Source organism: Vibrio mimicus CAIM 602, assembly GCF_000338875.1.
Taxonomy (GTDB): Bacteria; Pseudomonadota; Gammaproteobacteria; order Enterobacterales; family Vibrionaceae; genus Vibrio; species Vibrio mimicus.
The window spans coordinates 1-45,120 of the sequence record NZ_AOMO01000018.1 but is presented as its reverse complement, the minus strand read 5'-3'; the positions used below and the strand labels follow the sequence as shown (position 1 = coordinate 45,120).

Genomic DNA, 45,120 nt, shown 5'->3' with positions numbered 1-45,120 from the left:
GCTGTTTCAGCAGTTCGGTTTYTGTTTTTCCCAGCTTTCCAGAGGGTTATTCGCACCATAAAACTGTGGATGCTGCGCACGCTTGAAAGCTTGTATCGTCAGATTTTGGCCTTGCTGAGCAATCCCACGCGCCGCGATGGCACTTTGCTTTAAGCCTTCTAACTGAATTTGGTCGGAATAAGCAAAACCGGTTTTTTCACCACTGACCGCACGAACACCGACCCCACAATCAATATTGAATGAGCCATCTTTAATGATGCTGTCTTCCAGCACCAGAGATTCATGCCAACTGGACTGGAAATAAATATCCGCATAATCAATCTGGCGAGTCGCAATACTGGACAGGGTATCGGCAATATCTTGTTCGCTCAGTCCGGCAGGCGCTAGCAGTGCCGCTTCAATGTGGTTCATCGTCATCAGTGTGTGTTCTCTATTAATTGATGGGTAAAACGCGTGTGCTGTTCAATCGGCATCGCGCGTCTCACAGAATCGAGTGTGGTGAGATCAAACTCTACCACTTTACTTTGTACTGTTGGGCCTAAATTAGCGATCACTTCGCCCCACGGGCTAATCACCATCGAATGTCCCCAAGTTTCGCGTCCGCAAGGATGGCGCCCGGTCTGGCCGACTGCAATCACCCAACATTGAGTTTCAATAGCTCGGGCGCGCAGTAGCACTTCCCAATGCGCTTGGCCAGTCACCGCGGTAAAGGCCGCTGGAACCAACAAAATCTGTGCGCCTTGGCGACGTAATTCTGCGTATAAGTGCGGGAAGCGCACATCGTAGCAAATCGACAAGCCGAGTTGACCAAACGGCGTTTCTGCCACTACCACTTGTTGACCCGGCGTAAAGGTTTCCGACTCGCGATAACGCTGGTGACCATCGGCGACATCCACATCGAACATGTGCAGTTTATCGTAAACCGCCACCCGCTCACCTTGTGCATTCCACAACAGGCTGCTGGTGCTTACGCCATTCGCATGGCGGATCGGCATACTGCCAATGAGCAGCCACACACCATGTTGTTTGGCGAGGTTCGACAATGCGTGCTGAACCTGCCCGTTATCCAATGGTTCCGCTTGCTGATGGTATTGTTCACGATTGCCCAGCAGCAGTGCATTTTCCGGTGTCACAATCCATTGTGCTCCTTGCTGAGCGAGCAGTGCAACCTGCTCTTGCAAGTAAGCCAGATTGGCACTTACCTCTGACCCTGAGGTCATTTGGATCAGTCCAACTCGTTGCATTTTCTTCCCTATTCTGCCAGTTTTCGCAGCTTTTCCGGCAACTTAAACTCGCCTTTGCTACGCGAAAGCTCTTTCACCGTTGGCGAATCGAGCGGTCCTTTAACTTCATAGTTGACCTGAGTGAAAACTTCCACCACAGGAGAAATCACGGTCGTAATCGCCAACACATACAGCGCCGTTTGAGGCGTTACGGCAAAGGCGGTCAAGACTGGGATTCCCGACGTAATATCAGGGACGAAATTCACTTCTGCATCCACAGTACGGGTGTTGAGATCGGCTAAACCTTTAATCGTCATATCACCGGCCACCGCATCCATTTTGATGTTGTTCGTGACGAAAACCCCTTGCGAAATTTCACCACTGCCCGTGATTGAATCAAACGCCATCCCTTTATCAAACACATCGCTGAAATCGAGCTGCATTTTTCGAATGATCGAATCTAGGCTAAATAAGCCTAGCAGCCTTGCCGCGCCACTAACATCGGAAATCACACCTTTACCCAGTTTGGTTTCAACCTTACCTTGCAAAGTGTTGACTCGCATCGACCACGGAGCACCATCCCACTGTGTTCGTGCGGTGATCTCAAACGGTGCACGTTGAATACCGGAGTTAATCCCAAAGCGCGCCATCAGGTCGCTGTTGTTATCACCCTTCATATCCAAGTTCATTTGCGTGTGGCTCAACTTGTCAGTCAGTGTCCAAGTGCCATTAACATGCAACTGACTGGTACCACTGGCGAAATCGATGCTCTTCCACAGCAGCGTATCGCCTTGACGCTGAAAATCGACATTCGCTTGGCCAATTTTATACCCCTGCAACCAGAAGTCCTTGATGGTCAACGTCAGGTTAGGCATCCATTGATGGAACTGACGGTCGAAATCGGAAATCAGTGGCAGCTTCTGGCGCTCAAGATCAACCAACAAAGACTCTTCCCCTACCTCCTCCAATTGAGGCAAGAAAAGATGTAAGCGATCCAGCGCGATACTCAAATCATAAGGCTCAAGGTAGTTAGCTTGGCCTTTGATTTCTTGGCTATCAACACTCAGCAGCCAGCCCAAATCTTTACGCCGTGCGTTCAAATCCACGTCGTGCCACTCTAAATCACCGAATGTGAGTTCTTTAACCACGGCTTCAATGCGCTCCGGCATCGGAATCACAGGGGTATTCAGACTGGCTAACTTAGATTTCCCTGCTTTCGGCACAGGTTTTTCACTGGAGATGCTCAACCACTCATCAAGGTTAAAGGCTTGGCTGCGAACTTGTACATGGTGCCCAACCACCGGACTAATTTTAAAACTGCCTTGCCCCAATACTAAATTAGTGGCGGCTAACACTGGCACTTTAGGCGTCAGATCGATTTCTGCTTGGTATTTGGCCTGCGGCAATTGCAGACGAGCCGAGACCATCTCTTGATTACCAGATGCTTGCAACAGCGCTTGTCCTTTCACCTTGAGCGCTTTTTTCAGCGGGAACGGGTAACGGCTTTCTAATGCTCTCAGATCCGCTTTACCATCCAATTGGTAAGTAAAGCCGACATCATTGAGCTGAATATCGACACTCGCCTGCCAAGGCGCATGGCCTTTTACTCGACTTAACCAACGTTCACCCACAAAGGGGATCAAAGGTTTGACTTCCCAATCCCCGATAACGTCAATGCTGACCGCATAGCCTCGTTTGACGTCTTCACCTTTAAAATCAATCGAAACAGGCTGTTTGAGCAAGCGGGCATCTAAGCCAGCAGCACTGACCCGATCATTATCAAATTCGATTTTTCCGGAGACAGATTTCAGGCTCATCGGCGGGGTATCAATATCCACCGAGTTATTATTGAGCTCAGCAAAACCCCAAGCGCGTGGTTCTTGCCCGCTGTGAAACGGAATATTGAGCTGAAACTCTGAGCGTACAGGCCCTTTAACTTGAATGGTGGTGAGCGCCGCACCTACAGAATCCACCAGCGGCGTCGCCATCATGTAGTTGCGGATCGAGTTGCCTTGTTTAGCACTCGCCACGGCTTCAATTTCAATATGCCCAAGCTCGGCCAATTCGGGGATGCGTCCTGTAATCCGCTCAGCAGTGACATTCATCAAGGTTGCAGAACGCGAGTCCAAATACATGGCATCGTTTTCAAACAGCAAATCCAATTGAAGATCAGTGATCGGCGGCCACGCCGTATCAAAAGCAAACTTGGCCTGTTTTAAACCTACCCAAGCCTGAAATACTCCGTTATGCATCCGATAAGGGAACTGATCTAACGCGCCATACCAAACCAATTTGGCCGTGTTGACTTGCCCAGCTTGAATGGCTGTTGAGAGGTAATCTGTCAGCTCTTGTCCCAAAGCCAGCCTAGGCAAATAACGCCACGTTTCACCAGCATTGACCAGATCGGCTTCGGCGTAAAAAGAGAGAAATGGGCTCGCGTTATCAGGGAAATCGAGGCGAAATGCACCGAGCGCTTGTAAATCAGGTGTCGCTACTGTGACTTTATCCGCCCACAGAGACCAACCTTGCGGGCCTTGCTGCCAAACGATGTCCACTTCACCCTGACGAATATTGAGTGGAGCTTGGAACACATCACCATAGGGCAACACATCATCAACCAGTGTCGCGTTGACTCGAGCTTCGCTCAGGGAGCCTTGAATTTGCGCTTGCAGTGCATTGACCTGTGGCAGCAGATACCACTGTGCAATCCCACCATCCACTAATGAAGCGGAATAGCGTAACGATTCCAGCGTCTGGCCTTTGGAAATACGCACATCTTCCAACGTGCCTTTAGGCTGCAAAGTGGCTAGCCAGTGATTCAGTGTTTGCGATTCAGGGATTAACTTCGTCAGTGGCAACAAACTATCGATATTGAGCTGAGAGAGATTCAATCGCCATTCATTAGGCTGCCAATCCATTGCCACATCCAACAGCGGCCAGAGTACATCATCACTACGCAAACGCAGTGAGTGGGCATTCACTTGCCAACCTTGCTTGGTCGGTTTTAACTCGACAATCCCCGATTCAAGCAGCAATTCATGGTTTTGTTCCCCGTTTTGCCACACCAACTCTGAAGGTTTGAGTTCGACGTAACCATCGATCGGTTGATTGTGCTCAAGCGTAGCCCAAGCATTAAAGCTTAACTGGCCTTTTTGAATGCCAGTCTGGTCTTTCAGATAGCGAGTCAGCCAAGGTAAAACCCGAACTTTATCAGCGCTGACATAGAAATCGCCGGACACATCACGGAGCGAACCGTGGTCCATAAAGTTAGCGCTCACTAACAGGGAGTTGATGTTAGTTCCCGCGATGCTCACTACACCTTCAGTGAAATGGCGCTGGCCGCTGTTTTGCCAACGCAATTTTTCGATATCAAGCTGGCGCATATCGCCAACAAAAGTTCGATAGAGAATTGCTGAATTTTTTAGCGTGAAATCATCCAGTTGGCGTAGCAACAAATCATCAAGCTGCTGAACCACTCGACCTTGTCGAGACTGTCTCGGGTTAGGGTTTTGCTCCAGCGCCAACCAATCAATCGCTCTGAGATCCAACACCATGCCATTGATGGTGAGATCGGCAATCACAGGTTGCCGCTCCCAAAGGGATTGCAGCAGATCGAATTCAATTTCTATGCTGGCAGCATTAAGCTGGATGTCATTACTGTCCGGCCAATGCGCTTGTAAGGCCTGTAAAGAAAGAGAAGGATGGGTGTTACGCCAGTAACCTTTTACATCGGCAATGGCTACTTGTACGGACGAATTTTGATTTAGCCAATGCTGAATCTCCGCCTGAAAACGGTTCATCTGTGGCAGCAAAATGCGCAGACCAGTGACTGCCAAAGCCAGCACAATCAGCAGGCTGACCAGCAGCCACATAAGGATCCGCCCGAGGCGGGTTACTGTCGAAATCACCCGATGTCCTATCTACATCATGACTACATCAAACTGTTCTTGGTTATAAAGGGGTTCCGCTTGAATACGCACCTCTTTACCAATAAACACTTCCAACTCCGCCAATGCGTGTGACTCTTCTCCTTGCAAAGTATCTGCCACAGCTGGAGAAGCGTAGACAACAAATTTGTCCGCATCATATGCGCGATTGACGCGAGTGATTTCACGTAGAATCTCAAAGCATACCGATTCAACGGTTTTCACACTGCCGCGTCCTTCACACGTTGGACAGGTCGAACAGAGCACATGTTCAATACTTTCTCGGGTTCTTTTGCGGGTCATCTCCACCAAACCGAGCTGAGTAAAGCCATTGATGTTGGTTTTAACCCGATCTTTCACCAACGCCGCTTCTAAAGAAGTCAGTACTCGCTTACGGTGTTCATCTGAGGCCATATCAATAAAATCGATAATGATAATCCCACCGAGGTTACGCAAACGCAGTTGGCGTGCAATGGCTTGAGTAGCCTCGATATTGGTGTTGAAAATCGTCTCTTCGAGGTTGCGGCGACCAACAAACGCACCTGTGTTGATGTCGATAGTGGTCATGGCTTCGGTTTGATCGATGATCAGATATCCGCCCGATTTCAGCTCAACTTTACGTTCTAGAGAGCGCTGAATCTCGTTTTCCGTATCGTACATATCGAAAATCGGTTTATCGCCGTGGTACAGCTCTAACTTCGCGGTCAGCTCAGGAACGTACTCAGAAGTAAACTCTTTGAGGTTCTCAAACTCTTGGCGGGAATCGATCAAAATCTTAGTGAGTTCCGTGCCGACAAAATCACGCAAAATACGCTGTGCCAACCCCAATTCGCCATACAGCATAGAGCGATTTTTGTATTTGCCGCGGCGTTCAATCACTTTTGACCATAAACGCTTGAGAAATGCCGCATCTTGGGCAAGTTCTTTCTCATTCGCGCCTTCAGCAGCAGTACGGATAATAAAACCGCCATGCTCATCGCAGTAATGATTCACCACCGCTTTTAAACGCTCACGTTCTTCTTCACTTTCGATGCGTTGTGATACGCCAACGTGGCTCGCTCCCGGCATGAACACTAGATAGCGCGAAGGAAGGGTGATATCGGTCGTTAAGCGTGCGCCTTTCGTACCCAGAGGATCTTTGACCACTTGCACGACAATATCCTGTCCTTGGCGAACCAATTCAGAAATATCACGGACTTGGAATTGTTGCTTTTCACTTTCCGCAACGCATTCTGTGTGCGGAACAATATCGGAGGCATGTAAAAAGGCGGCCTTGTCGAGTCCAATATCCACAAACGCAGCCTGCATGCCCGGTAAAACCCGGCTCACTTTGCCTTTGTAAATATTGCCAACAATGCCGCGTTTGGCTTCACGTTCAATATGGATTTCCTGAAGGATTCCCCCTTCAATCATCGCCACCCGAGTTTCACTCGGCGTGACGTTTAACAGCAACTCTGCACTCATGAGCGCACCTCAATGATTAAAATGATTAGAATTTGTGCAGAAGCTGGTCAGTCTCGTAGAGTGGCAACCCCACTACCGCGTGGTAGCTGCCTTCAATCCTCGTAACAAATCGTCCACCCAATCCCTGAATGCCATAACTGCCAGCTTTATCGCAGGGCTCACCACTTTGCCAATACTCTTCTATTTCTTGATCTGACAAAGTTTTAAACCACACCTCTGTAGTCACCACCACAGAGTGAGTAATGCCACCTTGAGTTACACTCACGGCAGTCATCACTTGATGTTGGTTGCCGGAGAGCTTGAGCAACATCCGTTTTGCATCAGCAAAATCGCACGGCTTTTCCAACACCTCTTGATCTTTCACGACTATGGTATCCGAACCGATCACTACGGCATCGGCATCAACCATCGCAGCACCTGCCAACGCTTTATCGCGCGAGAGTCGCACAACGTATTGCGCGGGCGACTCTGCCGCTCCGCGCATTTCTTCTACATTCGGTACTACTACTTCAAACTGGTAGCCCATTTGCGCTAACAGTTCACGGCGTCTTGGCGAACCAGAGGCCAGAACTAATTTCGAGATCGTCATTTCACATGCCAATGGCGTCGAACACGGCGCAGTAATAAAAACATCCATGGCCAAAGTATACAGGCAATTACGCCACTCCAGAGTGATAAAGGATTAAATGTCACATTCTGGATCAGGTATTCACCACAGAAAATCAGCACTTCAAGACCCATGGACAACAAACCAATCACGATCGCTTGTTGCCACAAGGCCATATTGCGTAGCACCAAGAAGTTCATCGCCACCAGATAGATCATGATCGACATCATCATGCCGCGGATCCCCAAGGTAGAGCCAAGCAGCAGATCCCACAGCAATCCCATCACTAAGGCGCTGCCGACGTTAACTCTGTGTGGTAAAGCCAATACCCAGTAGCAGCAAACCAGCAATATCCATGGCGGACGGAACAGATCTAATGTTCCCGGCCATGGAATGGTTTGCAAAATCAACGCCAACAGAAATGAGGCAAAAATGACCATGCGGCCTTTAATATCACTGCTGATCATTGGTTTCTTCCTCTAGTAGCAACTGCGGATCCGCCTGCATCACTTTCTGTAAACGATCTTCGTTTGGCCAGATAAGTAGCAAATAACGCAAGCGATCAAACTCCACTACGGGATCAGCTTTGATCGAGGCAAATTCACGGCGTGTATCTTTATCCACTTGCGACACAATCGCCACTGGGTAGCCTTCTGGGTAAACCCCACCTAAGCCTGAAGTCACCAGCATATCGCCCACTTCAATATCGGTACTGGTAGGAATATGTTCCAGTTGGATTTGATCCGTCTGTCCATTCCCCGAAGCAATCACTCGAATATCGTTGCGAAGATTCTGAACTGGAATGGCCGTGTTGGGGTCAATCAGCAGCAACACTCGACTATTGTGCGCAGCAACAAAAGTTACCTGTCCCACAATGCCTTTTTCATTGATGATTGGCTGGCCTTCGTACACACCATCAATTCGACCTTTATCAATCACCACTTGATGACGATAAGGGGAGGTATCCACGGCCATCACTTCGGTCACCACCTTTTTCTCATCACGCAAAAAGGAAGAACCGAGCAACTTACGTAGGCGTTGGTTTTCTTCTTTGTACTGTTCAAGCAGCAGCAAATTACTTTTGAGCGTCAAAACTTCCCGTTTCAGCAGTTGATTGTTTTCTCGTAACTGCTGATGAGAGCTGATGCTGTCATAAAAATCGTCAAACAGTACGCGCGGTAAATCCGCTGCGTACTGAATAGGCGCAACCAGACTATTGAGCAGAAAGCGTACATGTGAGAATGCACCTAAACGACTATCAGCCAGCATAAGGCTGGCTGATAGCATTACCGCAAAAAATAGCCGCAGCTGCAGAGAAGGTCCTCGACCAAAGATAGGTTTCATCCAATAACCATCCTAGCGCTGAGCAAAGTGCCATGCATGAGGCACGACACTACGGATTATTCTTCGCTAAACAGATCGCCACCGTGCATGTCGATCATTTCTAAGGCTTTACCACCACCACGAGCCACACAAGTCAGTGGATCATCAGCGATTACAACTGGAATACCGGTTTCTTCCATCAGGAGACGATCCAGATCTTTCAACAGTGCACCACCGCCAGTCAGAACCATACCGTTTTCAGAGATGTCTGATGCCAGTTCAGGTGGACACTGTTCTAGTGCAACCATCACTGCAGAAACGATGCCTGTCAGCGGCTCTTGCAACGCTTCAAGGATTTCATTGGAGTTCAGTGTGAAGCTACGTGGCACACCTTCCGCAAGGTTACGACCGCGTACTTCGATTTCTTGTACGTCATCACCCGGATAAGCTGAACCGATCTCGTGTTTGATCTTTTCTGCCGTTGCTTCACCAATCAAGCTACCGTAGTTACGACGAACATAATTAATGATCGCTTCATCAAAGCGGTCACCACCGATACGCACAGAAGAAGAGTAAACCACACCATTTAGCGAGATCACTGCAACTTCCGTAGTACCACCACCGATATCAATCACCATTGAACCGGTTGGTTCAGAAACACGCAGACCTGCGCCGATTGCTGCCGCCATTGGCTCATCAATCAAGTAAACTTCACGCGCACCCGCACCCAGTGCTGATTCACGGATCGCACGGCGTTCAACTTGGGTTGAACCACAAGGCACACACACCAGTACGCGTGGGCTAGGTTTTAGAACGCTGTTGTCATGCACTTGGCGAATAAAATGCTGCAGCATTTTTTCCGTCACGTAAAAGTCAGCAATTACGCCATCTTTCATTGGGCGAATCGCAGAAATGTTGCCAGGAGTTCTACCGAGCATCTGCTTTGCGGCATGACCAACTGCTGCAACGGTTTTACCGCCACGGCCTTTGTCCTGACGAATAGCAACAACAGAAGGTTCATCAAGAACAATACCCTGTCCTTTGACATAAATAAGTGTGTTGGCGGTACCTAAATCGATCGATAGGTCGTTAGAAAACATGCCACGAAGTTTTTTGAACATACTCTTCGTTCGTCCTGCAAGAATTGAGAAGATGAAAATTGCACTAAATGTACCAATGCCTTGCCATCACAGCAAGGCGTTGATCCATAAACATGGACTGAAACACGCAATTTCTAACAGTTCTCTAACGGAATGAGAGAAATCTTGATCCATCACGTGCTCAGCACTTAATTGGATTCGCGCCACCAGATCACTCGATCACTGCCGCGATACAAACCAAATTGCGCTCGACCTTGAGTGGTTTGATCAAAGCTGCCGTCACCATCTTTGTCTTCGGCAAGCCACATCAGATCATGAGTATTCAGATTAAGAATGCTATCAATGTACCCTGTTACTCCAGCTCCCGGAGCACTAAAACGGATTGCGCTCTTACCTTGACTGAGATTGCTTGACGTCAAACCCGCCAACACTTGGGGTGGAACTGGAACACCCGTGGTCGTCACATCGTAATCCGTCGATTGCAACGCAAAGTTGTTGATAGAAGACAATGAGGTACAGCTGTCATCTGTGGTGCGTACAAAGCCATTACTGGTGTAATGCTCAACATAAATCGGCTGTTCAAGGGGTTGAGTCTCCGGCCCATACACATCTTGGATCACCAGTTTTCCCCAATACAGTGGCATAGTTCGATCAATTTGCGTAAAGGTAAATCCCTGACAATCAGATGTCGCGTTTTGCCGATAGCAAACATTATCTTGATCCATCAGGTTGGATGCATTCAGCGTAAGATCAAACTCTGAATTAAACACCGCTTTAGGTTGCAGCGGTTTTTCATACCACACACTTTCCCCGCTCAGTACGATCCCGCTATTTGAAGTGGCCTGTCTACTTACGGGGAAAGCCAATGTATTCGTATAATCAAGGCTCACTCCATTAACCGTATCGCTGTAAGTACGGCCATCCCATTGATTGGTGTAGCGCCACCACGGTTCAATCAGATAGTTTTTCGTATCCGCATCATTGGCTGATTTAGGGCGCAAATACAAACCGGGGCTATTGGTGTAGCTAAATGGTTGTCCAAGATAGGTAAACGCGTTATTGGTTTTACATGCCGCATCTAAGGTCACTGTCATCGGCGATACCGCAAAGTAAGCAGGAATAAAGCGACCAACGGAACCTGTAGATACAACGGCAATAGGCAAATTAGCGGCGGCCAAATTAAGCCCGAGATAACTGCTTGGGGCGACAAGCGAGAAATCAAACACACCAACTTCGCTAACTTTTTGCCTAACGGTTGTTGTAGCTCCTAACTCGTGGTGATAACTCTCAGCATCGAGCTCGCCCGCAACACCAGTCGCCGGTTGAACTAATGAATGTTGCAGAGTGATATTTTGTTGCTGATAGTTGTAGGCCGTTAAGTTGTTGGTGAAGTCATTATCTTCATTCGGTTCAGCAGCCACTGCACGTATATTCAGCTCAAAAGCTTCATCCGCTCTGGCAAATACCGCACAACTCAGATCAGCCGCAGGACATTTACCATTACTGCTGTAAAAGTTTTTAGCACTCAACACTAGGGCTCTCGGCACACGAATAAAAGTGCCTTGCCCTTCTAACCGCAAATCCTGCTCATTGCCGCTACCTGTAAATCTTGCATTCAAGGCAAGGTTGCCTGCATCGCGATACGCTACCGTGAAATTCGCCTCACCATTTTGGTTAAAGCTTAGATTGAGAGGCGTTGCAACGTTGGCAGCTTGGCCAATACCCGTTCCATTCACAGAAACCGTATAAGCAGAAAACCCTGCATCACTGCTGTTTGGTGTTAAATAATCACTCCAGAAAGAGACTGACTTCTGCACATTCTGAAAACTTGGTAAACACTGCTGTGAGGCGTTATCTTTGCGTACTGCTTTAATCGACCCCGTCACGGTTTGATTAGCATAGGCATGAGGCACATCCACGATGAAGCCACTATCAGCGAAATTCACGGTGCAGTTAGCGGTAGAATAATTGCCGGGTGAACTCGTATAACTACAAAGGTTAACTTGGTATGGTTTGCTCGACGGCGTTGAGCCAATCACATTCACAGTGACATTGCCTGCCGTGTTCCGGCGTAACTGAGTTGTGGCTATACCATTGGTAAAGGTAACATGTGAGCCGCCAACCCATCCGCCTGTGGCACTAGGGGTAGAGTCCGGTGAGAGGGTTGCAGTCACAGGATTGGTATAAAGCTGGCTACAACTCTCATTTGCACAAGCTTGAATCGTTACATCCGAAGCGCTGCAGGTCAGTCCTTGCTGGGGAAGAGTAAAACGGAAATGATCGACCTGAGGTTCAACAGGGCGCGATTTCAGAGCACACACTCTGAAGTTGTCGATTTCATGGTTATTGACTGATGACCCCGTAGAACCGGCTAAAGACAGCAGCAGATCTTCGGGTGCAGCACTCTGCCCTGAAGCATTCAGTACGTTATACCAGTCAATTAGCGTTTGTTGGGTGCCATTGTAAGTACGATCAACCCGTACCCAAACTGCGCCAGAGGAACGAGAATCTATCGTTAATTTGTAGCGATGACCGGGCCCCGCAGTGCTGGTATTACGAACATCCAACTTCGGAGAAAGATTGGCACCAGTACCTGTTAAATAACGATAACTGGCCGACTCAGAACCTCGTAATGCTACCGCTTGGGCACGAAAACCAGGACCACCAGTACGCCCTTCCGTTGGGTTTGAAAAGTTTCCATACTCATCTAAACCAATGCCTAGCCAACCACCAGCAAAGCCCGGTTTTATTGGAGTAGAATCTGTACGCGGTGCATAACCCAAAGAGCCACCAAAGCCCCCCGTTTTAGGGGTAATTGTCGCATCCGAGAAGATTACGGCAACACCGTCAGCACCAACCCCACTCAAATTCGCCCATGCGTAGTAATCAAATTCTACCGTCACCACGTTACCTGCAGCAGGGAATATTCTCTGATACGTTGCTGCCGTCGCTTCATTGTTCAGCGCCTCAGTTAAGCGCATTCGGCTACTCACAATGCTTGGAATAAAACTTCCTGTACTGGTAAACGGTACCCAGTTTTGTCCAAGAGAAGTGCGATTAAAATCGTCCTCAAAACAGGTTAAACCTTGTTGCTGGTTTTGATTGATTTGAGTGTTACCTTCCATCTGCAATCTACGGCTTGTAGTACGCCCATTGATCACCGATGTGTTATTGAGCGTCAAAGAACCACCTGCATAAACGTAAGCATTAGCTTGGGTGAGTTGGTTTAGCGTAATGTTGTTGTAACCAATAATTGTTATATTTCCAGAGCCGGAAACATTTATCTTTGCACTATTCCAATCTGAATTGTTTTGAATAAATAGGCGAACATCACCATTAACAACCACTTCACTATCGGCATTAAATTGCAGCGACTCAATCCAGTAATCACCGGAGGAAAGCACTAACTTTGCGCTTTTCCCCATATCAAGAGATTTAATTTTATATTCGGCCTGTCCAGAAAAGCTTAGTGTGCATGAGTCATAAAGTTGTATTGTTCCTATATTTGTTTTTGATATGAGAATATTTTGCCCACTATTACACCAACCTATTTCATTCCCACTAACACTAGAAGTTTTAAATGCATTACTTCCTGAAAGACTTAGTGACTGGATAGTATTTCCAGAGGTTTGACAAATATTATTATCACAACGTGCATTAGGCCTTTCATTCGTTGCATTAGCTGAACAAAAATCGACAACCGAATTATTTGTGCCTGTGATTTTTGCATAATTATATTGGATAAACTGCGGATTCGGTGCACCACTACAGCTGCCGTGCCCTTGAGCAACAGCCGGAAAATAAATTGAGTTATCAATATCCTGAAATGCCAAAGCATTAGCAGACAGTACTGCAAAAAAACCAATAACTGCTCTGCTTAACCACTTATTCACCTTTTACTCCTACTTCAATGATGCGTTGTAAGGTCCAATCCCCTACCTGACATCGACCTATCGCACTGAGCTGATACACCTCTTGTCCATTATCCAATGCACCGAGAGACAGACATGATACAGTTGCCTCACATTGTGCTAATCCCTCCCCTGCAAAATCCATAGATTGAGGAGATGTCGTGTAGCAACTGCCTGCACTCTTATTGCTTTGATAAAAACGACTCAGCTCAATATTAAGCGCTGAGCGTGCTGCCATTTCAGCTCGAGTACCTAGCACCATAGACACCAGTTGCTGACTGTTACGTTCTTGGTTGCGATTGGCTATCAGCGCGACAAAGCCCACCACCACTATGATGAACACAACAAGAATCAAGGCATTGCCCTGCTGCTTACGGTGTGTTGTAGACCAAGGCATCATGATCAAACCTTACTTGCTCACCTTTATCAGAAAATGTCAGCTCAATTTTCACTAAACCATTACGCTGCAATTCGGGGGCGACAACACTAAAATTCGCCTCGCTGAGCTGTTGAGCCATCAAGACTCCATTCCCTAAATAAGCGGGCGATAGAACCGCTCTGTGCAAACTATAGTCCGCGTAACGGTAAATGCTGTTACCCACATAGCAATATGCTACTGGTGTTCGATAAAAATAGGCACGATTAGCAGGAGACTGCAAAGTGAACTGCGTGCCTTGTACCAATGGAGTGTTGACCATGGTTTCGTTCAGTGGTGGAGTAAAATCAACATTACTGACCACCTCAGCCACTTGCCCTGCCGCTGGTAATAGCGCAGCTCGTAAAGCAAGTGGATCATTGGGATAAACGACCAAGCGTTCACCCGCTTGAATAGATTTACTCACCGGGAGTAGGCGCAACGTATTCGCAGTGTTAGTCGGTAGAGATTGGTAAATGCCGCTGTTTATAATCGGTAAAAATTCAATACATCCATTAGCTACGAGCATACTATTAGGTACCGCCTCGCGTAGCTCCCGGCTCATACGTTCGGTAACAAAACGACCTTGTTGGATCAATGCTTCACGAGCCGAAGTGTCCGCATAGATCCCCATCGCCTGCCCAATCACATTGCCCAGAAACAAGCCAACAATGCTGAGCAGAATAATGCTGATCACCATTTCAATCAGGGTAAAACCACGACTCATCAGTAGTTCCCCTTAATCGCTGCAAACGGGTAAGGATTGCCTTGCGGATCATAAATTACAATCGCAATCCGTTTGTAGTGGGTTGGCACCGATGAGGGAGAGGCTGAAAACTGCCCGTTGTTATCAGCCTCATAAAACACTTGAATCGCCACTGAAAAACGCTGGTAGTCGCTGGAGATATCATTCCCCAGCACATCTATTACTGAAACTGGATTTGCAGTGATGTAGTCATCTACATCGTTATATTCGGTGTTGCTGCTTTCTCCATCTCGCCCCAAAGCCGAGGGAGCAGTACACAATACCCGACCTGAAGTTGACGTTATTACGCACTCCGGCAAACCACCGTTAGGGCCAGATTGCTGATCAAAGTTGCGTCCTAATATTTCATCTAACACTGCACGCCCTAGCTCTGCGGCCTTCACGGATAAGACTTGTTCCGCGGTTTGCTGTGAGCGTGGATAAAGCGCCGTTGATACGCCAACCAAGGCAATTCCCAGCACCACAATCACAATCACCATTTCAACTAAAGTAAAACCGCGTGGTACACGGCCTGATTTAGCAGGCATAAATGTAGCCCTCAGTATTGACGCAGACTTGGCGAATTTCACTACTCGAGGTGCTGTTAATCCTCACCACACAACCTGAGCTGCGGCACTGAGTCGCGCGCCCCCAATTATCGAAATCGAGAAAGGAACTCGCCCCCGTTAAAGAAAGGCTTACTCCATTGGCTGCGGCATCGACCATGGAAGAATCGGTGGTATTGCTTGGAAAAGCAGTCGAGCAGTTACCCTGCATCGCTTGCGGAGAAACCTGAATGGCGGCGTTGCTGGTCAAAAGCCAGCGATTACAATACCCCGTGCGCTGCATTGCACGACTTTGAGTTAAGCGCAGAGAGGCTAACACTTCACTTTGTGTCGCCAACACGGCAAAAGAGGAAGGTCCAAGAAAACGGCTTGCGGCATACGCAGAAAGAATCCCTAGTAGGATAATCACCACTACCAGTTCAATGAGGGTAAAACCTTGTGCTTTACCCTGACGTGATCCAATACTGCTTTGCCGCATGGCTAGTGACTATAACTCAAACGGTTAAACAAAAAAGGCCAGACAAGCTGGCCTTTTTTAAATTAACAACCAGTAACAACAATAGTAGTTGTAGGTGCCGCACCAGAGTTAGCAGCTTGTTGATAATTAACATAGCAACCTGTTGCTGCAGTCCACCCTGTGGTAGTTTGTCCTTGGAATGTATATTGAATGCTATTAGTACCAATCGCTGGCGAAACTTGCGACCAGTCTGTACTTAAGCCCACAACAGCCTCACCAATACCATCTGCGGTTGCAGCTGGGTACCCAAACACAACGTCAATATTATCTACGTTACCCGTGGCGGCTGTTTCTATACCGCTAATTGCAGCTCTTCCATACACAATCCCCGCCGCACCATCAATTGCACCTTTAAGACCTTGCAAAGAAGCTTCACGCGCATCATTTTGCAAATTCAAGAAACGTGGCGCTGCTGTTACGGCCAAAATACCCAAAATTACAATCACCACTACCAGTTCAATCAGGGTGAAACCGCCTTGTCTTTTCATTATTACTATCTCTCTCTAATGTGAATACGCAGAATTACTGCAAGGAAACGGTCACGCGACCAGTTTTGACTTCGTAAACGAACTCATGTTGGCTGCCTTTTTCATTTTGCACATAGGTGCAAGTGGCAGCTCCAGTATTGGCACTGGCCGAATATTTATAATCTGAACTTGCCGCTGCTTGTGCCACGGTGCCGACTTGCGGTGGGTTTTGCAGCAAATTCTCCATCAAATCAATACAAGCTTGGTCCGAAATATTCGCTGGATACGTCGTGTCATCCGTATTCAGTCCAAGTGGATAACCATCTCGATAACCGCTGTTATCTGATGTCGTTAACCAAAAATCGACGCCATCATAATTAACTGATGGGTACTTATTGGCAGTCAGGGTCGGTCTCGCTTGAGCTTCCCATTGTGCTCTAGCAGAAAGCACTCCCGTGGCAAAACCACCCGCCACCCCTTCAATACTGGCTTTTTTCGCCTCATCGGTCACATCGAGAAAACGGGGCAAAGCCGCAACAGCCAGTAACCCGACCACCACGATAACGATCACCAGTTCCACTAATGAAAAGCCTTGCTGCATTTTCTTCATATTTTTAACTCACTTACCTAACGTACGCCATACATTATACGCGCTTTTCAGCACAATAAGGTTCAATGATGTCAGAAAAACCTTACAACAAAAAGTTGATACTGACCGCAAAATGACGACCTTTTAACTCAACCCATATCGCGGCCTTTTGTCCATATTGATATCGGCATTGGTAGCCATTTGTTGAATTTTCACCATCTATAGTTGGTAACAAATCCAACACCTTTAAATCAGGATAGAGCAAAGTTAACAACTTTTCGCAGTCAACGCCTTGATCACGCTTGGGAAATACCCAACCCGATGGTGATAGAGCTATCGTTTTACCTTCAATATGAACACTTGGTGGCTGACCTTGTAAAAACCATTGTTGTTTATAAAGATTAGCACGTTCAGTCATGCTCAGAGTGGCCACTTCGAACGCGGTTTTCAACGTATTTCGCGACATGCCATTCCACATAGAAAATAGAGCGGAGAGTAGAGTGAGGACTAACAGCGCCCACAGCATCAAACGTGACCGTCCTAACCAGTTAGCCATTATCGTCCTTTGATCGCATCCATCATGCCCCACATCGGTAGGAAAATACCCAACGCCAGCACCAACACCATTGCTGCCACAAACACCAGCAAGATAGGTTCAATCCGTGCCGTAAGAGTTTTTAAATCGTAATCCACTTCGCGATCATAAAAGTCTGAAACCTCAAGCAACAGCTCGTCAATTCGCCCTGTCTCTTCCCCCACAGTGATCATTTGAATTACCAGAGGGGTGAAAATTTTCACATTAACCGCGGTGACAGAAACAGAAACCCCCGCTTCAATCTGGCTTTTCATCTCCAGAATGCGTTGCTCAAGAAATTTGTTATCGATGGCTTCCGCAGAAAGCGCCAAAGATTGGTTAAGCGGAACCCCCGCCGAGAGCATCAGAGAGAAAGTGCGCGAAAAACGCGACAATTGAGCACGATTCACAATACCACCGACTATTGGCATGCGCAGTCGCAGATGATCCCATTTGATCCGCCCATTACTGGTATTTAACCACGCTCGAAATGCGAACAAGGCACCGACAATAATTCCGAGTAACAAGCCCCAATAGTTCACAAAAAAATCGGATGTCGTGATCAAAATACGCGTAGGTAGCGGTAAATCCACCCCAAAGCGACTGAACATGCTGGTAAATTGGGGAATTACTTTGACGTTGAGGATAAACATCGCCGTCACAACAAAGATAATGACGAAAGTTGGATAGCGCATCGCGGTTTTGATCCGCTTACGCGTTTCGACTTCTTGCTCGTAATAATTAGCCAGTTGCAGCAAAGCCTGATCTAAACGACCGGTATTCTCACCGACTTGGATCATGGAAACAAATAATGGGCTGAATATTCCCGGATGCAACTGCATGGAAGCCGACAGACTGCGGCCGTTAGTCAATTCATTACAAACCGATTCCAGCGCTTCTTTGAGCTGTTTATTGTGGCAATTTTGCGTTAAGCCGCGCATAGAACGCAGCAAAGGCACACCCGCTTTGGTCAAGCTATACATTTGCCGACAGAAAATCACCAGTACCTCAAGCGGTACTGCTGGAGTAAACCAAGCTTTCCAATCTATATCAAACGGGCTTTTCGATGCACCGCCTTGCGTAATTGAAGTTGGCACTATGCCTTTACCAAGCAGCATTTCGGCTGCTAACTCTTCGGTCGCCGCTTCAACTAATCCATTGGCTTTACTGCCATCGGCATTACGCCCTTGATAATAAAAAGTCGCCATGCTGACTCCTACAGATAAATCGGCTCAACGAAACCGGAGGAGTCACCTTCACCCAGCGACATGACTTCATCCAAACTGACAATACCTTGCAGCGCCAGCTCCATCGCAGACGCAAGCAGTGGTTTGTAATTTGGGTTACTGCGCGCGGCTTTAGAAAACGCCACTGCATCATTAGCTCGTAAACAATCCATCATAGGCTGATCCAGTTCGAGCATTTCAAACACACCGATTCGGCCACGATACCCGGTTAAGTTACAGTTTTGACAGCCACGACCACGTGAAAAAGTCGCCAACACTTGATTGGGGAATCGCGTGGTAAGCCACTGTTGACGAGCATCATCCACTTCATCATGTCCACTACAGTCTGGACACACTTTACGCACCAAGCGCTGCGCCACAACGGCACGAACCGCACTGGCAACCAAATAACCCGGCGCCCCCATATCAATCAGGCGCAAAGCGCTATCTACCGCATCATTGGTATGCAGAGTACTTAACACTAAATGCCCAGTTAATGCGGCGCGCAAGCCGATTTCTACCGTTTCTTGGTCACGCATCTCACCGACCAAAATAATATCGGGGTCTTGACGCAAGAAAGTACGTAGCAAGGTGGAGAAATCGAGGTTAATTTTCGGGTTAACCTGCACTTGGTTAACCCGTGAAATGCGATATTCCACCGGATCTTCAGCGGTGATGATTTTTTTACCGGACGTATTAAGCTCACTTAAAGCACCATACAAGGTTGTGGTTTTCCCCGACCCCGTTGGCCCTGTAACCAGAATCATCCCATGTGGGCGCTTTAACTGATGACGCAAACGAACCAACAGATGTGACGGAATGCCTGACTCCTCTAGTTTTCTTACCCCTGATGATTGGTTAAGCAAACGCATTACTACGGATTCGCCGTGCTGAATTGGCATGGTCGACATCCGGATATCCACCGATTGCCCTTTAACTCGGATATTAAAACGGCCATCTTGAGGTAAGCGTTTCTCCGAAATATCCAGATTTGCCATCAACTTTAAACGCAAGACGAGAGCGGAAGAGATATTCACTTCATGCAATAAAGTTTCATGCAGCACACCATCGATACGCTGGCGCAGACGCAGCACATTGGCATCTGGCTCAATGTGAATGTCCGAGGCTCCAACTTGAATTGCATCTTCAAACAACGAGTTGATGAGCTTAACGACCGTAACTTCATCACTGTCGGAATCGGTGATTTCAAAATCAAAGGTATCATTGGTTTGATGCTCGGCATGCAACTGCTCAGCAAACGAAACAATCTCTTTGGTACGACGATAATAGCGGTCGAATCCATCCACTAACTGCTTTTCAGGGGAGATAACAAACTCAAAACCGTACTCAGGCAGTTGGTTTAACAGAGCCTCTTGAGCAAACAGATCCGCAGGATCACTCATCGCGATACGCAAGGTATCGCCATTACGACCAATCACCAAAGCGCGCAAGCGTCGGGCGTGTACTTCTGGCAACAAAGCGACGGCGTCGATATCCACATTGGCACGGCTGAGATCTATAACGGGTAAACCCAGTTGTTGCGCCAAAAAGTTCAGTAGTTGGTTTTCACTCAAGAAACCCAGTGAAATCAAGGTATCACCTAAACGACGCCCCGTCGTTTTTTGGGTGTTCAGCGCTTGATCAAGCTGTGCTTCACTGACAATGCCTTCTTCCACCAACAGGTCGCCAAGGCGTTTACGCAGTTTATTAATTGGCACCTTGTGTCTCCTGTAAGCTAGTCAGCACTTGTAAACGCTGATGAATAAAGGCTTGCGATTGGCTCGACAAGCCAACTTTATTAAGCGCTTGCTGATAAGCCTGCTGCGCGGCTGACCATTGCAGGGCACGTTCTTGTTGAATCGCCAATCCAAGCCACCAACGACCATTGTTGGGATCTTTTTCTGTCAGTTGCTGGTAACTTTGCAGTGCCATTTCATCTTGTTTGGTTTTCTGCGCCAGAGCGGCACGCAGTGACAAGTATTCGACCGACGGTTGAGGTGGTAGGTACACTAAAGGAACCAAAGCGGCAACATCTTGTTTTTCTTTGGCTAATAGCTTGGCCAATGCCAAACGCAGCACTTCCCTATCAGGATTGCGCTCAATTCCAGCTTGCATCAAATCAAATGCTTTACGTCCATCACCTTTACCGTAATAAAGCGCAGCCAGCTTCTGCCTTGTCGAGTCATCATCCGGCGTATAACGCAAAGCTTCGCCATACGCATTCACGGCCATTTGAAAATCATTACTTTCCATCGCCTTTTGCGCACGTTGCAGCGCTTTTTGTGCAAGCTGATCCGGTGTTAACGCCACCTGTTCAACAATCATCACGGGCTGAGTGGCTGGAGCATCAGAAGAATCGAGCGCTGTTGTACTTGGCTCTATATTAGACTCTGACTGAACGGCTACAGCAGGCTTGGCATTCGATGCTAACTCCATCACTGGCTTTTCTAGATTCGCGATGGGTTGTGTTTTCGGTTGCACCATCGCCAATGTTTCACTCTTTGCTGGAGCTGCATATACCGCGACGGCTTGCTGAGTCGTTTTTTGAGTGGGTGATGGTAATGTTTCTTGAGGCACAAAATCGCTTGAAGTTGAGGGAATATCCACTGACTGCAGGGAAACCGACCATCCACCGACCGCTAAACTCACCCCAAAACCTAATATCGCCCATAACCAAGCAGGGCGAGTTTTGGGTTTCGCGACGTCAATGCGTTCAATGTTCGATAGACGAGAATGACTGCGTTTGGCACTTTGTGCCAATGCTTGATTCACCACACTCATGGCTTACTCCATCCCCAAAGTATTGGGGTTTTAAATCTGGGTTTGCAGCTATCGTACGTATCGTGGATAGCTGCAAACAGATGATGCTGATTGACCAGTGGGCTTTGCTCATGCCAGGCGAGCAACAAAGCCTTATGACAAATTTGGTTGATCAAACGCGGGGTCCCTTGAGATGCCCGCCACACAGCTTTTTTCAGTGTCGAATTAAACAGCGGATAAGGCGCTTTCGCTTTGTTTAAACGGCTCTCGATATACACTTCCGTTTCGGCCTGAGTTAATGGCCTCAGGCGTGCGTTAAAAGTGATCCGCTGCCGAAACTGGCGTAAGTGATGCTGTTCTAATCGTGTATCTAATTCTGGCTGACCGATCAATACGATCTGCAATAACTTGGTCTGTTCTGTTTCCAAATTACCGAACAATCTGAGCGTTTCGAGCGCTTCGTCAGAGAGAGCTTGCGCCTCATCCACTAACGCAACAATTCGTTTGCCTTGCTGATGCAGCTCGATTAACCGAGTTTGAATCTGCTCTACAATTCGCACCGCAGAGTGCACTTCAATCTGCAATTCAGCTGCGACAGCTTGCCGTAACTCTTCTCCAGTAAGCATAGGGTTAGGCAGATAAATCAGCGCGACGTCTTCACCCAAGTGAGTCAGTAACATTCGACACACCATGGTTTTGCCCGTTCCGACTTCTCCAGTTAGCTTGCTAACCCCTTCCCCCATTTCTATCGCCGCACTTAGGGTTTGGATAGCTTCAAAGTGTGGCGCTAAACCCAGAAACAGTTCTGTATCCGGGGTGAGGTGAAAAGGAAACTGCTCAAGGCCAAAGTGCGATAAATACATAGGCTTACTGATTATCTGGGAACCATTCCTGCAACAAGCCTCGTGAACGTTCTAACTCTTTTTGCCAAGTGTTCACTCCAACCACAGTCGGTTTAAGCAAAATCACGAGCTCGGTTTTCTGCGTCAGCTTGGTGGTGTTACGGAACAAATGGCCTAAAGCGGGAACATCCCCTAAAAACGGTACTTTTGACACCTGATCAACGGTATTGGACTTCATCAAACCACCGATCACCACCACATCGCCATCTTTAGCGCGGATCACCGAATCCGATTCACGGATCGAACTTCTCGCCAGCGGCAATTCAATTTGCTGGCTGTTATAGGTAATGCGTTTAGTTTGCTGCTCAACTTCAATCACCGCAGGATGAACGTGCAGTAACACATTACCCTGATCGTCAATTTGTGGCGTTACATCCAGTGAGATACCAGAGAAAAACGGGGTAAGAGTAATATCCGGTGAGGCTTGTGCGTTATCACCCGTTCCCACCACGCTCGATAAATCCGTGACATAGTATTCATCCGTGCCCACTTTGATCACCGCCTTCTGGTTATTAGAAGCCGTCACTCGTGGACTAGAGAGTACATTCAGATCCCCTTGGGTCGCCATAAAGCTAATAACAGCATCGAAACTGCCACTGGAGATCACTAGGTTCGATTGACCACCCAATAGTGTACCTATCGCGTCTAATCCCGGTAATACCGCACTGATGGGATTACCACTGCTATCTTGAGAAATCGTTCCGGTACCAATTTGGTAATTCGAGCCATTCGAGGTGAAAGCTTTATTCCAGTTGATGCCTTGTTGATAGCCATCGCTAAGAGTTACTTCGAGAATCTTGGCTTCAAGGATCACTTGCCGGTGCATTCGCTGCTGAGAAATTCCTAAAAACTCGGTCACTTGGCGAATTTCATCTGGATAAGCACGCAGAGTCAGTACCCCCGCCTGTGGGTTGGCGATCACCGCTTGTCCACCACTGCTACCCAACAGTTGCGCAACCGCTTTTTCTAACTGAGGCCAAAAGTCACTCTCGTTCGTGGTTTCAATTTCAGTACCACCTCGTGCCGTTGGGCTATTAGTTTGATTCGAGTTGTTGGAGCTAGAAGAGGAATTACTGCTTGAACTGTTATTTGAGCTGCTGTTGTTCGAATTATTGTTCGAATCAGTGTTAGTAATCGTACCCGTAGTGATCGCGGTTAAAGAACGCCCGGTACGCTTAAATTGCAGATAGTCGACCGGAATGGTCACTGTGCGTAGCCCGGCAGGATAGACTTGGATGACTTTACCTTCTTTGACAACATCAAAGCCGTACAGATCGCGCACTACAGCGAGGGCTTCGTCTAAGGTAACGTCAGTGAGATTCAGGGTAATGCGCCCTGTGACCGCGGGATGAATGGCCGCACTGTATTCAGTGCCTTGAACTAGGCTGGCAAAAAATGCCTTGGCTTCGACATCTTTCGCTTGAATCCGAAAGCGCTGTAGCGTCTTGGGTTCACTGGCTGTGAGCGAATCCATGTCTGGCATGAGATCGGCTTCAACTGACGGAGGCAATTGGTCAATCTGACGACTGTTCGTCTCGTTAATAGCTTGATTGAGAACTTGTTTGGCTTCCACCGGATCACGGTGTCCCATCGAGCATCCCACCAAGGAAGTCACCACTGAAGCGAGTACGATTTTACGCATAAGACTTTGTTACCTTATTGTTTTACATCGAGAGCGAAAAGTGCCAATTGCCACTCTTTCCCTGCTCGGGTGAGTTTCACCTTATCAGGATGGATCGCCGCGACACGATAGCCATTGACCACATCCCCTTGTGCCACCACTTTTTGCTCGATAATCGCATAGCAGCGACTACCCTCTGCACACATAATGCTTTGCAGAGTCGGCACTGGATAACTCGGCTTTTGTAATTCCGCTTTCGGTGGATTCACCCACCCTAAAGGTGCGGTTGGGTCCTCATTAGCATAACTGTTGGCTGCTACGATTAGCGCCAAGAGCACTCCATATCTAACCACCGATAAATTCCTCTCGACTGCCCAAAGTATAGACTTCAAGGATCACCCGAGCTTGCGGGTAGTTTTCCACTTTATATTGAAAGTTGCGCCAGTAATACTTCACAGGTAACGCTTCCAAGGCTTGCAAATAATCACGAATCGCAAAATAAGAACCGGTAAACTCCATGCGCACTGGGTGCAGATAGTATTCCGACTTCACTTCCGACTCTGTTGAACGGACAATCGGCTCTGCGGGCAAGGACTCCAGTGCGACTAGCTTAAGTTTTTGACTTTGAGTGAGCACGCGTTCCAGTAAGTTCGGCATCTCTGAAGGCGCAACCATAGACGTCACTTTCTCAGCCAGCTGTTGAGAAACCTCCTGACTTTGCAGTGTCAGTTGACCGAGTTCAACGTCCTGTTCCTGATCTGGGTTTTTGGCTAATTTGGCTTGTAACACCATAATTTCGCCTTGTAGCTGCTGATTACTTGAAGTCAGAGTTTGAATTTGCACCTGACGAGCTTGGCTCTGCTTTAACGCAGGTTCAATCAGCCCGATAAGCAGCACCATAACCACCAACACAGTACCGCACAGAGCAATCAGCACTTTCTCGCGCTGTGAGAGAGCAGAAAACTTACTGGTCATCGTTTCCCAATGAGATATCATTTTAGCTCTCCCCGTTGAGTATTCAGTTCAAAGGTGATCATATCTTGCTCATTACGGCCGATTCTCAGCTGTTCAAAGGTTCTACCCACCAGATGTAATTCTTGTTTGAACTGATTGATCCAGTTAGGAATCGCTGCGGGATCACGTGCCAAACCTTGTACATTCAACTGAACCGCATCTAAAGCAATACTGCTTAGAGAAATATCATTACGTGCCAGTTGAGCCAGTGAATTTAACACTCCGGAATAGCCCACTTGCTGCGCCGCATCAAACTGCCCGATGGCCTGCAGTGCTTGCTGCTTAGCTGCAATTTCTTTTTTCAAACGCTCAATGGCGGCAGCTTTCCCTGCGGATGGAAGGTGGCTTGCGACTTGCTGGCGTAAATCAGTCGCTTGTTCAGTCAGCGATTGATTTTGAGTTTGAAGCTCCTGCCATTGGCGATTGACCACATAATTTTGATACCCGGCACCCGCGTATCCAAGCAGTAACACTGCACTCAATGCCAACCAAGCCAGCAGCAAATTCGCTAGAGTGAATTTTTCTCGTTTCGGCTTGAGATGATCTTGATAAAAATTGATGGTTTCTTGCGGTACATGACGGGCATAACGTGCCAATTGCTCACCACATGAGGTTGCTTCCCCATTGAGACCTGACGCCCTCACACTTAAACGTTCATTCAATCCATCAATCAGAGCTTGTTGATCTTCGCCATCACAACACACTTTAAGCTGCTGAAGAGAACCTCCCTTCAACTGCGCCGAGAGATAATCAATGGAACGCTGTAATTCCAACGCCAAACTATCTAGCTGCAATACACTCGCTGCGTTATCAGTTACTGGTGCCGTAATGCCGCGTAAAGTACGCTGAAAGCTGCATTGGTGTTCGACAAAAGCATCCAACTTAAAGCTGCCACCTAAGCTGCGATGCAACAATAAGAAGTGGCTCAGCTCCCCGCCAGTCAGTCCCCATACAGCCTGATCGGGCATAACCCGACCGAGAGTAAGACCCGCCGCTAATAGGGTACGCTGCAGCTCAAGTACCGTGCGTTTACTGATCACATAAGCTTGCACTTTGCCACTGCCCGGCAATGGGTGGGCATCAGCCACCACTTCGGTAACTTTTTCACTGAGCATGTCTTTCAGTAGAAATGGCAAAGCTGCTGACCACTCTTCACGTGGCACACTAGGCTGCTCTATCTGATAAGCCTGATAAAGCTGAGAATGGAGTACGAGATGAACTTGAACATCTTGAATCGCGTGCTTTTGTAGCGTTTGTACCAACACGGATTGCCAATTTTGCTGGTTCGAAGGCTGAGGAGGGATCGGCGATACATCATCTGCCGTGAAATACAGGCTCTCAGGCTGCACAACAACATACAACTGCCGAGAAGCGGCCTTAGGGGCGATCAGTTTTTCTATCCAACTCGGTTTCTTCATTCTTTACCACTACTATTTGGTTCGCCATCGATTACGCTTGCCTATAGGCGCCAGAGACAAGCGTTGAGGGCGCTTGGGTTGTTCGGCAGGTAATGGTGGCAACATCTGCTGCTCTTCATCAAACAGACGACCTTGCACACCGTTCACTCCGAGCATCTGTAGAGTTTGCCACTCTTGAACAGTCTCGACACCAACTGCAACCACTTCTGTTTGTGTACCACTACATACGCCAACCAAGCTGCGCACAAACAACTGATTCTCGTGCCGCTGATCGATTTTCTTTATCAAACTCCGATGAAGTTTAAGATAGTTGATTTTTAAGTCTTTAATATAGTGAGTACTGACGATAGTTCGCCCTGCTTGCCCTACAACAATCTTGCATCCCAATCCCGCCAGCATACGGATTATCGGGCGCATGTAGTCCAAATGTTTCACCAAATGGGCTTCTGAAAATTCAAAAGATAATGCAGAGCGAAGATAAAAAGGCATTTGCATCAATTCGTTACGAATCCAGCGAGCATACCGTTTATCGCTAAACGGGACAACGTGTAAGTTGATCGACAGCGGTTCAATTCGTGTAGATTGCTTGAGAAAATCGACGACTGAACTGAAGACCGCGCGATCCAACATGGCTTCATAACCTACGGTTTCTAAAGCAGAACTAAAGCGAGAGGCCTTGAGAATACCTTGCTGCGGATCCTGAATCCGCGCAAACAATTCATAATGGATAAATTCTCGCTCGCCCGTGACTGAAACCAAATAACAAGCCTGCCGATACAACAAGATCGTCTCTGAACGCAAAGTTTGTTCAAACAGAGTTCGCCAACGCACACTGCCACGATCTTCTTGCAACTGCTTAGGTTTCTGGAAACGGCTCCAAGCATTCACACTCTGCAGTTGTGCGCTTTTAAGTGCCGTCTCCATTTCATCAATAATTCGCCCACGCCGCTCACCTTCTTGATACATGGTGACGCCGATATGGAACCAGTTTTCTTGCAGCAAAGGTTCAGGCGGAACAATGCGTTCAATCAGTTTGACCGCTTGAGTTGCCACTTGAGCAACATCTTTACTGCCTTGATGGGGAATAAACAGCGCAAACACATCATCGTAATAACGAGAAAGAATCGCATCAGGATAACGTTGCACTATGTTAGAGAGGCATCCTCCCACTTCGACAATGAACTCATCCACGCTGCGTTTCGGGCTCTCTTCGCGAGCTGACTCAAGGTCATCCACACGCAGCATCATTACACCACCGTGTGCACCACTTTCTAACAGAGCGGATTCCAGTTTGCTGTCGAATAAAACTCGGTTGGCTGTGCCTGTTAGTTGATCTAAGAAGGTTTGGCTACGAATAAAGGTATCAAAGCGGCTCCGTTCTTGACGCGCATCCTGCAACTCTTCAATCAAGCGATCTAATGCTTCACTCGCGGTATAAGGCCATTCTCGTGGATCCCCTTTCGCATGCTGTTCCACTCGCCCGGCTAAGATCATCCGCCCACGTTCTTCAAGCAACTCAGAGCCCAATAGCTGTTCTTTCAGCCACTTAAGACCGCGCATTAAGAAAAAGATAATCAGCAACACCGCTAACGTGGTTGACCACATGGCTTGCAATGAATAGTTATAACTGAGATATGGAGGAACGGCTTTGAAATGCATGACATAGCCAGAATTACGCTTCAGTGGTAAAGCAACTTGATATAAACGTGCCGCTTCAATGGTATTGGCGGTGTCTTTAAAACGGTAAACCGTACCTGCATCAGAGGTGAGCTGCATTTCAATAATGCCGCCTGCTTGCAGCATTTTGGGCATCCAACGTTGCATGGAATACGCTGCATCAGGATCTTCCATCTCTTTATCAACGACTTCAACCACACCTTGTAGGTAGTGATTAAGGTATTCCTGACCAAGCCGCTGAAAAGATAAAGTACCACCGAGGAACAGAATAAACATGGCACTGATTACTGTCATAGTCACAAACGCAACTAGCCGAGTGCTCAGTTTTAACGTCGGTGTGTACCTCATTTGTGCCACGTTCCTTATGTGCGCCGCTATCGATTTTTAAGAGGCGAGAAGTTTACATTAAACAATTGAGATAACTATATAAAAAAGCCGCGGAATCCGCGGCTTTTTTCGTCAATAGCAGTTCTAAAACGGGATGTCGTCATCAAAATCCATCGGCGGCTCGTTGTACTGCGGTTGCGAGTACTGCTGAGGTGCCGATTGTTGCATCGGTTGATGCTGTTTCGCTGGTTGCTGAGGTTGTCCCCAACCACCTTGTTGTGGTGCATTCATGCCGCCTTGCTGAGCTGGCATTCCACCCTGTTGGGCACGACCACCTAGCATCTGCATGATGCCGTTGTAGCCTTGTACAACCACTTCAGTTGAGTAGCGATCTTGACCATTCTGATCTTGCCACTTACGAGTTTGCAGTTGGCCTTCAATGTAGACTTGAGAACCTTTACGCAGATACTCACCAGCAACTTCTGCCAGCTTTCCATACAGAGTCACGCGGTGCCATTCGGTTTTTTCCTTCTGCTCACCCGTGGTTTTGTCACGCCAAGTTTCGGAGGTCGCGATAGTGATATTCGCTACTGCGCCGCCGCTTGGCATATAACGCACTTCAGGATCTTGGCCTAAGTTACCAATCAAAATTACTTTGTTTACGCCACGGCTTGCCATGTTTTGCTCCGTAATCAAGTCATGTCTATCAATTTTAAGTAGTCCGCAAGGATAACACCGTTTTACCAAGCGAACCAATCGAAATCCCCAATTCTTGCAGCACGCTGAACGATTAGGTTGGCTATGTTTCTCTATTTTTAAGAGCACCTCACCGAAATAACCTGCTGATAAACCTATTTGTTACTTCGACTATTGAGATGCTCCGCAAACTACTTCTCTCTCATGGCGCGAAAGCGTATTTTTCGTCATATTAAGTGCATTATTTCATATCACCTAGGTATGTAATTCATCATGCAACGAACCAATTACGCACGCACCATTTATTTGCTGACAACTCAACCCAAAGCTTTACATCCCTCTATTCAGGCGGCGATCGAGCAACTGAATCTTCCCGTCCCTGTAATTGAACCGGAGCGTTTACTGCGCGAGTATCAATCCGATAAGCACAAAATTTTGCTGCTCGATCATGCAGAAAACAGCCAAATCCGCCAGCAACTTGGGCCACTCAAGCTCACTAGCCCCTATTTTGAAACCATTCTGTTTAATGTGGACAAACGGCTAAAAACTGAAGACCTACTCATCTTCGGTAACCTAAAAGGGCTATTTTATGCCAATGAAGATACTGGTTTTATTGCGCATGGACTCGGAGAGATCATCAATGGACAGAACTGGTTACCACGCCACGTGAGCAGCCAGTTATTACACTACTATCGTTACGCTTTCCAAACTCATCAAACTCAGGCAACGGTTGACCTCACTGCGCGTGAAATTCAAATTCTACGTTGCTTGCAGACCGGAGCTTCAAATATGCAAATTGCTGAGAGTTTGTTTATTAGTGAGTTCACGGTGAAATCCCATCTCTATCAGATATTTAAAAAATTGAATGTGAAAAATCGAGTCAAAGCGATTGCTTGGGTAAACCAAAATTTATTGTGAAAATACTCAACATAAAACTTGATGTTTTTTCTCCGATTTCCTGCCGAAAAATGTAGTAACAATGCGACTACACACACATTTTTTTTGCCGATAACACCAACGTAATGCAGTCACGAATAAGAAGTGGTAGAGTCGGCAAAAAATTTATCCCTAGCACACCATAGAGCAAAATTATGATTAAGAAGTGTCTATTTCCGGCAGCTGGCTACGGAACCCGATTCCTACCAGCAACTAAATCAATGCCTAAAGAGATGATGCCAGTTGTTAACAAGCCGCTGATCGAATACGGCGTTGATGAAGCGATTCAAGCAGGTATTACAGGTATGTGTATTGTGACAGGTCGTGGTAAACACTCGATCATGGATCACTTTGACATGAACTACGAGTTAGAGCACCAGATCCGCGGCACAAATAAAGAAGAGCTGTTGGGTGATATCCGTAAAATCATCGAAAGCGCCAACTTTACTTTTATTCGCCAACGCGAAATGAAAGGTTTGGGCCACGCGATTTTAACTGGCAAAGAGCTGGTAGGGGATGAGCCATTTGCCGTAGTTTTAGCTGACGACCTGTGCGTGAATGAAGAACAAGGCGTACTGGCACAGATGGTAGCACTGTACAAACAATTCCGTTGTTCTATCGTTGCAGTACAAGAAGTTCCAGAGAACGAAACCCACAAATACGGCGTGATTGCTGGCGAAATGATCAAAGATGATCTGTTCCGTGTTGATAACATGGTCGAAAAACCTGAACCAGGCACAGCACCAAGTAATCTCGCGATCATCGGCCGCTACATCCTGACTCCGGATATTTTCGATCTGATTGAGCAAACTGAACCAGGCAAAGGCGGTGAAATTCAAATCACCGACGCTCTGCTAAAACAAGCCAAAGCTGGTTGTGTGCTTGCTTACAAATTTAAAGGCAAGCGCTTTGACTGCGGTAGCGTAGAAGGCTATATCGAAGCAACCAACTTCTGTTACGAAAACATGTATAAGAAGAACGATCAGAAAGTCGAACTCGCCAAAAAGTCGACACATAAAGGTCAGTAATTCTTAGCTGATATCAGAGATGAGAAGCCAACCGACGAATGTAAAGGTTGGCTTTTTTGCTTTTAATAAGCCTGTTTTTTTATCCAGTATTTGCTTGCACTTTGTTCACGCTATGTAATACTTGCTGCACTTCGTTTAGCAAAGAGCAAACCAGATGGACAAAATCGAAGTACGCGGCGCTCGTACCCATAACCTCAAAAATATCAACCTGACCATTCCACGCGACAAGCTGATTGTCATCACTGGCCTTTCTGGCTCAGGAAAGTCATCACTGGCTTTTGATACGCTGTATGCAGAAGGCCAACGGCGTTATGTAGAATCCCTCTCCGCTTACGCTCGTCAATTTCTTTCTCTCATGGAAAAGCCTGATGTTGACCACATTGAGGGGTTATCACCCGCAATTTCGATTGAACAGAAGTCTACTTCCCATAACCCACGCTCAACCGTCGGCACGATAACGGAAGTCTACGACTATTTGCGTCTGCTCTATGCCCGGGTCGGTGAACCTCGCTGCCCTGAACACCAAGTTCCACTCAAAGCACAAACTGTAAGCCAAATGGTCGATAAGGTTTTGGAGTTACCCGAAGGCAGCAAAATGATGCTGCTGGCGACCATAGTGAAAGAGCGTAAAGGCGAACACGTTAAGACACTAGAGAACTTAGCGGCACAAGGATTTATTCGTGCGCGGATCGATGGTGAAACTTGTGATCTTACCGATCCACCGAAACTTGAACTGCACAAAAAACACACCATTGAAGTGATTGTCGATCGTTTTAAAGTGCGCAGTGATCTGCAACAGCGCTTAGCTGAATCCTTTGAAACTGCTCTAGAGCTTTCTGGTGGTATCGTGGTGGTTGCTCCAATGGAAGGCGAAGGTGAAGAACAGATTTTCTCTGCCAACTTTGCTTGCCCACATTGCGGTTACAGCATGCGTGAGCTTGAACCGCGCCTGTTTTCTTTCAATAACCCAGCGGGAGCTTGTCCTACCTGTGACGGCTTAGGTGTACAACAGTATTTCGACCCGGATCGCGTGATTCAAGATGCCAACTTAAGTTTGGCGCAAGGGGCAATTCGTGGCTGGGATCAGAAGAACTTTTATTATTTCCAGATGCTGACTGCGCTGGCCGAACACTACGACTTTGATGTACACACACCGTTCAATAAGCTGAGCAAGAAAATTCAGGAAATTATCCTGCACGGCTCTGGCCGTACCGAAATTGAATTTAAGTACATCAATGATCGCGGTGATATCCGCCTCAAAAAGCACCCTTTTGAGGGCATATTGCATAATCTGGAGCGCCGCTATCGCGATACTGAATCCAACTCGGTGCGCGAAGAACTGGCGAAATACATCTCCAACAAGCCTTGCAGTAGTTGTGATGGTACACGCCTCAAAATTGAAGCGCGTAATGTATTTATCAATGATACTGCACTGCCAACCATTGTTGAGCTGAGCATTGCGGATGCGCTGACATTCTTCCAAGAACTCAAACTGGAAGGTCAACGAGCACAAATTGCTGAAAAGGTGATGAAAGAGATCAATGATCGCCTGCAATTTTTGGTCAATGTGGGACTGAACTATTTAAACTTATCACGCAGTGCCGAGACGCTATCCGGTGGTGAAGCACAGCGTATTCGTTTGGCAAGCCAGATCGGCGCGGGGTTAGTCGGTGTCATGTATGTACTCGATGAGCCATCTATTGGTCTCCACCAACGAGACAACGAACGCTTGCTTCAAACACTTACTCACCTACGTAATCTGGGTAATACCGTTTGGTGGTGGAGCATGATGAAGATGCGATTCGCATGGCGGATCATGTGATCGACATTGGCCCCGGCGCAGGGGTACACGGTGGTATGGTAGTAGCAGAAGGCAATGTGGATGAAATCATTGCTAACCCGAACTCATTAACAGGCCAGTATCTCAGTGGTGTTAAAAAAATTGCCGTACCAACTGAGCGAACCCCACGCGATGCGAGTAAAACCGTTGAACTAAAAGGCGCAGTTGGCAATAACTTAAAAAATGTTGATTTATCGATCCCTGTTGGTCTTTTTACCTGTGTAACGGGAGTTTCTGGTTCAGGGAAATCAACGCTGATCAACGACACTTTCTTTAAGATCGCGCATACCGCTCTCAATGGTGCAACTACAGCTACACCAGCACCTTATCGCTCAATTAAAGGCTTGGAACACTTTGATAAAGTGATCGATATAGATCAAAGTCCTATCGGTCGCACCCCGCGTTCTAACCCAGCAACTTACACGGGTATCTTTACACCTATCCGTGAACTGTTTGCGGGAACACAAGAATCACGCTCTCGTGGTTATCAACCGGGTCGCTTCAGCTTTAACGTGCGCGGCGGTCGCTGCGAAGCATGTCAGGGCGATGGCGTGATCAAGGTCGAGATGCATTTCTTACCTGATGTGTATGTTCCGTGTGATGTCTGTAAGGGCAAACGCTATAACCGAGAAACACTTGAAGTACGCTACAAAGGCCGCACTATTGATGAAGTGCTTGAGATGACAGTTGAAGATGCACGTGAGTTTTTTGATCCTGTACCCGTTATCGCTCGTAAGTTGCAAACATTAATGGATGTAGGCCTCTCGTATATTCGTCTCGGGCAATCTGCTACCACTCTCTCAGGAGGGGAAGCACAGCGGGTTAAATTGGCACGCGAACTTTCCAAACGTGATACTGGCAAAACTTTGTATATTTTGGATGAACCTACTACTGGCCTACATTTCCACGATATTCAGCAACTCCTGAGCGTACTGCACCGCTTACGCGATCATGGCAATACGGTGGTAGTGATTGAGCATAACTTGGATGTAATTAAAACTGCGGACTGGATCGTTGATTTAGGCCCAGAAGGAGGCCAAGGCGGTGGTCTCATTATTGCAGAAGGAACACCGGAAGATGTGTCTCAGGTCGAAGCTTCACATACTGCACGCTTCCTCAAGCCTTTGTTGAATTAGAAAAAAAGGCTAAAGTAACGAAACCAGCGAATTCTGCGCTGGTTTCTTTTTTAAGGTGAACTGCATGGCAACTTTGCTGTTAAGTGGAACCCGGTTAGAACCGCACACACCTAGCCTTCCACTCAATAAACCATTTCTTTTTTCATTGGCAGTTTTGTATCTACTCGCCATGCATTTCTTCATGCCCAATCCCGGCGGTGCAGGGCTTGCACTCTCTTTTAATAACACGACTTGGATTGCCCTGAGCATTACTCTTGCCATCGGTTTGTACCAATTGGCCAATAATCAAGTTCTGCGTTATTCCAAATTGACTATAGGGTTGTGGATCAGTTGTGTGCTTCTAACACTCCCCATCACTTACTCAAATGCCGATTGGCCGAATGCTCTCAGCCGTCTTGTTGGTCTATGGGCTGGATTTACCTTATTTGTCGTGTTGCAACAATTCCGGTTTAGTAACAAACATAAACAGCGTTTGCTGTGGTTTATTCTGCTGGCCACAGTGATTGAGGCCATCATTGGTCTTATCCAATATTTTTGGTTAGATCCGGGGAATCCGTTTGGTTACGACACAAAAACCAATCGGCCCTATGGTATTTTTCAACAACCTAACGTAATGGCAAGTTTCCTCGCCACAGGCTTAGTGATTTCCGGCTATTTGTTAGCAAGACAACCTGAAAAATATGACTCGCCACTAAGCAAAATCGGCGTACTCTACTTAACACCGCTACTTACGGCTCCTCTTTTGGTGGTGTTAGCATCGCGTACCGGATGGATTGCCAGCGTATTGAGCATTGCTTTGGTTAGTCCTTATCTCTATCGATTCGCATCACGTCAGCGCTTTACTCTCTGGCTTTTGGCTATTGTACTCGGTATCAGTGCCGGATTTGCAGCCATGTACAGTCTGGGAATATCTGGTTTTGTGGAAAACAAAACTGATCTAGAAAGCCCACGCCGCTTCACATTCCCACAAACGATTGACATGGTTATCGAAAAGCCATTTACCGGATACGGTTATGGTCAGTTTGAAGCGCAATATCTGCTCTACACGGCACGTCAGCACCAATTAAACAGCAGCTACCCTCCCGGATTAGCCTCCATGGATCATCCGCATAACGAGCTTTTGTATTGGGGAGTAGAAGGAGGCTTACTGCCAGTGCTGGGGATATTACTCGCCGCTTGTTTTTGTGCACTGCGCATTTATGGGGCTAAACGAGGTACTCGCTTGGCTATGTTAGCTCTGTTCGTGCCAATCGCTTTACACGCTCAATTAGAGTATCCGTTTTATCATTCCGCCATTCACTGGATCACTTTCATTATTCTGATCTACTGGGTTGATCAGCGGGTTGCGCGTTATCGCATTGCACATTTCTCAGCGCTAAGTAAATCTTTGCTGCGTGTTACTAGTTTGGTATTACCGATAATGACAAGCCTATATATGGTCACTGCGTTACATACCAACTATGTACTAACTCAATTTGAGAAGTCTCAACCACGCGATCCTGAGCTACTTAAACAAGTTACGAATCCATTGGTTTGGCAAGACCGATTTGATTGGGATATCTATAGCACCTATCTGCAAGTTGGGTTGTATGAGCAAAAAGCAGAACTGATTCAGCCTTATGTGGACTGGTCATTACAAGTCATTCAACACAAACCGCGCCCGGCATTCTATACCAATCTGATTTTGGCCTATCAAGGCCTAGGTGATGCCAGTCGTGCTCAGCAAATCCGCAGTGAAGCCGAGTTTCTGTTCCCCAATCAAGATTTCAGCGCTGTCCAATATCAGCCACCATCAACGACAACTAGCACTGCATCAGGTTCAGCAGCTCAATCAGAAACCGCGCCATAGCCTACTGCAGGATCAAATAAGGGTGGCTTAAGCCACCCTTTTCTATTTCGCACCGCTTTTCATTAACGCAGTGATTCTTCCAGTGCGCGCAAACATAACGCAATATTTTCAGAACGCGCACCATACCCCATTACGCCAATCCGCCACGCTTTCCCTGCTAATGCGCCCAACCCGGCACCAATTTCCAAATTGTATTCATTGAGCAGATGGCTTCTCACTTTCGCTTCATCAATCCCTTCTGGGACATAAATCGCATTCAACTGCGGTAGGCGATAAGACTCTTCCACCACAAACTTAAAGCCCAGTTGCTCTAAACCTTGTTTGAGCTTGTTGTGCATGACACGATGGCGCTGCCATGCTTGCTCTAACCCTTCCTGCTGTAAAATCAGCAGAGCTTCGTGCAAAGCATACAAACTATTAACGGGTGCTGTGTGGTGATAACTACGCTTACCCGCCCCACTCCAATAACCCAACACCAAGCTTTGATCCAAGAACCAGCTTTGAATCGGCGTTTTACGTGATTGAATCTTCTCAATGGCACGAGGTGAGAATGTCAAAGGAGCCAAACCCGGCACACAAGAGAGACATTTTTGGCTACCAGAATACACCGCATCAAGCTGCCACTCATCCACCAACAGTGGAACACCACCTAAAGACGTTACGGCATCAACAATCGTCAGCATGCCATGTTGCTTAGCGAGAGCACCCAAAGCTTGCGCGTCACTTAACGCTCCCGTTGAGGTTTCCGCTTGTACAAACGCAAGAATTTTCGCATCCGGATGTTCGCTTATCGTGGCTCGCACTTTTTCAACGCTGACAGGGCAGCCCCATTCATCATCAACGACCACGACCTCTGCACCACAACGCACAGCGTTATCTCGCATCCGCTCACCAAACACCCCATTGCGGCACACAATCACTTTATCGCCGGGTTCTACGAGGTTAACAAAGCATGCTTCCATACCCGCACTGCCCGGGGCAGATACTGCAATGGTGAACTCATTTTCAGTTTGGAAAGCATATTTCAACAGCTGTTTTAGCTCATCCATCATGCCGATAAAGAGAGGATCAAGATGACCGACTGTGGGGCGACTTAGCGCTTGTAACACTTGTGGAGAAATATCAGAAGGTCCAGGCCCCATCAAGATCCGATGAGGAGGAATAAAACTACGAATTGTCATGACGACTCCTTGTTGTGGCGACCAGAGCCATCAGAGTAATGCAATTAAGTTGCAGCAACAATTCGACCTATGTCCAGAGTGTTAACCGTTGTCACACTAATGTCATTTTTATTTGCACTTTTGGAACATTTTGTCGTTGACAAGATTTCGCCAACACCGTTCAATGTGTGAGCTATCTAGCAGAAGAGGAGCACTGCCCAGGCAGATGTTTTGTGGAGCCTCAACTCCAAAACAAAACATTCAGGGGGAGTAGTGCCGAGGTGAATTAAAGTTGCGGCTTTGGTTTATCGGTTGAATGGGCTGAATCCCTTCAACTGTCATCAGCTCAAATCTGATGAAGAGCTTCTGAGGGAAATCTTTCTATAGTCACTCCTCTAATTTGCTCTATTAAAAAACACTCTCTTCACAACATTGGACGTTGGGTTACCAACAACTCGTTTTTCAGGAAGTCTGGGAGAATTGCCGTGAGCACATTTAACGTCGCCAAATTTGGTGGTACTAGTGTCGCCAACTTTGAAGCCATGAGCCGCTGTTCGGCCATCATAGAAAACAATCCACAAACACGCTTAGTCGTAAGCAGTGCATGCTCTGGCGTGACCAATTTATTGGTCGAACTGGCCAATGGCGTAGCTTCTAGTGAACGCCGCCAAGCCATTTTGCAACAACTGGCTGATATCCACTATGTGATTATCGACCAACTCGCGGATCCAACCCGAGTCGAGAAAGAAGTCAAAGCCGTATTGGACTCTGTGGCCAGTGCGGCGGAAGCGGCTTCATTTCAATCTAGTAAAAAACTGACCGACCACTTAGTGGCGTGCGGTGAGCTGATTTCTACTTATATCTTGGCTCAACTGATGCGTGAGCGTGGCGTCGATGCAGTACGGTTCGACATTCGTGAAGTGCTACGCACGGATGACCACTACGGTCGTGCTGAACCACAACTGGAAGAGATTGCTCAATTAGCCAAAGATAAGTTGATTCCACTGTGTGAACAATACGTCGTGGTTACTCAAGGCTTTATCGGCTCTGATGCCCAAGGCAATACAACTACCTTAGGTCGCGGCGGCAGTGATTATTCAGCCGCTTTGATTGCAGAAGCAGTGCAAGCCTGTGGTTTGGAGATTTGGACAGACGTACCGGGAATCTACAGTACCGATCCACGCATTGCTCCGAAAGCAGCTCCGATCCCAGAGATCAGCTTTAGTGAAGCATCAGAAATGGCCAATTTTGGTGCCAAGATTCTGCATCCATCCACCTTACTTCCAGCCGTGCGTCACGGCATTCCGGTGTTTGTTGGTTCTTCAAAAGAACCGGAAAAAGGCGGCACTTGGATTCGCAAACAAGTAGAAAGTGCTCCGCTTTACCGTGCACTCGCACTACGTTGTAATCAAACTATGGTGACACTACGTAGCGCGCAGATGTTCCACGCTTACGGCTTCCTCGCTAAAGTGTTTGAAATTCTCGCCAAGCATAAGATTTCGGTCGATCTGATCACCACATCAGAGATCAGCGTATCGCTGACACTGGATAAAACCGATACCTCCGGTGGTGCTCCTGAACTGCCAGAAGCGGTGCGCGCCGAGTTGGAAGAGCTGTGCACGGTAGAAGTGGAATACAACCTGTGCTTGATTGCCTTGATTGGTAACAAGATGAAAGAAAGCCGCGGCTACGCAAAACAAGTGTTCGGCGTGCTGGAAGATTACAATCTACGCATGATCTGTTATGGCGCGAGCGCACATAACCTCTGCTTCTTGCTGCATGAATCTGTCTCTAAGCAAGCAGTCCAGAAGCTGCATAAAGAGCTGTTTGAGCAAGAATAAAACTCAACTCGCCAAGAGATAAAAACTAAGAGGCCACATAATGTGGCCTCTTGTTATTGTGGATTACTGTTTTACTGATTAAGCATCGAGGTTAGGCGCCAGCCATTTTTCGGCTTCTTCCAAACTCCAGCTTTTACGCTCAGCATAGCTGTGCAGCTGATCTTGCTGAATCTGCGCTACCGCAAAATAGCGAGAATCAGGATGCGAGAAATACCAACCGGATACCGAAGCGCCCGGCCACATCGCATAGCTCGTCGTCAGTGACATGCCTATGCTCTCTTCGACATTCAGCATTTGCCACAAGGTCGCTTTTTCGGTGTGCTCTGGACAGGCAGGATAACCCGGCGCCGGTCGAATCCCCTGATAACGCTCTCGGATCAACTCATCATTTGAGAGATTTTCATCGATCGCATAACCCCAGATCTCTTTACGCACTTTTTCATGCAGATATTCCGCAAAAGCTTCGGCCAAACGATCGGCCACCGCTTGGATCATGATCGCATTGTAATCATCGCCCTGAGCTTTATAAGCATCAGCCAACGCTCGCTCACCAATGCCACCAGTTACCGCAAACGCGCCAATCCAATCGCGCTTACCGCTCTCTTTCGGAGCGACATAATCCGACAAACAGTAGTTGGCTCCTTTCGGCTTTTCGGTCTGCTGACGCAAGTTGTACAGCACATGCGCTACTTGCGTACGTGATTCGTCGCTGTACACCTCAATGTCATCACCAACGCTCGCAGCTGGGAAGAGCGCACACATGCCACTGGCTTTCAGCAACCCTTCTCGTTCCACTTTATCAAGCAAGGCATTGGCATCATGAAATAGACGTTTGGCTTCTTCACCGACCTCTTCATGTTCCAAAATTGCAGGGTATTTACCCATGAGCGACCAAGTCATAAAGAAAGGCGTCCAGTCGATATAAGGACGCAGAGTTGCTAACGCTATGTTTTCAAATACATGCACGCCCGGTTTAGCCGGAACAGGTGGCGTATAACTCGCCCAATCGATTGCGGCTTTATTGGCTCGTGCCTGCTCTAAGGTCACAGGGCGAGATTTGGGGGTTTTACGCGCATGCTGATCGCGCGTGCGCTCGTAATCGAGATCCAAACGTTCGATAAATCCGGAACGCAACTCATCAGACAGTAATGAAGTACACACCCCCACCGCGCGCGACGCGTTATTCACGTACACCACAGGCGCATGATAATTCTGTTCGATCTTCACCGCAGTATGCGCTTTTGAAGTCGTCGCACCACCAATCAAGAGTGGAAGCTCAAAACCTTGTCGCTCCATCTCTTTGGCAACATGCACCATTTCATCTAAAGATGGAGTAATGAGGCCCGATAGACCGATGATGTCCACTTTTTCCTCACGAGCGACTTTGAGGATCTGCTCACAAGGCACCATCACGCCAAGATCAATGATCTCGAAGTTATTACACTGCAGCACGACGCCAACAATGTTCTTGCCGATATCGTGCACATCCCCTTTCACGGTCGCCAGCAAAATTTTGCCATTGGAGGTGCTACCACTTTTTTGGGCGTTAATGAAAGGTTCGAGATAAGCCACCGCTTGTTTCATTACGCGCGCTGATTTCACTACTTGAGGCAGGAACATTTTCCCTTCACCGAACAAGTCGCCGACTACGTTCATGCCATCCATCAACGGCCCTTCAATCACTTCAAGCGGTTTACTGGCTTGCTGGCGCGCCTCTTCGGTATCTTGCACAATAAATTCGGTGATGCCTTTGACTAAGGCATGCTCTAGGCGCTTAGCCACAGGCCATGTACGCCACTCTAACGCAGAAGCATCCTCTTCTTTACCTACACTGTTTTCACGATACGCTTCGGCGATCTCAAGCAGTCTTTCCGTGCCATCGTTACGTCGATTGAGGATTACATCTTCCACTGCCTCGCGCAATTTCAGCGGAACGTTATCGTAGATTTCAAGCTGTCCGGCGTTGACAATCCCCATGTCCATGCCGTGTTTAAAACAGTGATAGAGGAACACGGCGTGGATTGCTTCACGCACATAGTTATTGCCACGGAAAGAGAAAGAAACGTTAGACACACCGCCAGAAATCATCGCATGCGGCAGCTCACGCTTAATGTCCGCAACCGCATTAATGAAGTCCAGTGCGTAGTTATTGTGCTCATCAATCCCTGTCGCAACGGCAAAGATGTTAGGGTCGAAAATAATATCTTCCGGTGGGAAACCCACCTCATCAACCAGAATGTGGTAAGCCCGACTACAGATCTCCAATTTGCGCTCACGAGTATCCGCTTGGCCAACTTCGTCAAACGCCATCACAATCACGGCGGCACCGTAGCGGCGCACCAATTTGGCTTGGGCAATAAACTTCTCTTTGCCTTCTTTAAGAGAAATAGAGTTGACGATGCCTTTACCCTGAATGCATTTCAAACCCGCTTCAATGACTTCCCATTTCGAGGAGTCGACCATCACGGGAACTTTGGAGATTTCTGGTTCAGAGGCGCATAGATTAAGGAAGCGCACCATGCAGGCTTCCGCATCCAGCATGCCTTCATCCATATTGATGTCGATGATCTGCGCGCCATTTTCTACCTGCTCACGCGCGACATCCAAAGCTTCATCGTATTGCTCTTCTTTAATTAAACGCTTAAAACGCGCCGAACCGGTGACGTTAGTTCGTTCGCCCACGTTAACAAACAGTGTTTCAGGGCCAATATTCAGCGGCTCTAAACCCGAAAGGCGACATTCCACTTTCAGCTCAGGCAAAGCCCTTGGTTTCACCCCTTCTACCGCTTTGGCCATTGCTGCGATATGCTCAGGTGTCGTACCACAGCAGCCACCGACTAAGTTAAGAAAGCCTGCTTGCGCCCATTCGGCAATATGCTCTGCCATATCCTCGGCAGAGAGATCGTATTCGCCAAACGCATTGGGTAATCCCGCATTTGGGTGTGCGGAAACATAGCATTCCGAAATCCGAGAAAGCTCTTCAACGTACTGGCGCAACTCATCTGGGCCTAATGCGCAGTTCAAGCCAAACGAAATCGGCCGAACATGACGCAATGCGTTGTAGAAAGCTTCCGTCGTCTGTCCAGACAACGTACGCCCAGACGCATCGGTAATCGTACCGGAAATCATCACAGGTAAGCTGATGCCTAATTCTTCAAACACACTATCGACCGCAAACGCACACGCTTTGGCATTGAGTGTATCGAAAATAGTTTCAATCAAGATCAGATCACTGCCACCCTTGATCAAAGCGCGGGTAGACTCCGAATACGCCTGAACAAGTTGATCAAATGTGACATTACGGAAGCCCGGATCATTCACATCAGGAGAGATCGAACACGTGCGATTGGTTGGTCCTAGCACGCCGGCAACATAACGAGGTCGGCTAGGATCTTTTGTTGTCCACTCATCGGCGACTTCACGCGCTAGTTTAGCAGCGGCAAAGTTAATCTCATCACTGAGCAATTGCATGTCATAGTCAGCCATTGCAATCGTGGTTGAGTTAAACGTGTTGGTTTCGAGAATATCCGCCCCTGCTTCCAGATAAGCCGAGTGAATATCTTTAATGATTTGTGGCTGAGTAAGTACTAAGAGGTCGTTATTTCCTTTTAGATCACAGTGCCAATCCGCGAATCGTGCACCACGATAGTCTTCCTCTTGTAACTTATAACTCTGAATCATAGTACCCATACCACCATCAATCAGTAGGATACGCTGTTTCAATTGTTGCTCGAGTTGCTGTCTTACTTCTATTCCCACAATACCGCCTCATTCCTTTTGCTGTTGCCACATCCTATCACACAAATTTCAGAAATCTAGACGTCTAAAAATCAAGCCTAATAATTAGACGATCTGAGTGTGTGAGCAAAACCTCGCGTGATAAAAAAGTATTTGCTATTTATTCGACAGAGAAAGACAATTTCGTTCACAAATTGTTACACACACTGAGAAGAGAATGTCCGTCTACTACACTTTGTGCTTCCTCTCTGCGGCAGCCATGTTGATCGCATTTTTAAACAGCAAGATCAGCAAAATGCAGACTACTATAGCCATCACTGCGGGCTCTATGATGTTGTCCCTACTGATCCTAATTGCTGGTCAGAATGACTGGTTTCATCTCACTCAAATCGCCACAGAGACTGTCACCAGCATAAACTTTGAAAATTTTCTGCTCAAAGGCATCTTGGGATTCCTACTTTTTGCAGGTGGCCTAGGTATCAAACTCCCCAATCTAAAAGATCAAAAATGGGAAATTACGGTATTAGCACTCGGTGCTACTCTGTTTTCCACCTTCTTTATCGGTTTTGCACTGTACGGTTTCTGTCAGATCATCGGCATCCAATTCGATCTCGTATACTGCTTGTTATTTGGTGCTCTCATATCACCAACCGACCCAATTGCTGTGCTTGCAATTGTCAAAAAGCTGAAAGCACCGAAACGCATTTCAACTCAAATCGAAGGGGAGTCTCTCTTCAACGATGGTTTTGGCCTCGTCATCTTTGTGACTATTTTTACTATTGCATTTGGTCACGAAACACCAACCATTGGTAGTGTGACCCTGCTCTTCATCCAAGAAGCCATTGGTGGCATCGTATATGGCTTCTTATTAGGATTAGTTTTCCATTACCTAATTTCAGCAACCGATGATCACTCGATGGAACTATTACTCACCATCGGTATTCCAACAGCGGGTTATGCGTTTGCCGATGTTATTCATGTTTCAGGTCCACTAGCGATGGTGGTATCAGGCATCATGATTGGTAACTGGACTCGCTTTATTGGTTTCTCAAAAGAGAGTGAAGAGCATTTAGATCACTTCTGGGAATTAGTCGATGAATTCCTAAACGGCGTTCTATTCCTGTTGATTGGTATGTCGATGCTGCTGTTTGAATTCCATCAAGAAGACTGGATCTTAATGGCATTTGCCATCCCATTAGTTCTATGTGGCCGTTATTTGAGTGTGTTTGTCTCTTACATTGGATTTAAACGCTACCGTACCTACAATCCTTGGTCGATTCGCATCTTAACTTGGGGTGGGTTACGTGGGGGCTTAGCCTTAGCGATGGCACTTTCAATACCTACTGGAATCATGGTCATCCCAGAGAAACTGATTGATGTAAAAGAACTGATTCTCGTAATGACCTACGCTGTGGTTGTATTCTCGATTCTGGTTCAAGGGTCAACAATTACCCCTATGATTGAGAAAGCAAAGAAGACTGAAAAAGCAATGCAAGCAGAGCTCAATACAGAGGGTACTCAACCGCTCACTCAACAAGAACACAACAGCTAGTCATTTATCACACCTTCGATAGAAAAGCCGCAGCAGTATAGCTGCGGCTTTTTATTGTCATCACTAAACCACCTCTATCGCAGTGGTGAATATTTTTATAAATACGCTCAGATAGTTATGTTTGTCTACGTTATATGTAGCGATACTACGGCAATTCCTCTCCTGCCTAGCAATCACTTTAAAACGTTGACAGAGAACACCCCCTGTCAAAATAGAGAATTAACCATGTTGTTGATGAAGCAGCTCCAATCTTCAGACTTTTCAGATCGTATCTGCTTTTTATTTATCTTAGTCCAGTTAGGCGGAACAACTTCGTTCGATAGTAAAGTGCATTCCCCTAGCTATAGGGATACCATGTTTTAAGCACTAAATTGATGATGTCCTTACACGCCGATGTCCAACGCATCGGCTTTTTCTTATCTTAACTCTTCCCCCCAAACCGTGATAACTCGAGGTAAACAGCACTAAACGTATTCCTCTGCACGCAAGTAACCGCTAAGCGGTCATTTGAATGTTATTAGACATTGGAATGGAATAAAGTGCAGCAGCGTTGATACTGGGATGCGGGAGTACAAAAAAGAAAGAGAAAGCAGGAAATCAGAGAAGGCGGAAGGGAAAGCTCGACGAGGGGCACGAGTATCGGTAGTGATAGTGTTTTTTCTCCCCAAAAAGCAAAAAACCCAGTCGTAAGACTGGGTTTCTCAAATAAGTGGCGGAGCGGACGGGACTCGAACCCGCGACCCCCGGCGTGACAGGCCGGTATTCTAACCAACTGAACTACCGCTCCGCATTGGTTAGCGCTTGGTGCTAAATTAAAGCCTGGCGATGTTCTACTCTCACATGGGGAGACCCCACACTACCATCGACGCTGTTTCGTTTCACTTCTGAGTTCGGGATGGAGTCAGGTGGGTCCAAAACGCTATGGTCGCCAAGCAAATTCTTAAAATTCGGAAAGCTGTTTTCATTCTCACA

Annotated in this window: 31 protein-coding genes, 1 tRNA gene, 1 rRNA gene, 4 pseudogenes and 1 riboswitch; of the genes and pseudogenes, 6 read left to right on the top strand and 31 right to left on the bottom strand. The window is 47.3% G+C overall.

The genetic code is table 11. The features are described 5' to 3' along the window. Positions 1–24 precede the first annotated feature (24 nt). The 27 genes and pseudogenes from D908_RS15960 to D908_RS16085 all read right to left on the bottom strand — a co-directional run. A pseudogene (locus D908_RS15960) lies at positions 25–417 on the bottom strand (PmbA/TldA family metallopeptidase); the annotation flags it as partial. Next, positions 417–1,244, bottom strand: a complete 828-nt coding sequence (locus D908_RS15965) for a carbon-nitrogen hydrolase family protein (RefSeq protein WP_005522725.1) — start codon at positions 1,242–1,244, stop codon at positions 417–419. The gene D908_RS15965 and the pseudogene D908_RS15960, both read right to left, overlap by 1 nt. A gap of 8 nt (positions 1,245–1,252) precedes the next feature. Then, complete coding sequence (locus D908_RS15970) at positions 1,253–5,131, bottom strand: YhdP family protein (RefSeq protein ID WP_005522723.1); 3,879 nt, start codon at positions 5,129–5,131, stop codon at positions 1,253–1,255. 12 nt (positions 5,132–5,143) lie between these two features. Then, positions 5,144–6,613: a ribonuclease G gene (rng, locus tag D908_RS15975; protein ID WP_001271884.1), complete on the bottom strand. Its 1,470-nt coding sequence runs from the start codon at positions 6,611–6,613 to the stop codon at positions 5,144–5,146. Between the two features lie 25 nt (positions 6,614–6,638). After that, on the bottom strand, positions 6,639–7,202 hold the full coding sequence (locus D908_RS15980; protein ID WP_005522722.1) for a Maf family protein: 564 nt from the start codon (positions 7,200–7,202) through the stop codon (positions 6,639–6,641). Next, positions 7,199–7,687 (bottom strand): rod shape-determining protein MreD, encoded by a 489-nt coding sequence (mreD, locus tag D908_RS15985; RefSeq protein WP_005522721.1) that lies wholly within the window; start codon positions 7,685–7,687, stop codon positions 7,199–7,201. The genes D908_RS15980 and mreD overlap by 4 nt, the downstream gene beginning before the upstream one ends. Next, the gene (gene mreC / locus D908_RS15990; protein ID WP_000802447.1) at positions 7,674–8,564 is read right to left on the bottom strand and encodes a rod shape-determining protein MreC; all 891 of its coding nucleotides are present in this window, start codon (positions 8,562–8,564) and stop codon (positions 7,674–7,676) included. Before mreC ends, mreD begins: the two co-directional genes overlap by 14 nt. Before the next feature lie 56 nt (positions 8,565–8,620). Next, on the bottom strand, positions 8,621–9,664 hold the full coding sequence (locus tag D908_RS15995; protein ID WP_000473772.1) for a rod shape-determining protein: 1,044 nt from the start codon (positions 9,662–9,664) through the stop codon (positions 8,621–8,623). Positions 9,665–9,831: 167 nt separating this feature from the next. Then, on the bottom strand, positions 9,832–13,536 hold the full coding sequence (locus D908_RS16000) for a DUF6701 domain-containing protein (protein WP_032467509.1): 3,705 nt from the start codon (positions 13,534–13,536) through the stop codon (positions 9,832–9,834). After that, positions 13,529–13,951, bottom strand: coding sequence for a hypothetical protein (locus D908_RS16005; RefSeq protein ID WP_005522714.1), 423 nt, complete (start codon positions 13,949–13,951; stop codon positions 13,529–13,531). The genes D908_RS16000 and D908_RS16005 overlap by 8 nt, the downstream gene beginning before the upstream one ends. After that, on the bottom strand, positions 13,926–14,696 hold the full coding sequence (locus D908_RS16010; protein ID WP_005522704.1) for a PilW family protein: 771 nt from the start codon (positions 14,694–14,696) through the stop codon (positions 13,926–13,928). The genes D908_RS16005 and D908_RS16010 overlap by 26 nt, the downstream gene beginning before the upstream one ends. Continuing rightward, the gene (locus D908_RS16015) at positions 14,696–15,262 is read right to left on the bottom strand and encodes a type IV pilus modification PilV family protein (protein WP_005522702.1); all 567 of its coding nucleotides are present in this window, start codon (positions 15,260–15,262) and stop codon (positions 14,696–14,698) included. The genes D908_RS16010 and D908_RS16015 overlap by 1 nt, the downstream gene beginning before the upstream one ends. Further along, the gene (locus D908_RS16020; RefSeq protein ID WP_005522701.1) at positions 15,252–15,758 is read right to left on the bottom strand and encodes a pilus assembly FimT family protein; all 507 of its coding nucleotides are present in this window, start codon (positions 15,756–15,758) and stop codon (positions 15,252–15,254) included. The genes D908_RS16015 and D908_RS16020 overlap by 11 nt, the downstream gene beginning before the upstream one ends. A gap of 62 nt (positions 15,759–15,820) precedes the next feature. After that, on the bottom strand, positions 15,821–16,285 hold the full coding sequence (locus D908_RS16025; protein WP_005522695.1) for a type II secretion system protein: 465 nt from the start codon (positions 16,283–16,285) through the stop codon (positions 15,821–15,823). A gap of 34 nt (positions 16,286–16,319) precedes the next feature. Next, complete coding sequence (locus D908_RS16030) at positions 16,320–16,874, bottom strand: prepilin-type N-terminal cleavage/methylation domain-containing protein (RefSeq protein ID WP_000738706.1); 555 nt, start codon at positions 16,872–16,874, stop codon at positions 16,320–16,322. 82 nt (positions 16,875–16,956) lie between these two features. Continuing rightward, the gene (locus D908_RS16035) at positions 16,957–17,409 is read right to left on the bottom strand and encodes a hypothetical protein (protein ID WP_005522693.1); all 453 of its coding nucleotides are present in this window, start codon (positions 17,407–17,409) and stop codon (positions 16,957–16,959) included. Beyond that, on the bottom strand, positions 17,409–18,635 hold the full coding sequence (locus tag D908_RS16040) for a type II secretion system F family protein (RefSeq protein WP_005522692.1): 1,227 nt from the start codon (positions 18,633–18,635) through the stop codon (positions 17,409–17,411). Before D908_RS16040 ends, D908_RS16035 begins: the two co-directional genes overlap by 1 nt. Before the next feature lie 8 nt (positions 18,636–18,643). Next, the gene (locus D908_RS16045) at positions 18,644–20,371 is read right to left on the bottom strand and encodes an MSHA fimbrial ATPase MshE (RefSeq protein ID WP_001122147.1); all 1,728 of its coding nucleotides are present in this window, start codon (positions 20,369–20,371) and stop codon (positions 18,644–18,646) included. Then, positions 20,361–20,990: pseudogene (locus D908_RS23175) on the bottom strand (tetratricopeptide repeat protein); the annotation flags it as partial. The pseudogene D908_RS23175 and the gene D908_RS16045, both read right to left, overlap by 11 nt. A 150-nt stretch (positions 20,991–21,140) precedes the next feature. After that, positions 21,141–21,434 (bottom strand): annotated as a pseudogene (locus D908_RS23170) (tetratricopeptide repeat protein); the annotation flags it as partial. Then, complete coding sequence (locus tag D908_RS16055; RefSeq protein WP_005522688.1) at positions 21,431–22,276, bottom strand: ExeA family protein; 846 nt, start codon at positions 22,274–22,276, stop codon at positions 21,431–21,433. The pseudogene D908_RS23170 and the gene D908_RS16055, both read right to left, overlap by 4 nt. A gap of 4 nt (positions 22,277–22,280) precedes the next feature. Further along, complete coding sequence (mshL, locus tag D908_RS16060; RefSeq protein WP_005522686.1) at positions 22,281–23,957, bottom strand: pilus (MSHA type) biogenesis protein MshL; 1,677 nt, start codon at positions 23,955–23,957, stop codon at positions 22,281–22,283. Positions 23,958–23,971: 14 nt separating this feature from the next. Beyond that, a complete protein-coding gene (locus D908_RS16065) occupies positions 23,972–24,289 on the bottom strand; it encodes a hypothetical protein (protein ID WP_000252815.1) in 318 nt (105 codons plus the stop codon). Then, a complete protein-coding gene (gene gspM / locus D908_RS16070) occupies positions 24,282–24,932 on the bottom strand; it encodes a type II secretion system protein GspM (protein ID WP_005522685.1) in 651 nt (216 codons plus the stop codon). Before gspM ends, D908_RS16065 begins: the two co-directional genes overlap by 8 nt. Then, positions 24,929–26,368, bottom strand: coding sequence for a hypothetical protein (locus D908_RS16075; protein WP_005522684.1), 1,440 nt, complete (start codon positions 26,366–26,368; stop codon positions 24,929–24,931). Before D908_RS16075 ends, gspM begins: the two co-directional genes overlap by 4 nt. A gap of 12 nt (positions 26,369–26,380) precedes the next feature. Further along, complete coding sequence (gene csrD / locus D908_RS16080) at positions 26,381–28,393, bottom strand: RNase E specificity factor CsrD (RefSeq protein WP_005522683.1); 2,013 nt, start codon at positions 28,391–28,393, stop codon at positions 26,381–26,383. A gap of 123 nt (positions 28,394–28,516) precedes the next feature. After that, positions 28,517–29,050: a single-stranded DNA-binding protein gene (locus tag D908_RS16085; protein ID WP_000168291.1), complete on the bottom strand. Its 534-nt coding sequence runs from the start codon at positions 29,048–29,050 to the stop codon at positions 28,517–28,519. Between the two features lie 291 nt (positions 29,051–29,341). Here D908_RS16085 and D908_RS16090 point away from each other — a divergent pair, with 291 nt between their 5' ends. The 4 genes and pseudogenes from D908_RS16090 (at position 29,342) to D908_RS16100 (ending at position 35,857) form a co-directional block, all read left to right on the top strand. Further along, on the top strand, positions 29,342–29,986 hold the full coding sequence (locus tag D908_RS16090) for a LuxR C-terminal-related transcriptional regulator (protein ID WP_005522682.1): 645 nt from the start codon (positions 29,342–29,344) through the stop codon (positions 29,984–29,986). A gap of 173 nt (positions 29,987–30,159) precedes the next feature. After that, positions 30,160–31,032 carry a UTP--glucose-1-phosphate uridylyltransferase GalU gene (gene galU / locus D908_RS16095; RefSeq protein WP_001920788.1) on the top strand — a complete coding sequence of 291 codons (873 nt, stop codon included), beginning with the start codon at positions 30,160–30,162 and terminating at the stop codon, positions 31,030–31,032. A gap of 154 nt (positions 31,033–31,186) precedes the next feature. Further along, positions 31,187–34,008 (top strand): annotated as a pseudogene (gene uvrA, locus D908_RS0118900) (excinuclease ABC subunit UvrA). A gap of 64 nt (positions 34,009–34,072) precedes the next feature. Beyond that, positions 34,073–35,857: a PglL family O-oligosaccharyltransferase gene (locus tag D908_RS16100; RefSeq protein WP_005522680.1), complete on the top strand. Its 1,785-nt coding sequence runs from the start codon at positions 34,073–34,075 to the stop codon at positions 35,855–35,857. Positions 35,858–35,919: 62 nt separating this feature from the next. On the opposite strand, the gene D908_RS16105 is transcribed toward D908_RS16100, so the two are convergent. Then, positions 35,920–37,038 carry a pyridoxal-phosphate-dependent aminotransferase family protein gene (locus D908_RS16105; protein ID WP_005522678.1) on the bottom strand — a complete coding sequence of 373 codons (1,119 nt, stop codon included), beginning with the start codon at positions 37,036–37,038 and terminating at the stop codon, positions 35,920–35,922. Between the two features lie 175 nt (positions 37,039–37,213). Beyond that, positions 37,214–37,391, top strand: a riboswitch (Lysine riboswitch). A gap of 111 nt (positions 37,392–37,502) precedes the next feature. On the opposite strand from D908_RS16105, the gene lysC reads away from it, so the two are divergent. Further along, positions 37,503–38,858, top strand: a complete 1,356-nt coding sequence (lysC, locus tag D908_RS16110; RefSeq protein ID WP_000102992.1) for a lysine-sensitive aspartokinase 3 — start codon at positions 37,503–37,505, stop codon at positions 38,856–38,858. 78 nt (positions 38,859–38,936) lie between these two features. On the opposite strand, the gene metH is transcribed toward lysC, so the two are convergent. Then, positions 38,937–42,617 (bottom strand): methionine synthase, encoded by a 3,681-nt coding sequence (metH, locus tag D908_RS16115; RefSeq protein ID WP_005522675.1) that lies wholly within the window; start codon positions 42,615–42,617, stop codon positions 38,937–38,939. A gap of 196 nt (positions 42,618–42,813) precedes the next feature. Here metH and D908_RS16120 point away from each other — a divergent pair, with 196 nt between their 5' ends. Continuing rightward, positions 42,814–44,148, top strand: a complete 1,335-nt coding sequence (locus D908_RS16120) for a cation:proton antiporter (RefSeq protein ID WP_000118239.1) — start codon at positions 42,814–42,816, stop codon at positions 44,146–44,148. A 710-nt stretch (positions 44,149–44,858) separates the two neighbouring features. On the opposite strand, the gene D908_RS16125 is transcribed toward D908_RS16120, so the two are convergent. Both D908_RS16125 and rrf read right to left on the bottom strand, forming a co-directional pair. Then, positions 44,859–44,935, bottom strand: a tRNA-Asp gene (locus D908_RS16125). Positions 44,936–44,965: 30 nt separating this feature from the next. Further along, a 5S ribosomal RNA gene (rrf, locus tag D908_RS16130) occupies positions 44,966–45,081 on the bottom strand. Positions 45,082–45,120: the final 39 nt, after the last annotated feature.

Coding starts and splice junctions, on each gene's coding strand:
- D908_RS15965 (WP_005522725.1), bottom strand. CDS start 1,244: ATGCAACGAGTTGGACTGATCCAAATGACCTCAGGGTCAGAGGTAAGT.
- rng (WP_001271884.1), bottom strand. CDS start 6,613: ATGAGTGCAGAGTTGCTGTTAAACGTCACGCCGAGTGAAACTCGGGTG.
- D908_RS15980 (WP_005522722.1), bottom strand. CDS start 7,202: ATGACGATCTCGAAATTAGTTCTGGCCTCTGGTTCGCCAAGACGCCGT.
- mreD (WP_005522721.1), bottom strand. CDS start 7,687: ATGATCAGCAGTGATATTAAAGGCCGCATGGTCATTTTTGCCTCATTT.
- mreC (WP_000802447.1), bottom strand. CDS start 8,564: ATGAAACCTATCTTTGGTCGAGGACCTTCTCTGCAGCTGCGGCTATTT.
- D908_RS15995 (WP_000473772.1), bottom strand. CDS start 9,664: ATGTTCAAAAAACTTCGTGGCATGTTTTCTAACGACCTATCGATCGAT.
- D908_RS16005 (WP_005522714.1), bottom strand. CDS start 13,951: ATGCCTTGGTCTACAACACACCGTAAGCAGCAGGGCAATGCCTTGATT.
- D908_RS16010 (WP_005522704.1), bottom strand. CDS start 14,696: ATGAGTCGTGGTTTTACCCTGATTGAAATGGTGATCAGCATTATTCTG.
- D908_RS16015 (WP_005522702.1), bottom strand. CDS start 15,262: ATGCCTGCTAAATCAGGCCGTGTACCACGCGGTTTTACTTTAGTTGAA.
- D908_RS16020 (WP_005522701.1), bottom strand. CDS start 15,758: ATGCGGCAAAGCAGTATTGGATCACGTCAGGGTAAAGCACAAGGTTTT.
- D908_RS16025 (WP_005522695.1), bottom strand. CDS start 16,285: ATGAAAAGACAAGGCGGTTTCACCCTGATTGAACTGGTAGTGGTGATT.
- D908_RS16030 (WP_000738706.1), bottom strand. CDS start 16,874: ATGAAGAAAATGCAGCAAGGCTTTTCATTAGTGGAACTGGTGATCGTT.
- D908_RS16035 (WP_005522693.1), bottom strand. CDS start 17,409: ATGGCTAACTGGTTAGGACGGTCACGTTTGATGCTGTGGGCGCTGTTA.
- D908_RS16040 (WP_005522692.1), bottom strand. CDS start 18,635: ATGGCGACTTTTTATTATCAAGGGCGTAATGCCGATGGCAGTAAAGCC.
- D908_RS16055 (WP_005522688.1), bottom strand. CDS start 22,276: ATGTATTTATCGCACTTTGGCCTTGAGCAGTTTCCTTTTCACCTCACC.
- mshL (WP_005522686.1), bottom strand. CDS start 23,957: ATGCGTAAAATCGTACTCGCTTCAGTGGTGACTTCCTTGGTGGGATGC.
- gspM (WP_005522685.1), bottom strand. CDS start 24,932: ATGATATCTCATTGGGAAACGATGACCAGTAAGTTTTCTGCTCTCTCA.
- D908_RS16075 (WP_005522684.1), bottom strand. CDS start 26,368: ATGAAGAAACCGAGTTGGATAGAAAAACTGATCGCCCCTAAGGCCGCT.
- csrD (WP_005522683.1), bottom strand. CDS start 28,393: ATGAGGTACACACCGACGTTAAAACTGAGCACTCGGCTAGTTGCGTTT.
- D908_RS16085 (WP_000168291.1), bottom strand. CDS start 29,050: ATGGCAAGCCGTGGCGTAAACAAAGTAATTTTGATTGGTAACTTAGGC.
- D908_RS16090 (WP_005522682.1), top strand. CDS start 29,342: ATGCAACGAACCAATTACGCACGCACCATTTATTTGCTGACAACTCAA.
- galU (WP_001920788.1), top strand. CDS start 30,160: ATGATTAAGAAGTGTCTATTTCCGGCAGCTGGCTACGGAACCCGATTC.
- D908_RS16100 (WP_005522680.1), top strand. CDS start 34,073: ATGGCAACTTTGCTGTTAAGTGGAACCCGGTTAGAACCGCACACACCT.
- D908_RS16105 (WP_005522678.1), bottom strand. CDS start 37,038: ATGACAATTCGTAGTTTTATTCCTCCTCATCGGATCTTGATGGGGCCT.
- D908_RS16120 (WP_000118239.1), top strand. CDS start 42,814: ATGTCCGTCTACTACACTTTGTGCTTCCTCTCTGCGGCAGCCATGTTG.